The sequence below is a fragment of the Streptomyces sp. NPDC048254 genome (genome assembly GCF_043201895.1).
Taxonomy (GTDB): Bacteria; Actinomycetota; Actinomycetes; order Streptomycetales; family Streptomycetaceae; genus Streptomyces.
The window spans coordinates 1-56,028 of record NZ_JBICZJ010000018.1; the positions used below are offsets into that span (position 1 = coordinate 1).

At 70.7% G+C, this 56,028-nt stretch carries 53 protein-coding genes and 5 pseudogenes; 39 read left to right on the forward strand and 19 right to left on the reverse strand.

The genetic code is table 11. The annotated features are described in order from the left end of the window. Positions 1-196 precede the first annotated feature (196 nt). The 4 genes and pseudogenes from ACGFZQ_RS38245 to ACGFZQ_RS38260 form a co-directional block, all read left to right on the forward strand. Complete coding sequence (locus ACGFZQ_RS38245; RefSeq protein ID WP_393844262.1) at positions 197-754, forward strand: GNAT family N-acetyltransferase; 558 nt, start codon at positions 197-199, stop codon at positions 752-754. Between the two features lie 172 nt (positions 755-926). After that, positions 927-1,663, forward strand: a pseudogene (locus tag ACGFZQ_RS38250) (transposase); the annotation flags it as partial. Between the two features lie 196 nt (positions 1,664-1,859). Next, positions 1,860-2,279, forward strand: coding sequence for a pyridoxamine 5'-phosphate oxidase family protein (locus ACGFZQ_RS38255; RefSeq protein ID WP_393844263.1), 420 nt, complete (start codon positions 1,860-1,862; stop codon positions 2,277-2,279). Between the two features lie 215 nt (positions 2,280-2,494). Beyond that, positions 2,495-2,752: pseudogene (locus ACGFZQ_RS38260) on the forward strand (IS5/IS1182 family transposase); the annotation flags it as partial. Between the two features lie 19 nt (positions 2,753-2,771). On the opposite strand, the gene ACGFZQ_RS38265 reads toward ACGFZQ_RS38260, so the two are convergent. Then, positions 2,772-3,629: an alpha/beta fold hydrolase gene (locus ACGFZQ_RS38265; RefSeq protein WP_393844264.1), complete on the reverse strand. Its 858-nt coding sequence runs from the start codon at positions 3,627-3,629 to the stop codon at positions 2,772-2,774. A 100-nt stretch (positions 3,630-3,729) separates the two neighbouring features. Between ACGFZQ_RS38265 and ACGFZQ_RS38270 the strand changes: the two genes are divergently transcribed. Further along, on the forward strand, positions 3,730-4,140 hold the full coding sequence (locus ACGFZQ_RS38270; RefSeq protein WP_393844265.1) for a winged helix-turn-helix transcriptional regulator: 411 nt from the start codon (positions 3,730-3,732) through the stop codon (positions 4,138-4,140). Positions 4,141-4,233: 93 nt separating this feature from the next. Here the strand turns inward: ACGFZQ_RS38270 and ACGFZQ_RS38275 are convergent, their stop codons facing one another. After that, entirely contained in the window at positions 4,234-4,893 is a 660-nt protein-coding gene (locus tag ACGFZQ_RS38275; protein ID WP_351736537.1) for an MSMEG_1061 family FMN-dependent PPOX-type flavoprotein, read from the reverse strand. A 63-nt stretch (positions 4,894-4,956) separates the two neighbouring features. Then, complete coding sequence (locus ACGFZQ_RS38280) at positions 4,957-5,628, reverse strand: class I SAM-dependent methyltransferase (RefSeq protein ID WP_393844266.1); 672 nt, start codon at positions 5,626-5,628, stop codon at positions 4,957-4,959. A 467-nt stretch (positions 5,629-6,095) separates the two neighbouring features. Here ACGFZQ_RS38280 and ACGFZQ_RS38285 point away from each other — a divergent pair. Further along, a pseudogene (locus tag ACGFZQ_RS38285) lies at positions 6,096-7,119 on the forward strand (YihY/virulence factor BrkB family protein). Between the two features lie 101 nt (positions 7,120-7,220). Here the strand turns inward: ACGFZQ_RS38285 and ACGFZQ_RS38290 are convergent. Further along, positions 7,221-7,541: a DUF6479 family protein gene (locus ACGFZQ_RS38290; RefSeq protein ID WP_393844267.1), complete on the reverse strand. Its 321-nt coding sequence runs from the start codon at positions 7,539-7,541 to the stop codon at positions 7,221-7,223. A gap of 322 nt (positions 7,542-7,863) precedes the next feature. Further along, positions 7,864-8,028: pseudogene (locus ACGFZQ_RS38295) on the reverse strand (pirin-like C-terminal cupin domain-containing protein); the annotation flags it as partial. A 111-nt stretch (positions 8,029-8,139) separates the two neighbouring features. Between ACGFZQ_RS38295 and ACGFZQ_RS38300 the strand changes: the two are divergent. Beyond that, positions 8,140-8,508 carry a histidine kinase gene (locus ACGFZQ_RS38300; protein WP_393844268.1) on the forward strand — a complete coding sequence of 123 codons (369 nt, stop codon included), beginning with the start codon at positions 8,140-8,142 and terminating at the stop codon, positions 8,506-8,508. Then, positions 8,465-8,746: an ATP-binding protein gene (locus ACGFZQ_RS38305; protein ID WP_393844269.1), complete on the forward strand. Its 282-nt coding sequence runs from the start codon at positions 8,465-8,467 to the stop codon at positions 8,744-8,746. Before ACGFZQ_RS38300 ends, ACGFZQ_RS38305 begins: the two co-directional genes overlap by 44 nt. A 105-nt stretch (positions 8,747-8,851) precedes the next feature. Here ACGFZQ_RS38305 and ACGFZQ_RS38310 read toward each other — a convergent pair whose 3' ends face one another. Further along, positions 8,852-9,388, reverse strand: coding sequence for a phosphate-starvation-inducible PsiE family protein (locus ACGFZQ_RS38310; protein WP_393844270.1), 537 nt, complete (start codon positions 9,386-9,388; stop codon positions 8,852-8,854). A 735-nt stretch (positions 9,389-10,123) separates the two neighbouring features. Beyond that, positions 10,124-10,501 carry a MerR family DNA-binding transcriptional regulator gene (locus ACGFZQ_RS38315; protein ID WP_351743164.1) on the reverse strand — a complete coding sequence of 126 codons (378 nt, stop codon included), beginning with the start codon at positions 10,499-10,501 and terminating at the stop codon, positions 10,124-10,126. Between the two features lie 76 nt (positions 10,502-10,577). On the opposite strand from ACGFZQ_RS38315, the gene ACGFZQ_RS38320 reads away from it, so the two are divergent. Together ACGFZQ_RS38320 and ACGFZQ_RS38325 are read left to right on the forward strand one after the other, a co-directional pair. After that, a complete protein-coding gene (locus ACGFZQ_RS38320) occupies positions 10,578-11,306 on the forward strand; it encodes an SDR family oxidoreductase (protein ID WP_393844271.1) in 729 nt (242 codons plus the stop codon). 740 nt (positions 11,307-12,046) lie between these two features. Further along, entirely contained in the window at positions 12,047-12,967 is a 921-nt protein-coding gene (locus tag ACGFZQ_RS38325) for an oxygenase MpaB family protein (protein ID WP_393844272.1), read from the forward strand. Positions 12,968-13,345: 378 nt separating this feature from the next. Here ACGFZQ_RS38325 and ACGFZQ_RS38330 read toward each other — a convergent pair whose 3' ends face one another. After that, a complete protein-coding gene (locus tag ACGFZQ_RS38330) occupies positions 13,346-14,206 on the reverse strand; it encodes a helix-turn-helix domain-containing protein (protein ID WP_393844273.1) in 861 nt (286 codons plus the stop codon). A 334-nt stretch (positions 14,207-14,540) separates the two neighbouring features. Between ACGFZQ_RS38330 and ACGFZQ_RS38335 the strand changes: the two genes are divergently transcribed. Both ACGFZQ_RS38335 and ACGFZQ_RS38340 read left to right on the forward strand, forming a co-directional pair. Continuing rightward, positions 14,541-15,485, forward strand: coding sequence for an NADP-dependent oxidoreductase (locus tag ACGFZQ_RS38335; protein WP_393844274.1), 945 nt, complete (start codon positions 14,541-14,543; stop codon positions 15,483-15,485). 36 nt (positions 15,486-15,521) lie between these two features. Next, the gene (locus ACGFZQ_RS38340; protein ID WP_393844275.1) at positions 15,522-16,022 is read left to right on the forward strand and encodes a cupin domain-containing protein; all 501 of its coding nucleotides are present in this window, start codon (positions 15,522-15,524) and stop codon (positions 16,020-16,022) included. Between the two features lie 259 nt (positions 16,023-16,281). On the opposite strand, the gene ACGFZQ_RS38345 is transcribed toward ACGFZQ_RS38340, so the two are convergent. Beyond that, positions 16,282-17,634, reverse strand: a complete 1,353-nt coding sequence (locus ACGFZQ_RS38345) for an FAD-dependent oxidoreductase (protein WP_393844276.1) — start codon at positions 17,632-17,634, stop codon at positions 16,282-16,284. A gap of 538 nt (positions 17,635-18,172) precedes the next feature. On the opposite strand from ACGFZQ_RS38345, the gene ACGFZQ_RS38350 reads away from it, so the two are divergent. Next, the gene (locus ACGFZQ_RS38350) at positions 18,173-18,445 is read left to right on the forward strand and encodes an acetyl-CoA synthetase (protein ID WP_393844277.1); all 273 of its coding nucleotides are present in this window, start codon (positions 18,173-18,175) and stop codon (positions 18,443-18,445) included. A 189-nt stretch (positions 18,446-18,634) separates the two neighbouring features. Here the strand turns inward: ACGFZQ_RS38350 and ACGFZQ_RS38355 are convergent, their stop codons facing one another. Then, positions 18,635-18,853, reverse strand: a complete 219-nt coding sequence (locus ACGFZQ_RS38355) for a heavy-metal-associated domain-containing protein (RefSeq protein WP_393844278.1) — start codon at positions 18,851-18,853, stop codon at positions 18,635-18,637. A gap of 320 nt (positions 18,854-19,173) precedes the next feature. Between ACGFZQ_RS38355 and ACGFZQ_RS38360 the strand changes: the two genes are divergently transcribed. The 20 genes and pseudogenes from ACGFZQ_RS38360 to ACGFZQ_RS38455 all read left to right on the forward strand — a co-directional run bounded on the left by ACGFZQ_RS38360 (position 19,174) and on the right by ACGFZQ_RS38455 (position 40,475). Then, positions 19,174-19,305 carry a hypothetical protein gene (locus tag ACGFZQ_RS38360; RefSeq protein ID WP_393844279.1) on the forward strand — a complete coding sequence of 44 codons (132 nt, stop codon included), beginning with the start codon at positions 19,174-19,176 and terminating at the stop codon, positions 19,303-19,305. A gap of 305 nt (positions 19,306-19,610) precedes the next feature. Continuing rightward, a complete protein-coding gene (locus ACGFZQ_RS38365) occupies positions 19,611-19,922 on the forward strand; it encodes a hypothetical protein (protein WP_393844280.1) in 312 nt (103 codons plus the stop codon). Continuing rightward, positions 19,919-22,228 carry a heavy metal translocating P-type ATPase gene (locus ACGFZQ_RS38370; RefSeq protein WP_393844281.1) on the forward strand — a complete coding sequence of 770 codons (2,310 nt, stop codon included), beginning with the start codon at positions 19,919-19,921 and terminating at the stop codon, positions 22,226-22,228. The genes ACGFZQ_RS38365 and ACGFZQ_RS38370 overlap by 4 nt, the downstream gene beginning before the upstream one ends. After that, positions 22,225-22,758 (forward strand): copper chaperone PCu(A)C, encoded by a 534-nt coding sequence (locus tag ACGFZQ_RS38375; RefSeq protein WP_393844282.1) that lies wholly within the window; start codon positions 22,225-22,227, stop codon positions 22,756-22,758. Before ACGFZQ_RS38370 ends, ACGFZQ_RS38375 begins: the two co-directional genes overlap by 4 nt. Before the next feature lie 134 nt (positions 22,759-22,892). After that, positions 22,893-23,609, forward strand: coding sequence for a hypothetical protein (locus tag ACGFZQ_RS38380; protein WP_393844283.1), 717 nt, complete (start codon positions 22,893-22,895; stop codon positions 23,607-23,609). A 237-nt stretch (positions 23,610-23,846) separates the two neighbouring features. Continuing rightward, complete coding sequence (locus ACGFZQ_RS38385; protein WP_393844284.1) at positions 23,847-24,452, forward strand: sigma-70 family RNA polymerase sigma factor; 606 nt, start codon at positions 23,847-23,849, stop codon at positions 24,450-24,452. 159 nt (positions 24,453-24,611) lie between these two features. Beyond that, complete coding sequence (locus ACGFZQ_RS38390) at positions 24,612-25,367, forward strand: aspartyl/asparaginyl beta-hydroxylase domain-containing protein (RefSeq protein ID WP_393844285.1); 756 nt, start codon at positions 24,612-24,614, stop codon at positions 25,365-25,367. Positions 25,368-25,586: 219 nt separating this feature from the next. Beyond that, positions 25,587-26,954 carry an MFS transporter gene (locus ACGFZQ_RS38395; RefSeq protein ID WP_393844286.1) on the forward strand — a complete coding sequence of 456 codons (1,368 nt, stop codon included), beginning with the start codon at positions 25,587-25,589 and terminating at the stop codon, positions 26,952-26,954. Between the two features lie 40 nt (positions 26,955-26,994). Further along, positions 26,995-28,275, forward strand: coding sequence for a 3-oxoacyl-[acyl-carrier-protein] synthase III C-terminal domain-containing protein (locus tag ACGFZQ_RS38400; protein WP_393844287.1), 1,281 nt, complete (start codon positions 26,995-26,997; stop codon positions 28,273-28,275). Then, entirely contained in the window at positions 28,272-28,514 is a 243-nt protein-coding gene (locus tag ACGFZQ_RS38405) for an acyl carrier protein (RefSeq protein ID WP_393844288.1), read from the forward strand. The genes ACGFZQ_RS38400 and ACGFZQ_RS38405 overlap by 4 nt, the downstream gene beginning before the upstream one ends. 32 nt (positions 28,515-28,546) lie before the next feature. Further along, positions 28,547-29,437: a TauD/TfdA dioxygenase family protein gene (locus tag ACGFZQ_RS38410; protein ID WP_393844289.1), complete on the forward strand. Its 891-nt coding sequence runs from the start codon at positions 28,547-28,549 to the stop codon at positions 29,435-29,437. Beyond that, positions 29,434-29,982 (forward strand): FcoT family thioesterase, encoded by a 549-nt coding sequence (locus ACGFZQ_RS38415; RefSeq protein ID WP_393844290.1) that lies wholly within the window; start codon positions 29,434-29,436, stop codon positions 29,980-29,982. The genes ACGFZQ_RS38410 and ACGFZQ_RS38415 overlap by 4 nt, the downstream gene beginning before the upstream one ends. Before the next feature lie 48 nt (positions 29,983-30,030). Then, positions 30,031-31,611 (forward strand): long-chain-fatty-acid--CoA ligase, encoded by a 1,581-nt coding sequence (locus ACGFZQ_RS38420; protein ID WP_393844291.1) that lies wholly within the window; start codon positions 30,031-30,033, stop codon positions 31,609-31,611. Positions 31,612-31,640: 29 nt separating this feature from the next. Continuing rightward, a complete protein-coding gene (locus ACGFZQ_RS38425; protein ID WP_393844292.1) occupies positions 31,641-31,901 on the forward strand; it encodes a phosphopantetheine-binding protein in 261 nt (86 codons plus the stop codon). Then, positions 31,888-36,237, forward strand: coding sequence for an amino acid adenylation domain-containing protein (locus ACGFZQ_RS38430; protein ID WP_393844293.1), 4,350 nt, complete (start codon positions 31,888-31,890; stop codon positions 36,235-36,237). Before ACGFZQ_RS38425 ends, ACGFZQ_RS38430 begins: the two co-directional genes overlap by 14 nt. A gap of 98 nt (positions 36,238-36,335) precedes the next feature. After that, positions 36,336-37,373, forward strand: coding sequence for an ABC transporter substrate-binding protein (locus ACGFZQ_RS38435; RefSeq protein WP_393844294.1), 1,038 nt, complete (start codon positions 36,336-36,338; stop codon positions 37,371-37,373). Between the two features lie 56 nt (positions 37,374-37,429). Continuing rightward, the gene (locus ACGFZQ_RS38440; protein WP_393844435.1) at positions 37,430-38,395 is read left to right on the forward strand and encodes a FecCD family ABC transporter permease; all 966 of its coding nucleotides are present in this window, start codon (positions 37,430-37,432) and stop codon (positions 38,393-38,395) included. 4 nt (positions 38,396-38,399) lie between these two features. Continuing rightward, a complete protein-coding gene (locus ACGFZQ_RS38445) occupies positions 38,400-39,218 on the forward strand; it encodes an ABC transporter ATP-binding protein (RefSeq protein WP_393844295.1) in 819 nt (272 codons plus the stop codon). After that, positions 39,218-39,400: pseudogene (locus ACGFZQ_RS38450) on the forward strand (short-chain fatty acyl-CoA regulator family protein); the annotation flags it as partial. The gene ACGFZQ_RS38445 and the pseudogene ACGFZQ_RS38450, both read left to right, overlap by 1 nt. Before the next feature lie 223 nt (positions 39,401-39,623). Continuing rightward, positions 39,624-40,475, forward strand: coding sequence for a hypothetical protein (locus ACGFZQ_RS38455; RefSeq protein ID WP_393844296.1), 852 nt, complete (start codon positions 39,624-39,626; stop codon positions 40,473-40,475). Positions 40,476-40,548: 73 nt separating this feature from the next. Here the strand turns inward: ACGFZQ_RS38455 and ACGFZQ_RS38460 are convergent, their stop codons facing one another. From ACGFZQ_RS38460 to ACGFZQ_RS38470, 3 genes are all read right to left on the reverse strand, one after another. After that, positions 40,549-41,925, reverse strand: coding sequence for a sensor histidine kinase (locus ACGFZQ_RS38460; protein WP_393844297.1), 1,377 nt, complete (start codon positions 41,923-41,925; stop codon positions 40,549-40,551). Then, a complete protein-coding gene (locus ACGFZQ_RS38465; protein ID WP_393844298.1) occupies positions 41,922-42,590 on the reverse strand; it encodes a response regulator transcription factor in 669 nt (222 codons plus the stop codon). Before ACGFZQ_RS38465 ends, ACGFZQ_RS38460 begins: the two co-directional genes overlap by 4 nt. Before the next feature lie 69 nt (positions 42,591-42,659). Next, entirely contained in the window at positions 42,660-43,328 is a 669-nt protein-coding gene (locus tag ACGFZQ_RS38470; RefSeq protein ID WP_351743099.1) for a DedA family protein, read from the reverse strand. Between the two features lie 377 nt (positions 43,329-43,705). On the opposite strand from ACGFZQ_RS38470, the gene ACGFZQ_RS38475 reads away from it, so the two are divergent. The 3 genes from ACGFZQ_RS38475 (at position 43,706) to ACGFZQ_RS38485 (ending at position 46,046) form a co-directional block, all read left to right on the forward strand. Continuing rightward, complete coding sequence (locus tag ACGFZQ_RS38475; protein WP_393844299.1) at positions 43,706-44,497, forward strand: hypothetical protein; 792 nt, start codon at positions 43,706-43,708, stop codon at positions 44,495-44,497. Positions 44,498-44,596: 99 nt separating this feature from the next. Next, positions 44,597-45,025 (forward strand): BlaI/MecI/CopY family transcriptional regulator, encoded by a 429-nt coding sequence (locus ACGFZQ_RS38480; RefSeq protein WP_393844300.1) that lies wholly within the window; start codon positions 44,597-44,599, stop codon positions 45,023-45,025. 4 nt (positions 45,026-45,029) lie between these two features. Next, positions 45,030-46,046, forward strand: a complete 1,017-nt coding sequence (locus tag ACGFZQ_RS38485; protein WP_393844301.1) for a M56 family metallopeptidase — start codon at positions 45,030-45,032, stop codon at positions 46,044-46,046. 172 nt (positions 46,047-46,218) lie between these two features. On the opposite strand, the gene ACGFZQ_RS38490 is transcribed toward ACGFZQ_RS38485, so the two are convergent. Continuing rightward, positions 46,219-46,872, reverse strand: a complete 654-nt coding sequence (locus tag ACGFZQ_RS38490) for a phosphatase PAP2 family protein (protein WP_393844302.1) — start codon at positions 46,870-46,872, stop codon at positions 46,219-46,221. Positions 46,873-47,494: 622 nt separating this feature from the next. On the opposite strand from ACGFZQ_RS38490, the gene ACGFZQ_RS38495 reads away from it, so the two are divergent. Both ACGFZQ_RS38495 and ACGFZQ_RS38500 read left to right on the forward strand, forming a co-directional pair. Continuing rightward, positions 47,495-48,832 (forward strand): glycosyltransferase, encoded by a 1,338-nt coding sequence (locus tag ACGFZQ_RS38495; RefSeq protein ID WP_393844303.1) that lies wholly within the window; start codon positions 47,495-47,497, stop codon positions 48,830-48,832. Then, positions 48,829-49,623 carry a polysaccharide deacetylase family protein gene (locus ACGFZQ_RS38500; RefSeq protein WP_393844304.1) on the forward strand — a complete coding sequence of 265 codons (795 nt, stop codon included), beginning with the start codon at positions 48,829-48,831 and terminating at the stop codon, positions 49,621-49,623. The genes ACGFZQ_RS38495 and ACGFZQ_RS38500 overlap by 4 nt, the downstream gene beginning before the upstream one ends. Here the strand turns inward: ACGFZQ_RS38500 and ACGFZQ_RS38505 are convergent. The 5 genes from ACGFZQ_RS38505 to ACGFZQ_RS38525 form a co-directional block, all read right to left on the reverse strand. Further along, positions 49,587-50,255, reverse strand: a complete 669-nt coding sequence (locus ACGFZQ_RS38505) for a response regulator (RefSeq protein ID WP_393844305.1) — start codon at positions 50,253-50,255, stop codon at positions 49,587-49,589. The two genes, ACGFZQ_RS38500 and ACGFZQ_RS38505, sit on opposite strands and share 37 nt — an antisense overlap. After that, positions 50,252-51,529 (reverse strand): sensor histidine kinase, encoded by a 1,278-nt coding sequence (locus tag ACGFZQ_RS38510; RefSeq protein ID WP_393844436.1) that lies wholly within the window; start codon positions 51,527-51,529, stop codon positions 50,252-50,254. Before ACGFZQ_RS38510 ends, ACGFZQ_RS38505 begins: the two co-directional genes overlap by 4 nt. 78 nt (positions 51,530-51,607) lie before the next feature. Next, on the reverse strand, positions 51,608-52,450 hold the full coding sequence (locus ACGFZQ_RS38515) for an ABC transporter permease (protein WP_393844306.1): 843 nt from the start codon (positions 52,448-52,450) through the stop codon (positions 51,608-51,610). Beyond that, entirely contained in the window at positions 52,447-53,394 is a 948-nt protein-coding gene (locus ACGFZQ_RS38520; RefSeq protein ID WP_393844307.1) for an ATP-binding cassette domain-containing protein, read from the reverse strand. Before ACGFZQ_RS38520 ends, ACGFZQ_RS38515 begins: the two co-directional genes overlap by 4 nt. A gap of 333 nt (positions 53,395-53,727) precedes the next feature. After that, entirely contained in the window at positions 53,728-54,417 is a 690-nt protein-coding gene (locus tag ACGFZQ_RS38525; protein ID WP_393844308.1) for a hypothetical protein, read from the reverse strand. A gap of 342 nt (positions 54,418-54,759) precedes the next feature. Here ACGFZQ_RS38525 and ACGFZQ_RS38530 point away from each other — a divergent pair, with 342 nt between their 5' ends. Next, on the forward strand, positions 54,760-55,971 hold the full coding sequence (locus ACGFZQ_RS38530) for a glycosyltransferase (protein WP_393844309.1): 1,212 nt from the start codon (positions 54,760-54,762) through the stop codon (positions 55,969-55,971). Positions 55,972-56,028: the final 57 nt, after the last annotated feature.

Here is a 56,028-nt window from a genome sequence, read left to right on the forward strand (position 1 = left end):
CTTCAGGACCTGCTCAGGTGCTGGGCCGGCACCTGCACCACCTGCGGCCGACCCCTACCGACCAGCAGAACCAGAACCTAACGAAGCACTACTAGACGGGGCCCAAGCTTGGCAAGCTTGAAGTGCCAGGTCACAGGGTGTTTCAAGGGGTAGGGAATGTCTGGACCCCGCATGCTGCCGCGTGATCGAATAGGGGATGACTTCGTTCTGGACCGGCAAACGGGTGCGGCTGCGCGGTATCGAGCCTGAGGACTGGACGGCGTTCATGCGCTTCGCCGTGGACGAGGAACGATTAGGCGACCTGCTGCAACCGCCTCGTTCCGCTGAGGGCTTCCGTGCTTGGGCGAAGGAGCAGGCTGCTGCCAATTCCGATGGCGACCGCTTCGGGTTGGCAATCGAAGCCGTCGACGGGGGTGAAATCGTTGGCGCAATCAGCTCGCATCAGGCTGATCCACGCGCGGGCTGGTTCGAATACGGCATCACGATGGGTGCCGAACACCGACGAAAAGGTTTCGCGGCGGAGGCTGTGGTCATGCTGTTGCGATTCATGTTCGGCGAGCGGCGCTACCACAAGTGCCAGGCGCGGATATTCGCACACAACGAGGCGTCGCTGGCGCTTCATAGGCGACTCGGCTTCGTCGAGGAGGGTCGCCTGCGCGATCACGTGTTCTTTGCTGGTCGGCACGAGGATCTCGTCGTGATGGGCTTGCTCGCTGTCGAGTTTGCCCAACTCCACTCGATTAGCGAACTGTGAGCCTGCCGCGCTGGTTCCGTGTCGAACGCGACTCGAACTAGACCGGTGTTTCTGCGGTTCACCGGATGTGAAGGAGGCCTTCGTCTGATCCTGTGCTTCGTCACAGTGGCAGGGGCGCCGTGCGAAGGCCGTGGTCGTGAGTCAGAGCGCCCTGCGAGATGCGTTCGCGGAAATGTCATGCTTCCGGGCGGAGTCGTACGGGTGTCTGACCGCCGTGGCGACGCATTATTCGAGTTGTGCGACGCACTGCTGTACACGGACGGGCCCGTACGGACGCTGGTCGATCTCGCGCTCGCGCCGGAACACCGCCGCGGACACGGGGGCCTTCTCCGGCGGGTTACTCGGCTCCGCCACGCGCTGGCCTCGACACCCTTGCCCAGGGCGGCGGACGGTCGGAGCGTGCTGGCCGCGGACGTCTCGCCGTGGCTGCGGCCGGACGCCGACACCTGTGCTGACCGGGCCTTCTGCCACAGTTCGGTCGGGGCGAGGGCAAGCACCAGATGGTGCCCGGCCGGCCGGACTCGGTCGTGGCGGCGCTGGAGACGGGCCGCACCTCCTGGAGGGCGGTGCTGACGCCCTCCGTCTCCAGCCCGGTGCCGACGTCGCCGCGGTGACGACGGCCCAGATCCGCGAGGTCGTCGAACGGCTTGTCGCGGCTGGCCAGCGGACGCTTGGGTGGACCAAGCCCCGGCTTCGCAGCTCGGGGTGGCCGACCGGAGGACGTGGCTGGTGATCGCTGCCTACGCCCAGCTCCGGCTTGCCCGACCGCTGGCCGGCGACCTTCGGCGCCCCTGGGAGAAGCCGGCCGAGCCGAGCAGGCTCACCCCCGCCCGTGTCCTGCGGGGGTTCAGGAACCTGCGCACGAATACCGGCTCTCCAGCCGGCGCACCGAAACCATCCGCCCCGGGTCTTCGCCTTCGACGAGTTCGGCCCTGTCGACGATCACGATTCTTCCCAGGGCTGACGTCACGTAGTTCCCCACCTCTCCGGGACGACAGGCCGTGTCACGTCCCTGCCGTGCTGCTGTGGTCCTAGGTCGGAGGTCGGTAGGCAAGACGCGCGTGCCACCACAAGGATTGGCGATGTGACATCTCCTAGCTTCGATGTGGACACGTTCCTGCAGCAGCCGCTCACCGCTCGCATGGCCACCAACGGGCCCACCGTGCGCCCGGTCTGGTTCCTGTGGGAGGACGGCGCATTCTGGGTGCTGACGGGCCCGTGGACCCGGTTGTTCGACCGGGTGAAGAACGACCCGAACGTCGCACTCGTGGTGGACGAATGCGATCTCGTGACGGGAAGCGTCCGGCAGGTGATCGCGCGGGGGCAGGCTGAGCTCGTGCCGTTCGACGTGCAGAGAGGCCGCCGCATGCTGGTCCGCTATCTGGGAGTGGACGAGGCTCTGTGGGATGCGCGGTTCGTGGGCTATCTGTACGACGATCCGAGCGAACGAGGCACGATGTGGCTGCGTTTGACGCCCGCCTCGCTCACGGTCCAGGACCTCAGCTATGCCGTCGTTCCGTCCTGAGACTGATGTGACCGGCTGGGGTGGGAGAGCCGCTCCCGCCCCGGTCTCGTTCCGGTGTTTGACTTACTTGATCGGAGGCTTGTCCGCGTTCTTCACCGCGTCTCGCTACGGTGAAATGCCGCTGAAGATGCTGCGGTCGGAGAGCGTGCACGTGGGCGGCTCACTGACGCCTTGGGAACGCGCGCCCAGCAACACCTGGCACCATCCGTGCTCTGCCCAGCGAGCGCGGCCTTCATGGATGCATCGCTCACAAGGGGGAGAAGGCGCCCATTCAGGCCAGTCGGCGTTGGCACGTCGAACGCACTCACGCCTGGCAGAACGCCTTTCACGGTCTCACCCGGTGCTACGAGCGTCGCGTCACTGTCATTGATGCTTTCTTCGACCTCGCCGACGCGATCATCACCGTGCGCGGCCTGATCCGGCGGTCCTGGACAACTCACCACTGGGACGAACGCCGGAACCGCCGGCCGTGATCCTTCGGCCCCGCTTCAGTCACTTCGGCAGATCGGCGGAGAGGAAAGGAGCAAGGAGCGCGAACAATGCGTCGGGGCGGTCGAGGGGGATGATGTGGCCGCAGTCCTGGAGGTGGTGTCCGATCAGGTCATCGGCGATGGGACGGAGTTGGCGTTCGAGCCCGGTGCCGACGGGGTGAGAGCCGACGGCCATGGTGGGCATCGTCAGCCGAGCCGTCGCGACGGCGTCCTGTATCTGCTGCGCGCTGGTGGGCAGGGCCCGGTAGTAGGAGAACGCGCAGCGCAGGGCCTCGCTCCCGGTGTACGCGTGGACGAAGGCCGCACGGATGTCGTCGGGTACTCCTCGCCCGAGCGTCCCCGAGTCGAGGAACCAGTTGATGTACGGGGCCTCGTTGCCGGCCAGGACGGTCTCGGCGAGGCCGGGGACGGCGTGGAAGCCGAACCACCACGGGGCGCCGCCCGCGATGACGTGTTCTGCTCCGGGCAGGCTGCCGAGCAGTGCCTCCATCACGACCAGGCGCCGGACGAGGCCGGGGCGGCGCAGCGCGAGCAGGACGGCGGGGGCGGCGCCAGCGTCGATGCCCACCACTGCTGCCGAGGGCTCGCCGAGTGCGCCGAGCAGCCCTTCGACGTCGGCGGCGAGGGTGCCTGCGTCGTAACCCTCGGCGGCTCGTGTACTGGCACCGAAGCCTCGCAGGTCCGGGGCGATGACCCGGTACTGCCCGGCCAGTCGGCCCATGATGCCGCTCCAGAGTTGCCAGGTGTGCGGGAAGCCGTGCAGCAGGAGAACCGCAGGTCCGTCCCCGGCGATTGCGACGTTGAGTTGGACGCCGTTCGTCGCGATGCGGCGGAGTTGGTGTGCGGTGGTGGCGGGCATGACGGTTCCTCCGGCTGGTTACCATTGGTGACCACAGAACGATAGGTAACTGTCCGACCGCTGCCCAGACGGCACTTTCAGGGAAGGTGGTGAGCCACAGGTGACCACCCAAGAAGCCCGGGCCGCCGGTCGCGGGGTGCGCGGTGATCTGTTCGATCCCCGGTGCCCGACACGGCAGTTGCTGGACCGCATCGGTACGAAGTGGACGTCCATGGCCGTCAAGACGCTCGCCGATGCCGCACCGGACGAGGTGCGCTTCGCGGAGCTGAGACGCCGGATGCCCGGCGTGTCGCAGAAGATGCTGTCCGTGACGCTGCGAAGCCTGACCCGCGACGGGCTGGTGTCGCGCCGGGTCGAACCGACTGTGCCGCCGCGGGTCTTCTACCGGCTCACCGGACTCGGGCTGTCTCTGGAAGTCGCGCTTGCGGGGCTGCGGACCTGGGCGGAGGAGCACATGGCCGAGATCGACCGCGCCAACGAAGCCGCCGAGCAGGAGGTCGATGAGGGGTAGGCAGGCCGGTTCCGCGCTCAGTGCTGGTGGCTGGGGTACTCGATGTAGCCGGCGTCGCCGCCCTGGTACCGGCATTGGGGTCAGCAGGCAAGTTTACTCGTACCGGTACTTCAGCGAGTCCGCCTCCGTCTGCTCGATGTCGGCGATCGTCAGCTCCGGCATCCGCAGCTGGGCCAGCGTCACCTCGGCCGAGGTCGGCTGGGCGTCCGCCGGCAGCCACTGCTCCGGCTTCCAGGCACCGCTGCGCAGAAGCGACTTGGGGCAGTGCGGGTAGACCTCCTCGATCCCCACCACCAGCGCACTGGCCGGCGGCTTGCCCACGGCGGTCAGCTGCGACAGCAGCTCCGGGCGGGTGGAGACGCAGGCCCGGCCGTTCACCCTGAGCGTCGTGGTGCGCCCGGGGATGACGAACAGCAGCCCGGCCCGTCCGGTGGCGATGACGTTCTGCAGGGTGTCCAGACGCTTGTTGCCGGTCGCGTCCGGTATCGCCACCGTCCGGGCGTCCAGGACGGCGACGAACCCGGCGGGGCCGCCGCGCGGGGAGACGTCACAGTTGCCCTCGGCGTCCGCGCTGGCGACCAGGACCAGTGATGAGAGCCCGATCAATTGCCGGGTCTGCTCGGTGAGTTCGGCCATCTGCTTGCGCACGGCCGCATCGCTGGGGCGTTCGTAGACCCGGCGCAGCGTCACTTGGTCGGGCACGGCGTCGAGGCGTAGCGAATCGAAGGCGCTGTCAGCAAGGGGCGTCGTCATGCCCCCGACCCTAATCGGCCGCAGATTCAGCCTTCGGGAGATCCAGCAGGCCCTTGAAGTCAATCACGGGATCCGGTCGGGGTGAGGCTGGGGCGGCAAGGCAATGCTGCCGACGGCGGCTCCGGGTTGGGACAGCGCACCACGCAGTTGCCGGTTCTCCGTGGTGACGACGAGTCCGGCCTGGCCCAGCAGGTCGACCATGCGGTCCAGGGGCAGGAGGTACGACTCGTAGGACACCGGACGGCCATAGCCGTGGGTCGGCTGCAGCCGCTCGTTGCCGACATAGTCTCCCCAGAGCAGGTAGCCGCCGGGTGCGAGCGTGCGGTGGAACTCGGCGAACACATCCGGCAGCCACTGCGGGGGCGTGTGATGAGTGGAGTACCAGGCCAGGATGCCGCCGAGCTCGTCGCCCCTCATCTCCAGCGCCGTCATCGAGCCCTCGGTGAACCGCAGGTTCGGATAGGCGTGCCGGGCCAGCCCGACCATCTTCGGCGACAGATCGACGCCGAAGACGGACACCCCCAGCCCGGCCAGGTGCGCCGTGACGCGTCCGGGGCCGCACCCCAGGTCCGCGACCGGCCCCAGACCAGCCTTCCGCACCAGTTCGGCAAACCCCGCCAGCATCGCGCGTGACAGCGGGTCCATCTCGGCTGGAGGTGGGACGCGTTCGACGTAATCGGCGGCGACCGTGTCGTACGACTCACGGACGGCAGTCAGAAAGGAGGGCTCAGCCATGCGGGCGACCCTAGACCAGGCAACTGACAAACCATGGCACGACCTTCACTAGCAGGACTCCGTTAGGTCTTCACGTCGGGCCTGTTTCAGAAGCATGTTGGGTGTGTGGACGCACATCAAGTCAACGGTGTCCGGGCGATGTTGGCGTTATACGGTGCTGACGTGTTCGCCTCGGTGCCGGTTTCGTCGTCGTTTCGGCTCGTCATGTCGATCACGTCTGTACCTCGCAGCTCGCGCCCCGAGCGTGTCACCGGACGCACCCGGCGGGTGGCTCCATGCGAGGGGGCGCCTCCCGGGTGAGCCTCGCAGGGTATACCCGGCCAATGCGTCACTGCTCCGAGTGCCCGGCGAAACGGACCTCACACGGCACAGCGGTCACCTCTACGATCATCCGGGCGCCGTAGCCTCACACCGACAGGGCGCTGATCCCGACACATGGTCGAGCCGGGTGGGGATACTCCAGTGGCATGCCACGGACACCGAGACCAGGACAACAGGTCGAGCCTCGCACGCCGGACAGGCCCGGCAAACTGCCGAAACGGTCCTGGTGGGCGGTGCTCAAGGGTACGGTCAGAGAATTCCAGAACGACGAACTCGCCGACCGGGCCGCGGCGTTGACGTACTACGGGGTCCTGTCGCTCTTCCCGGCGCTGCTGGTCCTGGTCTCGCTGCTCGGTATCGCCGGCAGGTCGGCGACACAACAGGTCCTGGACAACGTCGAGAAACTGGCGCCGAGTTCGGCCCGGGACATCATCAGCGACGCGGTACGGCAGCTTCAGGCGTCCGGCGGAATCGGCTCGATCGTCGCCGTGGTCGGCATCGTGCTGGCGGTATGGTCGGCGTCCGGCTACATCGCGGCGTTCATACGCAGTGCCAACGTCGTGTACGACATGCCCGAGGGTCGCCCCGTGTGGAAGGTGCTGCCGATCCGGGTGGGCGTCACGGTGCTGCTGCTGGTCCTCACGCTGATCAGCGCGCTGATCGTGGTGTTCACCGGCGGCCTGGCCCGTGCGGTCGGTTCGGCACTCGGAATCGGGGACGCCGCGCTGAAGGTGTGGTCGATTCGGAATCGGGGACGCCGCGCTGAAGGTGTGGTCGATCGCGAAGTGGCCGGCCCTGGTCATCCTGGTCACGATCATGATCGCGATCCTGTACTGGGCGGCGCCGAACGTGAAGGGCCGCGGCTTCCGTTGGGTCACTCCGGGCTGTGTGCTGGCACTGCTGGTCTGGATGATCGCCTCGGCGGGACTCGCCTTCTACGTGGCCCACTTCGCGTCGTACAACAAGACGTACGGCACGCTCGCCGGGGTGATCGTCTTCCTGATGTGGCTGTGGATCAGCAACATCGCGATCCTGCTCGGCCTGGAATTCGACGCGGAACTGGCCCGCCAGCGTGCCGTCGTCGGCGGACTGCCGAAGGGCGAAGAGCCGTACCTCCCGCCCCGTGACACCCGCGCCTGGAGCACGGAGGACCACCGTCGCATGGACTGACGCGATGGGCGACGGAGAAGCCGGCCCAGTACACGTCGAGACTGCGCACGGCACACATGGAGACTGCGCACGTTCAGCGGCCTCTCACACGAAACCCGTGGTCACCCCGAATGCGAATCCCACCGCCGACGCCTCTGGTCCTCGCTGCGCTTACCGCTCGACCCGCCCCCGGACAGTTGGTGTGGGGTGAGCCGCTCGCGCTCGTCCTTCGCGTGCGGCACCTCGTCGGGCTCGCGCATCTCCTGAACCTCACGGGTCGGCCCGGTTTCCGGCAGCCGGGGCTGCTCTTCCGGGCGCGGCGCCGCCGACTCCCGACGACGGACCCTGATACCGAGCCGTACGGCCCAGATCAGCGCGACGACAAGGATCAAGCCGGCGGCCAGTGGCAGGATTCCCACTGCAACCCCGCTCGACGCGGTCACTTCTGTACTCGGTGCAGTCATCCGCCCCGAGTACCCCGGAGGCGCAGGGACAACCTCGAGCACCGTGGCATGCCCGATGCCCCCTGGGTAGCGCTTCCCGGCATCCGTCCAAGGTGACGAGTTCGGGCACACGACGCGGCTGCTCAGCTACTCGGCCGCGTTCCGGATCGCCCGCCTCGCGTCCGTCGGCGATGCGGCAAGGAGGGACTGCCGCGAGTCCGAGTACGAGTACGTGTTCAGGTGGGGCACGAGTCGTCACCGTGAGGCGGGCCGCAGGGACGGTCCGGTGCCTACCGGCCCGGCGACCTGCCTCTTTTGCAGGTCAGCGAGCCCTTCCGCACGGTTTGAGTGGGGTCTCGGGCATCGCCGGCGCCCGCAGAGGGGCACCGTCGTACCCCTTCACCTCGCCGAAACGGGTGCCCTTCGCCCAGTCCTCCCGGGCCTGCACGATCTCCTCCTGGGACCGGGCGACGAAGTTCCACCACATACCACGCGATCGACGGTTCTCCCCAGGTCAGAGGTATCGAACACCCTCGCGCGTCAGCAAGACGCCAGGGACCTGCACGACACGCTCGCGCAGGAACTCGCCGGACATCTGATGCTGTTGCACGCGGCCGAGCGAGATCTGACGGATCGGCCCGACGTGGCGCGGGCTCGCATGCGGGCGGCCGTCGAAGGGCTGGATGCCGGTCTCTCCGAGACCCGGCGCATCATCCACGACCTCACGCCGACCACCGTCGCCGAGTCCGGCCTCGAAGGATCGCTTCGGCTCCTGTGCGAGCGCGCGCAACAGCAGGGAACGGCCGAGCGGGTGCAGTTCCGCTCGGTGAACCCACCGCCCGGAACTGGACGCGCACGCCGCCACCACGCTGTTCCGAGTGGTGCAGAGCATGCTGGCGAACGTACGGGAGCACGCACAGGCCATGAACCTGCTGGTCACCCTTCACCATCACCCGGACCGCATTGAACTGGAGCTCTACGACGACGGCGTCGGCTTCGTCGCCTCTCCGGCAGGTCGCGCCCTCCCGCCGGACCGAGAGGACCGCGGGTTGGGACTACCTTCGGCTCGGGCCAGACTTCGCGAACACGGGGGCGACCTCGATGTCGGAAGCGTGCCGGGCGCGGGGACCAGGGTCCCGGCCACCCTGCCCGCCTGCCGCCAGTCCGGCCCGCCTCTGCCGGTGTCGTCGGCGGTGACCCGATGACCGCCACTCCGCTGCGCCTCGTCCCGCACACCCCTGGAACGGGACGTGGGCTCCGCTCGCGAGGAGCAGCGGGTGCGGGCGGCCGCGGCGGCGGAAGGTGACGGATCAGGACCCGCGCCCCGGGGTGGGTGACGGCGCCGGCGGCGGGGAGCGCCGCGCCTCCTGGAGCGGGAAGTAGTCTCCCGGCCGCGTCGAACGCCGCCACACGTACGTCGCTGCCGCCATCACGATGATCAGCCCCGCCAGGATGAGCAGTTCGATCCCCTCGACGTTCCACCGGAAGGACTTCTCCGTCTCGGCCGTCACGATGAGCACCTTGCGGATGCCGGCAATCAGGCCGACGACGAGGAACGGCTCCGCGTCGAGGGTCTGGTTCCTGATGGTGAGGCGGACGGTGTGGAGCAGCTCGGCCACGATGAACAGCACGAGGCCGTTGTCCAGGGCGGAGAGAACGACCGTCTCCTCGCGGTACGGACCCTGGATCGACCTGATGACGTCGTGGACGACCCCGACGGTCAGGAGCCCCGCGAGCAGTACGAGGAGCGCCGCGACGACGAGGTGGATGCCGTCCTCGATGAGCTGCAGGAGGCTCTGTACCCGGCCGCCCTCGATCTTCGGGAGAATGGGTCGCACAGTCAGCATGCCAGGGGTGCCCCGGTCCGCAGGCGCGTCGTGCTGCCGAACGGGTGGACGGGTGGGTGGACGAGCGGATCCCTCCCCGTGGTGACAGCCTGGGGGAAGCGGTGAGACGCGACACCACCGAGACCTACCCGGCGGCAGGACGAGCGAGTTCCCTCGGTTTCCCGGGATTTCCCGCGGAATGTGCAATAGATGTGCAATGGGCGCGGGCAGGTGAGGGCCGGGTGGGCGGACAAGAAGGGCCCGGCGAGCATCAGAATGCTCGCCGGGCCCTCGACGGCGAGGTGTGCGCGCTGGTTGTGGCAGGAGTCGCGGCTTACTGAGGTTGAGCTCGTGGTGTCGTAGGGGCTGACGGCTGGCCGTCGGCCGCGGTATCACCGGAGGGACGCGGTTTCCGCAAGGGGGGCGGGCGGACCGCCGAACGTCAGCAGTTCTTGATCCCCAGATCGGCGGCCACCGACCTGATCGTTGCCCCGGGCCACGACTGGTGCAGCGCGACCGCGTCCGACTCCTTCCATCGCATGGCCGCACTGCACCGTCCTGCCAGCTCACCGGCAAACCCTGACGGCCTACGACCGGAAAGACCCTGGAGAACCAGACCACCGCGCTGGTCTCCGCCCTGCCCTAACACCGGAAATCGCGTCGGCCGCCCGACAGCAGTTCCCTCTCAACGACTCCTCATCGCCCCAACCAAGACAGCGAGGTTGGATCGCTGATGAGACGTCTGGCCGGCCGCGCCTACGGGTGCGTGTCCGTGATCGCGATGACCTCGTCGAGGTGGTCCAGGGCCGCCTGCAGGTCGTCGATCTTGGCCTGGATGCGCTCGCGCTCGGCTCGCAGCATGGCTCGTTGCTCGGCGTCGGTGTGCCCGGCGTCCCAGCACGGCAGGAGTTCGGTGATCCTTCGGCTGGTGAGGCCGGCGGCGAACATCTGCTGGAAGAAGCGGACCAGGGGGATGGCGTCCTGCCGGTACAGGCGCTGGCCGGACGGGCTGCGCTCCGCGATGAGCAGCCCTTGCTGCTCGTAGTAGCGCACGGCGCGCACTGAGACGCCGGCACCTCGTGCCACCTCGCCGATGCGGATCAACCGCTCGGCTGTGGCCACTGTGACAGTCATGGTGATTCCTCTCACCCCTTGCCCTGACGACCAGCACTTGCCTCTGACGCTAGCGTCAGGTTTTAGCGTACCGGCCATGGATATCAACAACTCCGTCGCCCTTGTCACCGGAGCCAACCGCGGCCTGGGCCGCGCCTTCGCCCAGCGCCTGCTCGAACGGGGCGCCCGCAAGGTCTACGCGACGGCCCGCCGACCGGAGACCGTGGACCTGCCCGGGGCCGAGGTGCTGCCCCTCGACATCGCCGATCCCGCATCCGTGAGGGCCGCCGCCGAGGCCGCCCCGGACGTCTCGCTACTCGTCAACAACGCCGGAATCAGTACGGGGACCGACCTGGTGACCGGTTCGCTGGACGCGGTGCGGCACGAGCTGGAGACCAACATGTTCGGCCACCTGGGAATGATCCGGGAGTTCGCGCCGGCGCTCGCCAGGAACGGCGGGGGTGCGATCGTCAACGTCCTCTCCGCCATGTCGTGGTTCGGGGGCAAGGGCGCCAATGCCTACCACCTGACCAAGGCCGCCGCCTGGGCCATGACCAACGGCGTCCGCCTGGAGCTCGCCGAGCAGGGCACGCTCGTCACAGCGGTACACCTCGGCCTGGCCGACACCGACATGGCAGCGGGCTGGCCCGTGGACAAGATCGCTCCGTCGGACCTGGCCGACGCGGCGCTCGACGGTGTCGAGGCGGGCTCCGCCGAGGTCCTCGCCGACCAGTGGAGTCGGGACGTCAAGTCCCGTCTGCCGCTGACGCCGGAAGAGTTCAACGCCGCAATGGACCGCGCCCTGGCGGCGCTGATGGCGGCCTGAGGAGCCCCTCGGGCCGCACGGGCTTCGGTCGGCCGCTTCTCCATCGGCCTCTCGAACTCCTCTGGGTGACGTCGCCCCGGCGATTGTTGGGGGAGGCCTTCGGGGAAGGATCGTCGTGACAGATGGACTCCGTGCAGCCGGAGCCGTGCGCTCCGGAGTGGGCGTAGGGGAGAGCATCGTGCGAACGGAGGGGACGCTCCGCCGAATTCGGAGCGGCTTGAGACGGGGAGGGCCCGCTCAAGGCATCCAGGCATGCAGGACGTGCCGGGACCTTGGCGCGTGCCTGCGATCGGGTCCCGGAGAAGGGACCCGCCGCAGTGAACACCCTCAACGCGGCTCTTGGTGCAGCCGCCGCCCTCGCGCTCGGAGCCGAGATCTTCCGCTTCCTTCGTGACCGCCAGGACCAGAGGCGTACCCAGACGTCCGAGGAAACCGACGAGGAGAGTTGAGTGAGTCGGCCGTCTGGTGCTCATGGGCGCCAGACGGCCGGCCGTCGCGGGCTGTTGATCGCACTGACTGGAGACATCGCCACCCCGGCCGACATAGTCGCTGCCACCGACCGCGGCGATCCTCTGTCCGGTCACCTCATGACGAAGTAGCGCGGTCTTTGCGCGTAAGCCTGGCACCGGGAACCCCGTTCGTCACGGCTGCGTCTCTCGGTGCAGCATCACCGACTGTGCATCAATTCCTGTAGCGGCCACGGCAGTTCACTCCATGGCCTCAAGGTGGAGGAACCGACTTTGCGCCGTGGCTACAAGTGGGTGGACCGCGAGCTGGCCCGGATGGATCCGGACACCGAGTGGGAGAGGATGGTCTCGCTCTACGTCAGCCACCGGGTCCCCGAGTTCGCCCTGGCGATGATGATCTATCCGGGCACCATGCACATGATGCAACCGGCCCTCGGGGCAGCCACGTTGGACCATACGCGAAAACTGGAGACCAAGCCGTACCGGCGCTTCCAGGACGGCAACGACTTCCTGGTGGCCTGGATGGTGGACGGTGTGTCCAGCGCGGCGGGCCGCGCAGCCGCTGAGCGGCTGAATCGCATCCATAGGGCCGTAGCCCGAAGAACGCCGAACTTACCCGGCAACTTCGACGACATCGACGACTTCGTCTACCCGCTGGTCCTGCTGGCCATCTTCGCCCACCGACTCCAGACCTCGCTGGGTATGCCCGGCATCCCCGAACACATGCAACGCGCCTGGCACCACTGGGCGCAGGCCGTCTTCCGCATCCTGGAACGCGAATCCGGGCCCCTTGCCGAGGAACCCTTCCCCGAGGACTGGCAGGCGATGGAGGAGTTCGCCCGGAAATTCGACTCCCGGCCCTACGAGCCGACCGATTCCGGACACCGTGTCGCCACCGCAATGATGCACTTCTTCGCCGAGCGCTGGTTCCCGGCCCCACTGCGTGCCTTCGGCCGTGATCTGACCCGCTACCTCGCCGGAGAACGGGTCTGCCAACTGCACCGGATCGGCTGGATCGCACCGCGCCGCGAGCGAGCGATCCGCCTGTTCCTCAAGGCGCTGTTCCTCGCCCACCGCATGCTGCCCGACGCCCGCACACCGCTGCCCGCCCGCCTCCGCCGGACCCGGCGCACCAACGCCCAGCTCAGGGAGCTTGAACCTTACTCCCGGCAAAGGCCTTTCAAAGCAGGGTAGTTGACCGCATAGGGCCATCGATGTGCTCCGCTGTGCTCGGCCTCGTTTGAGGAGTTTGAGACCGTGCTCCTGGTCGCGGACACCGCGAAACCGGTCACCGCGGCCGCAGCACCCACTGCTTCCGCCGCCGCCCTGCCTCTGCCGGGGTGATGTGGCGCTGGATGGCGTACGACTCCTGTTCCTTGTGCCGGGCAGGGAGGTCACCCTTGGGTCGACCATCTGTGGCGAGAGCGGCGACAACCTGGTCAAAGGTGCCGGGGCCCCGGGCAATCGGTGATGATTTCGCCGAGTTGACCCGTGCCCTGAACCAGAAGGGAGCCGCATCACACTCGACGCCCCAGGCTCGGCAGCAGCCGTGGCCGCATCGGGGCTGAGTAGTCACGTCAGGCGGCGTGCGAATTGCGCTGGTGTCGCGTGGAATTGCTTCTTGAACGCGCGGATGAAGTGGCTGCTGTCGGTGAAATGCCAGTGTGCGGCGGCCTCGGAGACACTGAGCCGCGATCCGGAGGCGGTGAGCGCCTCGGCCGCTTCCTCCAGGCGACGGCGGCGGATGTAGGCGCTGAACGACTCGTCCAGACTCGCGAAGGCACGCTGCAGGGTGCGGACTGAGACGTGCAGTTGCGCGGCTATCGCGGCCGGCGACAACTCGGCGTCGGTGAGCCGGACATCGGCCAGGTCCTTCGCCGTCTGCGCCAGCGCCGGCGTGAAGGTGGGCTCGCGGTCGTCGAAGTGGTCGAGGACCAGCCCTTTGGCGAGTTCGAGCAGGGCGTTGCGAGACGCGTGCGCGCCCGCCGGGCTGAGGTCGCTCACGGTCCGCTGCACCATGCTGGTGTGTGCCATGAGGATCTGCGCCGCGGGCGAGGCGGCCTGACCGGTGCGCGGTTTCCCGGCGACGAGGGGCCGCAGGGCCTCGCCGGGAAAGATGAAGATGCGGGTGCCGATCTCCGGCGTGGTGTGGAAGTGATTCTCCGTCACGACGTGGTGCATGAAGTAGCTGCCGGCCGAGACGTACGCGTCACCGCCCTGATCGTGCGGGTCCTGCAGGGCCACCGCGCCGCGCAGCCCGACGTACAACCTGATCTCGTCGTGCTCGTACGTTCCGACTGCCCGGGTGCTCACGGGTGAGGATGCCCAGAGCTCGTTGACGGCGGTGTCTTCCAGGGTCACCGAGCGCATCGTTCCCTGAAAGCCGTCGACCGTGGAAGCGCTGAATTCCGGTAGCGGGTACAGGTCTCCCATGCGGTCGTTCCAGGTGTCGATGAACGGCTCCCACGTCCCCCGGCCGGTGCCGGTGGAGTCGGCGTCGACGGTGAACGTGCCCATCTTGTCGCCAGGGCCGAGGAAACGCGGCCTGCTCGTCATGTGTCCTCCGCCCCGATGAGGATGTCGCCGGAATCCCATCCTGTGTCGCGAAGGTACACCCGTTCTACGTATGGCTGTTCCTACGCTTGGCTGGCGCTTCAACCCCACAACGATCTACCGCCAGCTGGCCGTGCCCGGCGCCGCAGACACCGCCTTGCTCCGCATGCAGAGCAAGGCGACAGCGACCCCTCGGGCGAAAGTGAGAAGAACTATGAAGGCAGTGCGTTTCCACCAGTACGGCGACCCCGATGTTCTGCGTTACGAGGATGTGGAGCAGCCGAATCCAGGCGCCGGGCAGGTGAGGGTCCGTGTTGCGGCGACGTCGTTCAACCCGGTCGACGCCAATATTCGCGCCGGTTTCATGCAGGGGCCGATCCCTGTGACGCTGCCGCACACACCCGGTATCGACGTCGCCGGCACGGTCGACGTGCTCGGTGAGGGTGTGACCGGCATCCAGGTCGGGGACCAGGTCATCGGCTTCCTGCCGATGGCGGGCCCCGGTGCCGCCGCGGAGTATGTCCTGGCACCGGCCGAGGCCCTGACACCGGCGCCCAAGAGCATCGCGCTGCCTGACGCGGCCGCGCTGCCGCTGGTGGGCCTGACCGCATGGCAGGCGCTGTTCGAGCACGCCAAGCTGACCGCCGGGCAACGCGTGCTGGTCAACGGCGCGGGCGGAGCGGTCGGCGGCTACGCCGTGCAGTTGGCCAAGCAGGCCGGCGCCTTCGTGATCGCCACGGCCGGTCCGCGCAGCAGCCGGCGCGTCACGGCCGCGGGTGCGGACGAGGTCATCGACCACACGACCGCCGACCTCGTCGCGGCGGTGAGCCGGCCGGTCGACGTCGTGCTCAACCTCGCGCCGGTCGAACCGGCACAGCTGGCCGCGCTCCTCGGCCTGATCAGCCCCGGCGGTGTCCTGGTGAACACCACCGTGTGGATGCCCGCGCCCACCGACGAGGAGCGCGGCGTACGCGGCATCGACCTGTTCGTCCGCAGCGACGCGGAGCAGTTGTCGCACCTGGTGGAGCTGATCGACGGCGGCGAGCTGCGCGTCGAGGTCGCGCGGCGGGTGCCGCTGGCCGAGCTGCCGGCCCTGCACGCCGACGCCGCCGCGGGCGCACTGCCCAGTGGCAAGGCCGTCGTCATGCCCGGTGCCTGACGCCCACCTGACTGTCCTGTGAAGGAGACGACCACGATGATCCCCGACGACGATCCGTCGCGCTCGCTGACCGTGGCGAACCCCGACGACCCCGGCACGACGTACATCTCGCTGGTGGGCAACACGTACGCCATGCTGGTAACGGGCGAGCAGACCAACGGCCGATACTGCCTGATCGACATGCGTGTCCCCGTCGGCGGAGGCCCACCGCCGCACCGGCACGACTTCGAGGAGATGTTCACGATCCTCGAGGGCGAGATCGAGTTCACCTTCCGCGGCGAGAGGCACACCGAACGGGCCGGGTCCACGATCAACATCCCGGCCAACGCGCCGCACAACTTCCGCAACGCTTCAGGTGCACCGGCCCGCATGCTGTGCATGTGCACCCCCGCCGGCCAGGACGAGTACTTCATGCGCATCGGCGATGTCATCGCGGGCAAGGATGCGCCGCCGCCGCAGTTGTCGGACAACGAGCTCGCGGAACGCCGCCGCCGCGCGGCCGAGTTGGCCTCGAACTACCGAAGCGAGTTCCTGTAGCTCACAGGCCCGGCAAGCCCGGCACCGGTCTGCCGTGGGCAAACTGGCCCTGACCCCTCCCCAGATGCTGGGTGGCAGAGACGGTGCTGTCTTGCACGAGGCGGGAACACTTCCGGGCGCTGGTCGTCCGGGCGCGCGCGGCGGCCGGTAGCGGGCGCGGGGCCGGTGACGTCTCCTGGCCGGCCGGCCGGCCGGTGCGGGGCAGAGGGCGGCCAGGCCGTGGCACTCGCGGCCTGCCCGCGGAGTCGTGCTCTGAAGGTCAGCCCCGTGGGGCGAACGCGGTCGACAGGACCTTCAGAGCCACGGCGGGATGGAACAGCACCGCGGGAGAGGCCACCATGTTCACCACCCGCACGAACCTCGACCAGACGGCCGCGTCCTTCACCGCGACCTGGAAGAGCCTCGTGTTGTACCAGTGCGCGAATCGTGCCCCTAGGGGCTGGCGGTCCGGGTTCCACATCAGGTCCGAGTTCGTGGAGAGTGTCCACGGGCCGAGCAGCAGCCGACCCACCCGCTTCTGGTAACCGCCGGCCATCCCGTCCAGCTGCTTCCCGGACGCGCTACGACGGGCCAGCGTCCGGTGCAGCAACTCCGCCTCCATCGCGGCCACGGTCAGCCCTTGGCCGTAGACGGGGTTGAAGACGCAGACCGCGTCCCCGACGGCGATGAGCCGGTCCGGCCAGTTCCTGACGGCGTGGTAGGGCCGCCACTGGTTCTCGACGTTGGTGTAGCGATGGGTGGGCTCCTGGACCGTGCGGCGTCCGATCTGCTGTGCCAGGTGCGGGTTGTCCAGGCTCTCCGCGAACCGCAGGTAGCCCGTGTCGTCGGCCGGCGGCGGGTCCTGGAAGCCCAACAGTGAGCACGTCCACCGGTTCCGCTCCACGGCCAGCAGGACCCCGGCCCGGGGCACGTGGGGAGCGAACAGCATCTGGTACGTGATGTAGAAGTCCGGGTGGCTCGGGTGGTCCTCCTCGGGCCGGTCGAAGTTCATCGACGTGTAGGTGACCTTCGCCTTCACGATCCGCTTCGGCGGGACCGTGACACCGACGGTGCCCAGCCAGTCCTCCAGTGAGCTGGACCGCCCGGAGGCGTCGACGACCAGATCGGCGGCCAGCTCGATCGCTTCCGCGCCCTGCTGCCGGCACGTCACACCGGTCACCCGCCCCGAGGCGTCCCGGGTCAGACCCGAGCATTGCGTGGCGGACATCAGCGTGACCTCGGAAAGGGCGAGCACCTTGCGCCGCAGCCGGCGCTCCAGCTCGTCGCGGGTGAACGTCTGGATCTGTACCCCCGTCCGTGCACGGGGTGCCAGTCCGGTCGGCAGCAGGAAGTCGATGCCCTGCCCGTAGTCGAACACCGGCGCACCGGCTTCCCGCAGTTCCTCCCGCAGCCCCGGAAACAGCCGCTCCAGGATCTCGCCGCCCTTGGCCAGCATCGCGTGCGCGTGATAGCCCTGCGGCGCACCCTGATGAGCACCGGTGTCCTCGTCCACGGCATCCCGCTCGACGAGGACGACTTCGGCGAAGAAGTCGGCCAGCACCCGCGCGGTCACCAGCCCCGCGTAACTCCCGCCGATGACAACGGCCTTGCCCCAGGGGCGGTTCGTCTGCATGTCGTCTCCCACGCTTGCCGGAGCAGGGCCAATCACGGGGATCAACGACGGCACTGATCATTGCGACACGGCCGGTCGACCAGGCACCGGCGGGTGGAACCGTCCGTACTGAGCACCTCGCCCGCCCGTTCGGGAACGGCACCGGCATGGACCGCCGCGGGTCTGCCGCGTCTGTGATGGGGGGAAGGGAGACGGGCCCAGCGCAGCAACACGCCGTCGGAGAACGTGAGTTGGAGGGCAAGCTGGTATGCGTACGAGTGCGTCGGGAGGTGGCGGGACGCGCTGGTGGGCCGGGGCGAGAATGGTTGCCGGGGCGGCGGAAGCCTCTTCAGGGAGCGGCCCGGCGGGGCAGCCGTCCAGCAGCACCTCGGCAGGTCCGTCCACCACCCCGCCCGGGAACACGCCCACGAGCCCGAACGCGCCGAGCCCGTCCGGGAGCGCGTCCGCCCCGGCCACCGTCTCTTCACCGGGGAACTGCGCCGCCGGACACGCCGAGGTCACCGTCGCGCTGGGCGATGCGCCCCGACGGGAGTTGTGCGTGCGGTCCGGAAGCGTGGTGTCCCTCGTCCTGGAGACCCGCGTCGACGACAAGCGCTGGGCGGGCGTGCGGAGTTCGGCGCCGGCCTTCGCCGCGGCCTCCGGATGGCGGCTGGGTCCGGACGGCACCGCCCGCGCCTCGCTGCGATGCGCCGGCACCCGGAGCGGTACGACCGTTGTCACCGTGACGGCGAAGGCACCGGACGTGGCAGGCGCCGCGCGGGTCGCCTTCACGCTCGACGTGAGCGTGGTGCCGTACACGGCACAGGGGTGACCCCGGAAGCCGGAGTCACCCCTGTCACGCCGCTGCGTCGGTCGCAGCCGCGCACCTGACCGTGCAGATGCCGCGACCGTGGTTGGCCGCGTACAGCGTGCTGCCGTCGGGCTCGGCTTCAGCTGGAGCACGGCGACGGCCGGGCGGCTGACGTGTCCTGTCCGGCCTTCCCGGCGCGTGTGCGTGTTCTCAGGCGGCGACCGCGTCGGCGATGCCGTATCCGGCCTCGACGATCGCGGCGCGGAGCCGGCTGTCGTCGAGGTCCGTTCCGTGCACGGTGACGGACTTGGCGGCGACGTCGACCACGACCTCGCTCACCCCCGTGACCTCGGAAACCTCTTCCCTGATGCTCGCCGCGCAGTGCTCGCAGCTCATTCCGGTGACGTTGTACTGCTGCCTCTGTGCCATGGCGCAACTCCTGGATGCCAATGGGGCTTGTGGTGGTCTACGGACGTACGGGGCCGGACGTCCAGTCCCTTCCCGTCACGACAACAGTCGGTTGGGCGGGGCCGGGAGTTCCGGAGCGGGTGTGCCGATTTCGGTGCGGAGCACGAGGGAAGGAACCCTCCGCGGCGCTGGGCCGGGTGGAGGAGGAGGGGGTCCGGGTGGCGGACTGCACGCACGACGACAAGCGTGGCGCGGCGCGCGTCGCGTGGCCCTGGGAGCCCGACCCGGGTGAGGTCCGGGACCGGTAGACGCGCATCGCCCCAGGCCCCTGGCCGTTGCTCGTGGCCACCGCCGCGGTTCTCGCCGGCGGCTACGGCTGGCTGGGCTCCGTCGTCGACGGCACGCCCGGTGCCCTGGCCGGAAGCGCCCTGGGGCTCGTGACCGGCGCCTTGCTGTACCTCCTGGTGGACTAGGCCGTATCGGGCGATCCGATACGCCACCGCCGTGACCGGAGAGCGCCGCGACGTCCGGCGCGATGACCCGCCGCGATACGCCTGAACGGGTGCAGGCCTTTCGTTCGCCCCCTACTGCTGCGCGGCGAAGGTGCTTCTTCACCCCGGGACATTGACGCGTACCACGCGATGACAAGCACCTCTGATGTGTCGTGCGTCACATTTGCGCGCGGGAACTCGATGTTCCGTCCGGCCGACTACTGAAGCGGTACGGCTTCAACTGCTGTCCCGTGTACGACGGTTCGATGCGACCAGGAAGGTCGAGCATGGCCGAGATCCGACAACCGTCCCACCCTGCCGGCGTGATCGCCCGCAGGCTGCTCCCGCCCCCGGCGCTGTGCGGCTTCCTGCTGCTGCTCAGCCTCGTCTTCTCGGCGTCCTACGCCGTCGGATCGGCCGCCGGGCCGGTGGCGCCCGGCATGCACGGGACAGGGAGCGCCGGAAGCGGAGGCGGCGGTGGTGGCGGGAGCGGCGGGAGTGGCGGGAGCGGCGGCGGCATGGAGGACATGCCCGGGACGGACGGGAGCGTGCAGGACATGCAGCACATGCCGGGGATGACGGACGGGAGTGGCCAGTGACGGCGGGCGAAGCGGTGACCGGCCTCCTGGTCACGGACCTCACCGTCGGCGGGATGACCTGCGCGGCCTGTGTGCGACGGGTGGAGAAGAGGCTCGCGAAGCTGGACGGCGTCACGGCCACCGTGAACCTCGCCACCGGGATGGCCCGGGTCAGCCACCCGGCGGGCGTCGCGCCGGAGGAACTCGTCACAGCGGTCGAACAGGCCGGCTACCAGGCTGCCCTGCCCGCGCCGCCCGTCCAGGAGGACGAGCGGACGGCGGACGCCGACCCGGACGGGGCCGAGACCGCCGCCCGGCAGGAGCGTGAACGGCTTCTCGTCACCGCGCTGCTCGCCGTCCCCGTGCTGGTGCTGTCGATGGTGCCCGACCTTCAGTTCCGCAACTGGCAGTGGCTGTGCTTCGCGCTGGCCGCCCCGGTGGCGGTGTGGAGCGCGTGGCCCTTCCACGAGCGCGCGCTACGCGGTCTGCGCCACTCCGCGGCCACCATGGACACCCTGGTCTCGCTGGGTGTGGTGGCGTCGTTCTCCTGGTCGGCGTACGCGCTGTTCCTCGGGGGAGCGGGCGAGCCGGGGATGCGGATGCCGTTCAGTCTGCTGCCGTCCGCGTCGGACGGCACGGCGCACGTCTATCTGGAAGCGGCGGTCAGCGTGCCGCTGTTCGTACTGACCGGGCGGTACCTGGAGGCGCGGGCGCGCCGGGGGACCGGTGCGGCCCTGCGGGCGCTGGCGGACCTGGCGGCCAAGGAGGTGTCCGTCCGCGACGAACACGGCGAGCGGTCCGTTCCCATAGAGCAGTTGAGGGTCGGGCAGGTATTCGTCGTACGCCCTGGGGAGCGCGTCGCCACCGACGGGCGGGTGACGGAGGGCAGTTCGGCCGTGGACCTCTCCCTGGTCACCGGCGAGAGCGAGCCGGTCGAGGTGAGCCCCGGCTCGGCGTTGGTCGGCGGGGCCGTCAACGCCGGCGGGCTGCTGCTCGTACGGGCGACGGCCGTCGGCGCGGACACCCGGCTGGCCCGGATCACCCGGCTGGTCACCGAGGCCCAGGCGGGCAAGGCGCGGGCGCAGCGGCTGGCCGACGCGGTGGCCGGGGTGTTCGTGCCCATCGTGCTGACGATCGCGGTGACCGTCCTCGGGTTCTGGCTCGGCGCCGGCGCCGACCCGCAGGCGGCGCTCACAGCCTGCGTGGCCGTCCTCGTCGTGGCCTGCCCGTGTGCGCTGGGACTCGCCACTCCGACCGCCCTGATGGCCGCCACCGGGCGCGGGGCGCAACTGGGCGTGCTGGTGAGCGGGCCGCAGACCCTGGAGGCGCTCCAGCACGTGGACACGGTCGTCCTGGACAAGACCGGCACCCTGACCTCCGGTCACATGACCGTCGCCCGGGTGACCACCGTGCCCGGCGGCCCGGCACCTGAGGAACTGGTCCGCCTGGCCGGAGCGGTGGAGCAGGGCTCCGAGCATCCGATCGGGCGCGCGGTCACGGCGTACGCGCGCCGCTCGCCGGACCAGGAGCCGCTGCCGGACGTGACCGGATTCACCGCGACGCCAGGGCGGGGCGTCACAGGGTACGTGGCCGGTCGAACGGTCGAAGTGGCCGTACCTGAGGGCGAGTTGCCGCCCGTGCTGGCCAAGTCTCTGGCCGCGGCGGAGGGCGAGGCTTACACGTCCGTGGTGGTCCGGGTGGACGGCCGGGCCATGGCGCTGATCGCCGTCGGCGACCTCGTACGGGCCGGCAGCTACCGTGCCGTGGAGCGGCTGCGGCGACTGGGCCTGCGCCCGGTGCTCGCCACCGGGGACCGCGAGGCTCCCGCGCGGGCGGTGGCGCAGGCACTCGGGATCGACGAGGTGCACGCCCGCTGCTCCCCGGAGGACAAGGCCGAACTGGTCCGGCGGCTGAGGGAGGAGGGCTGCCGGGTCGCGGTCGTCGGCGACGGTGTGAACGACGCCGCCGCGCTCGCCGGCGCCGACCTGGGCATCGCCATGGGCAGTGGCACGGACGTGGCCATCGGGGCGGCCGACCTGACCCTGGTGCGCGGTGACATCGAGGCACTCGTGGACGCCGTCCGGCTGGCCCGGCGCACGCTCGGCACCATCCGCGCCAACCTGCTGTGGGCCTTCGGCTACAACGTCGTCACCGTGCCCCTCGCCATGGTGGGACTGCTCAACCCCATGCTCGCCGCCGCCGCGATGTCGGTGAGTTCCGTGCTGGTGGTGGCCAACAGCCTGCGGCTGCGCGGCTGGCAACCGCAACGGGCACCCGGCGGTGGCCGGGGACGCGGGGCACGATCCGGGAAGGCGGCAGTTCTGTGAACGTGGAGCGGACGACCACGGCCCTCGGCGACCGGCGACGGCTGAAGGACGCCGCGCTCGCCGCCCTCGTTGCCGTCGCCGCGTGCAGTGTGGCGCTGGCGGGCCTGACCGCCTGGACCGGTACCGGCAGGGCCGGCAGCCCGGCGCGTATGAGCGTCACCGAAGGGCGCGTCCTGCTGCCGTCCGCCGGGGTCGCGGAGACGGCCGCGTTCTTCCGTATCGAGAACGAGGGCGGCTCGGCCGACAGTCTGATACGCGTGACCTCGCGCGACGTCCCCGACGGCATCACGCTTGCCCGGCACGGCATGGCCGAGGGGAACGCGGCCTATCGTGCCGCCGTCGACTCCGTCGGGATACCGGCGGGCGGGAGCGTCGCGATGTCGCCGCAGGGCGTGGACCTGACGGTGTTCGCTCCGGCCGGGAAGTGGAGTTCGGGCGATCTGGTGCCCTTCACGCTGGAGTTCCGCCACAGCGGGCGGGTCAAGGTCCTTGCGGTGGTGGTGCGTTCGGGAAGTGCCTCGTTCCAGTAGTCGTGCCGTACGCCCGTCGAGTTCCCGGCCGCTGGGTGTGATGTGCGTCACTGGTCGGTTGGTGAGTCGGAGGACGGGTGCCCGCACGTACCCCCTGACGACGAGCGGACGCCGGGTGCGAGGATGGGCGGGCTATGACTGTCCGAGGGTGGTGCCGTGCGCTGCGGGCCGGTGTGTTCGCCGCCGCCTGCGTGCTGCTCGCCGCCCTCGGTCACGTGATCATGTCGGGCACCTCCGTCCCCTGGTGGGCCATGGCCGCAGGCGCGGCCGGGACCGGTACGGCAGGCTGGCTGCTGGCCGGTCGTGAGCGGGGACGCGCGCTGATCGTCACGGTCGTGACGGTGGCGCAGGCGGTGCTCCACGAAGCGTTCTCGCTGGCGCAGACCGTCACACCGGCGGCGGTGCCCGGCCAAGGCGCCGGGGCCCGTGCCCCGGGCTCCATGACGGACATGAGCGGCGGCATGGATATGGGCTCAGCGCCCATGGGCTCCATGCACATGGACCCGATGGACATGGGCTCCATGGCTCATGCCATGACCGGTGCCCAACACACGCACGGTATGGCAGGCATGAGCGGCGCCGCCATGTACGGCATGTTCGCCGCCCACCTCCTGGCCGCGATCCTGTGCGGGCTCTGGCTCGCGTACGGCGAGCGCGCGGTCTTCCGCGTCCTGCGGGCCGCGGCCACCCGGCTGGTGGCACCGCTGCGGATGCTGCTGGCCGGGCCCGCGCCGCTCCCGCGCCCGCTCGCGGGCAGGCGTCGCGCCACCGACGTCCCGGCTCCGGCGCACCTTCTCCTGTGCTGCTCGCTCACCTCTCGGGCCCCGCCCACGGGTGCCGCTGTCGCCTGAGACAGCCGGAACCACCGGGGCCTCACGTCTCGCCTTCCGTCCTGCCGCGTTCGCGCGCAGTTCCTTCTGGTCGACGCTTCACACCGGCACGTCCACATGCCGCCGTGCGCCGACACCTCCTGACGGGCGGCCCCGGGCATCGCCGTACCCACGCGTACGGCGGCACCCCAAGTCCGAGTGCGCCACCGCTCCCCGCGGTCGGCCCCGGACGCCCTGACGACCCGAGAAGGACATCACGTGACTGCTGCCGTCCTGCCCGCTTCCCGGACCGAACGCGCCTCGACGGACGCGGCGGCGACCGCCTGGGCGCTGGCCGCCCGTGGCGGCGACCGCCACGCGGCCGAACACTTCGTCCGCGCGCTCCACAACGACGTGCTGTGCTACGTCGTCCACCTCAGCGGCGATCCCCAGACCGCCCACGACCTGACCCAGGACACCTTCGCGCGGGCCTTCGGCAGTCTGCACCGCTTCGAAGGCCGGGCCTCGGCCCGCACCTGGCTGCTGTCCATCGCCCGTCGCGCGGTGGCCGACAGCTTCCGGCACGCCGCCGCCCGGCCGCGGCTCGCCGACACCCCCGACTGGCAGGCGGTCGTCGAACGCATGCAGCCGCGCGGCCTTCCGGGCTTCGAAGACGGCGTGGCCCTGCTCGACCTGCTGGAGGCGCTGCCCGACGAACGCCGTGAGGCGTTCGTCCTCACCCAGGTGGTGGGCCTGTCCTACGAGGAGGCCGCCGGCTTTGCCGGCTGCCCCGTCGGCACCGTCCGCTCCCGGGTGTCGCGCGCCCGGGCGACTCTGGAACGGCAGCTCCTGGAGGCCCAGGCACCGGCCGCCCGGGCGTCCTGACGCGACGTCGGGTTGGTGCTCCCCGGTGGGGGAGCACCAACTCCGGTGCTCGGCTGGGCGATTGGCGGAAACTCGCGGGAACCCGCTCGCTCGCGCGTCCGACTACTAGTGCGACACCGGCTCGTCCAGCCGGTCGTGGCACCGGCTGGAAGGGCCCGTATGACACCCGAGATGGAGACCGCCTTCGCGGCGATCAGAGGCGACTACGGCACGGACTCCCTCAGGCGTGTGGAACGGATGCTGGAGCCCGGGGGAGGGGGCCCGCGGCACCCGTTGCAGAAGGGCGCCAAGTGGATCCTGCCGGGCCTGTCCGCCACCCCGTGGCACGATCCGCACGGGTATCCCGAACTGGCCCCGGTCGTCGATGCCTTGGAGGCCGCCCAGCCGGCTGTCAAAGAGGAGTTGACCGCCGCCTGGGCGGGACGGCGGGAGGCGTTCTCGGACTACGAGCACTACCTGACCCGCCAGGAGGACTGGCAGGCCCTCTACCTGTACCGGGCAGGGGCCCTGGTCGAGGAGTCGGCCGGGCCCGCACCCACCGCGTACCAGGTGCTCAAGGAATTCGCGGTGGACACGGAGAAGATCTGCCCCCTCCTGGAATCCCACTTCTCCACTCTGCTCCCCGGGGCCGCCATCGCCCCGCACTGCGACCTGTGGAACTTCAGCATCAACCTGCATCTCGCGGTCGACATTCCTGACGATTGCAGTATCACCGTGGCGGGTGAGACCCGTTCCTGGCGGGAGGGAAAGTGCCTGCTCTTCGACTATTCCTTCGAGCATGCGGCACGCAATGACGGCGAACGGCCGCGCACCTGCCTGCTCGTGGACCTGTGGCATCCGGAAACAACTGTTCCGGAACGACATGCGCTGGTGGCGCTCATCACCGAGATCAGGCAGCTCATGGGCGACGACTGACTGCTCGTAATTCGTCACGCTATTCATCCGGCGAGATCTCTCTCCGTCGGAATTCAGGCGTGCCCGAAAATTCAATTCGGGTCGCGTGGAAATGTTTTCCGGCGAGTCATTCTCAAGCCTTCTCCGAGGTGTTATTGTGACCGAAATTGATCGACCGGCACGGGTATTCAGTTCGAATTCACCGTCGTTTTCCGTCCATACGTGAGGAGGGGCCGACCGATGCGTGCACGACTGTCCCTTCTCGTTCTCGCGCTCGCCCAACTGGTCATCGCACTCGACTACAACATCGTCTACGTCGCACTTCCCGACATAGGCGCCGGCCTGGGCTTCTCCGCGCACGACCTCCAGTGGGTGGTGAGCGCGTACGTCGTGACGACCGGCGGCTTCCTGTTACTGGGCGGGAGGACGGCCGATCTGCTGGGCCGGCGCCGGACGTTCGTCGCCGCGGCCCTGGTCTACGCGGGCTCCTCCCTGGTGGGCGGGCTGTCGCAGTCGGCGGGGACCCTCGTCGTCGTCCGCGCGGTCCAGGGCATCGGCGGTTCGCTGCTCTTCCCGGCCACTCTCTCCCTGATCAACACGATCTACGAGGAGGGACCGGCCCGGAACCGCGCCCTCGCGGTGTGGGGCGCGGCGGGAGCCGGCGGCCTGTGCTTCGGGTCCCTGCTGGGCGGGGTGCTGGTCGACGCGTTCGGCTGGCCGTCGGTGTTCTTCGTCAACGTGCCCGTGGCGGCCGCCATCGCCTGGGCGGGCCGGAACCTGTTCCCGGCGGACGGCCCGCGCACCGGCGTACGGCACTTCGACGTGGCCGGTGCGCTCGCCGGGACCGGCGGGATCACGCTCCTGGTGTTCGTCCTGGTGCACGCCCCCGAGGCGGGCTGGACCAGCACGTCCGCCCTGCTCGGCGGGGTGCTCGCGGCAGCCCTCCTGACACTCTTCGCCGTCGTCGAGACCCGCTCCCGCGACCCGCTGGTGCCGGCCCGGCTGTTCGCCCACCGGAGTCTGGTCGCGGCGATGGCGGTCACCGCCCTCTACAGCGCCACCTTCAGCTCCCTGCCCTACTTCCTGACCCTGTACTTCCAGACCGTGCGCGGCTACAGCGCGTTCGCGACCGGCCTCGCCTTCCTCGTGCCGGCGGTGGTGACCGCGCTGGGCACCCAGGCCGGGGAACGGGCCGTCGCGGCCGTCGGCGTACGGCGCATGCTCGTCGGCGGCCTGGTCTGCGGCGCGGCCGGAGCCGCCGCCCTGGGGGCCGCGCTCACCTCGGACGGCTCGTACGGCCTGCTGCTGCCCGGGATCGTGCTGCTCGGCCTCGGCCAGGGTGCCGCCTGGACCGGCATGTGGATCGCCGCCGCCTCCGGAGTGGCCTCGGAGGACCAAGGCGTGGCGTCCGGGATGGCCTCCACCAGCCTCCAGGTCGGCGGCGCGGTGGGACTCGCCCTGCTGGTCGCCCTGGCGGGCGGCATCGGCCAGGGCGCGCCGGACGACGCCCTGCTGACAGGTATCCGCGCCGCCGTGTTCGCCATCGCGGCCGGCCTCGGCTGCGGGATCCCGCTGACCCTGACCCTGCGCAGCACCGTCACCGCCTGACAAAGCCGCCACTCCTCCCCGCCCCATCAGGAGAACAGCTGTGCCCAGCAACGCCCCCAGCCCGTTCGCCCCGGCGGCCATCCTGTGCGGACTGGCCGGCTGGGTGCCGCCCCGCGTGGTCACCAACGACGAACTCGCCGAGCGGCTGGACACCGACGACGCCTGGATCCGCACCCGCACCGGAATCCGGCGCCGCCACATCGCCGAGCCCGGCCAGGCCACCTCCGACCTCGCCGTCGAGGCCGGCCGGCTCGCCCTGCGTTCCGCCCTGAGCTCCGCCGGGAGTGGCCCCGGAGGCGGCCCCGGGCGGCGCGGCTCCGTCGACGCGGTGATCGTCACCACGACCACCCCGGACCGCCCGTGCCCGGCCACCGCGCCCCTGGTCGCGGCCCGGCTCGGGCTCGGGGGCGCGGCGGCCTTCGACGTCGGCGCGGTGTGCACCGGATTCGTGTACGGCCTTGCCACCGCGGCGGGCCTGATCGCCTCCCGGGTCGCCGAACGGGTCCTGCTGATCGGCGCGGACGTCTACTCCACCATCGTCGACCCGCTGGACCGGGCCAACGCGATCATCTTCGGCGACGGCGCCGGAGCGGTCGTCCTGCGCGCCGGGCATCCGGACGAGCCAGGCGCGGTCGGGCACTTCGACCTCGGCAGCGACGGGGTGAATGAGGACCTGATCATGGTCGCCGCCGGTGGCTCCCGCCGGCCATCCGCCGCTGCGTCCCGCCGGCCATCCGCCGATGGCTTCGGGCAGGGGGTCGAGGGTGGCTTTCGGCACGGTTCTGCCGATGGCTTCGGGCAGGGGGTCGAGGGTGGTTTTCGGCACGGTTCTGCCGATGGCTTCGGGCAGGGGGTCGAGGGTGGTTTTCGGCACGGTTCTGCCGATGGCTTCGGGCAGGGCTTCGACGGCGGCGAACCCACCCGTGCCGAGCGGCACTTCGCGATGCGCGGCAAGGAGGTCTACCGCCACGCGGTGACCCGTATGGCCGCCTCGGCGCGGGCCACGCTGGACCGGGCCGGATGGAAGACCGACGACGTCGACCACTTCGTCCCCCACCAGGCCAACCTGCGCATCCTGCACTCCGTCGCCGACGACCTGGACCTGCCCAGGGAACGCTGCGTGGCCAACCTCGACTCCGTCGGCAACACCGGTGCCGCCTCCATTCCGCTCGCCCTCGCCGACGCCGCCGCCCGGGGGCGGATCCGGACCGGTGACCGCCTCCTGCTCACCGCCTTCGGCGGCGGCCTCACCTGGGGCTCCTGCCTCCTGACCTGGCCCTCGCTCCCCACGCATCCGCAACCGGAACGGACCACACCATGACCAGCACCTACGAAGAACTCGTCGGGATCCTCACCCGCCTCCACGACACCCCCGCCGACCTGATCCGCCCCGAAGCCACCCTCGGCGCACTGGACGTCGACTCCCTGACCACCGTCGAGATCAGCATCCGCATCGAACGCGACCTCGGCGTCACCGTCGGCGACGACGAACTCCAGCCCGACCTCACCCTCGGCGAGATCGCCGCACTCGTCGACGCCCGCCGGGCCACCACCGTCTGAATCCCACTGAACGCAACCAAAGGACAAACGACATGCGGATCAAGGACCAGCCCGGAGCCGGACTCGGCGCGATCGTCGAGGACTTCGACCACACCACGGCCTCCGACGCCGACATCGCGACGCTCAAACAGACCGTCTACACGAAGAAGATCGCCGTCCTGAAGGGCCAGGACCTCGCCCCACGGGAGTTCCTCGCGCTCGGCGAACGCCTCGGCCGCCCCGAGACCTACTACGAGCCGATGTACAAGCACCCCGAGGTCCCCGAGATCTTCGTCTCGTCCAACGTCCCGGAGAACGGCAGGCAGATAGGCGTGCCGAAGACCGGCAAGTTCTGGCACGCCGACTACCAGTTCATGCCGGACCCCTTCGGCATCACCCTGATCCATCCGCAGGTCGTCCCGGAGAAGAACCGCGGCACCTACTTCATCGACATGGGCCGGGCGTACGAGGAGTTGCCCGGGGAGCTGAAGAAGGAGATCGCCGGCACCCGGTGCAGGCACTCCGTGCGCAAGTACTTCAAGATCCGCCCGCACGACGTGTACCGCCCCATCTCCGAGGTCATCGACGAGGTCGAGACCAAGACCCCGCCCGTCGTCCAGCCCACCACCTTCACCCACCCCATGACCGGCGAGACCGTCCTCTACCTCAGCGAGGGCTTCACCGTCGGCATCGAGGACGGGGACGGCAACCCGCTCGACGAAGAGCTGCTCAAGCGGCTCTTCGAGGCCACCGGACAGCTCGACGAGACCTTCGAGCACGGCAACATCCACCTCCAGAGCTTCGAGCAGGGCGACCTGCTGGTCTGGGACAACCGCAGCCTCATCCACCGCGCCCGGCACACCACGACGCCCGAGCCGACGGTCTCCTACCGCGTCACCGTCCACGACGAGCGCAAACTGCACGACGGGATACCGGCCGCGTGACCGCGCCCGCCGCCGACCGCTCCGAGGCCCCGCCGCAGCGCTCGTACGCCACCGACGGGGAACTGCTGGCCCGCGTCCTGGTGCCCTACAAGGACAACTGCAAGTACCTGAGATCCGCCCACGTCACCGCCGATGCCGGACTCGCCGCCGCCCGCTGCGAGTTCGCGATCCCGGAGTCCTGCTACATCGACGACACCGGCCACCTGAACTCGGTCGAGGTCAACATCGCCTACAACCAGATGATGTACTACCTGGTCGCCAAGTCCGTGCAGGAAGGGCTCCTGACCGGGTTCGAGAGCTGGACGCCGGCCGACTTCTGGCGCCACCAGCTCCCCGACATCCTCATCACCCGGTTCGCCGGCAACTTCCGCCGCCCCGTGGACCCCCGTGCCTTCTCCGGCGAGATGGAGTTCCACTCCGTCACCCGGCGGACCCCCGGCGGCGGCAGCCCCTTCCTCCACGCGCAGACGTCGTACCGCTACTGGGACGGCGACGGCGGCCGGTGCGACGGCGAGGCGACCCTCGCGTTCGTCAACATCCCCTGACCCGCACGCCGATGCTCCGCCGATGCCCCGAAGACAGGGAGAACTCTCATGGAGACAAGAACGCAGCCGGTGCCGCACAGGCTGCACCACCCCGAACTCACCACCCTCGTCCAGACCGCCTGCTTCCACGCCGACCGTCAGCCCGCCGCCCCCGCCGTACTCTGCGAGGGCCGCACCCTGACCTACGCGGACCTGCACAGCGCGAGCAACCGCCTCGCCCACGCCCTGCGCGCCGCCGGCCTCACCGAGGGCGACCGGGTGGCCTACCTGGGCAAGGAGTCCGAGCACTACTACGAGGTCCTCTTCGCCTGCGCCAAGACCGGCACCGTCCTGGTCCCCGTCAACTGGCGGCTCACCGCGCCCGAGGTCAGCCACATCCTCCAGGACTCCGGCACCCGGCTGCTGTTCCTGGAGGACGAGTTCGCCCCGATCGCCGACGGCATGCCGACCGCGCCGCCCGAGACGGTCGTCAGCCTCGGCTCGATCCTGGAGTGGCGGGCTGAACACCCAGACGCCGACACGGAGTTCGAGGCCACCCCCGACACCCCGGTCGCCCAGCTCTACACCAGCGGTACCACCGGCCTGCCCAAGGGCGTGGTGCTCGCCCACCGCAGCTTCTTCGCGATCCGTGACGCCCTGGCGGCCGAGGGGCTGGAGTGGATCGACTGGCGGGCGGGCGACATCGCGCTCGTCGGCATCCCCGGCTTCCACGTCGGTGGGCTGTGGTGGGCCACCCAGAACTTCAACGCCGGTACGACGGTCGTGGCGATGCGTGCCTTCGCCGCCCGGCAGGCCGTCGACCTCATCCGCGACCTCGGCGTCACCACCGCCTGCGTGGTCCCGGCCATGCTCCGCATGATGCTCACCGAACCCGGCGTCACCGCCGCCGACTTCACCACCCTGCGCAAGACCGTGTACGGCGGCTCCCCGATCTCCGAGGCCCTGCTGGAGGAGAGCCTCGCCGTCCTGGACTGCGAGTTCGCCCAGATCTACGGCCTGACCGAGACCGGCAACACCGCCGTCTGCCTGCCCCCTGCCGCCCACGTCCCCGGCGGACCGCTGATGCAGGCGGCCGGGCACCCCTACCCGGGTGTCCGGGCCAAGGTCATCGACGAACAGGGCGGGGAGCTGCCCCCGGGCTGGGTGGGGGAGGTCTGCCTGCACACCCCCGCCCGCATGGTCGAGTACTGGGGCCTGCCCGACAGGACCGCCGAGACCCTCGTCGACGGCTGGATCCACACCGGCGACGCCGGATACGTCGACGAGGACGGTTACGTCTTCATCCGCGACCGCATCAAGGACGCCATCCTCGTCGCCGGCGAGAACGTCTACCCCGCCGAGATCGAGAAAGTCCTGGAGAGCCATCCCCAGGTCGCCGAGGCCGTGGTGGTCGGCGCCCCCGACGAGCGCTGGGGCGAACGGGTGCACGCCTTCGTGGTCCCCGTGCCAGGACAGCAACAGCCCAGCTCCCGGGACCTGCACACCTTCCTCGTGCCGCGGCTGGCGGCCTTCAAACTGCCCTCGCGGTACGAGGTCATCGACCACGTACCGCGCAACCCCAGCGGCAAGATCCTCCGCCGTGAACTGCGCGACCGCTTCTGGAGCGACTCCGCGCGCAAGGTCAACTGAGCCCGCCGACACGGTCGTAGGGAGAACCCGTGCCCGATCCCTCTCTCACTCTGGACAGCTTCCGCGCGGAGCTCGCGGAGTGTCTTTTCCTGTCGGCCGACGAAGTCGACCTGGAGGAAAGCCCGTTGGACGCGGGGCTGGACTCCCTGCGCATCGTCACGCTGCTGGAGCGCTGGCAGGCCGCCGGCGTGGACGTGACGTTCGTCGAACTCGCCGAGCGCACCACCTTCGCCCAGTGGTGGGAACTGCTCACCACACGCCAGCGGGGAGCGGACCATGCCGACGCCTGACCGCCACCCCCTGCTGGCCGCCCAGGAGGGCATCTGGACCGGCCAGCAGCTCGACGTGGACAGCCCCGCCTACAACACCGCCGAATACGTGCGCGTTCACGGTCCGGTCGACACGGCCGTCTTCGACGCGGCCCTGCACCACGTCGTCGCGGAGACCGAGGCGCTGAACGCGACCTTCGTCGCCGACGACGCCGGGCACCCCTGGCAGTTCGACACCCCGGCCGGTGACTGGCACACCCACATCGCCGACCTCACCGCCGGTCCCGACCCGAACGCCGCCGCCCTGGCCTGGATGGACCAGGACATGGCCTGTCCCGTCGACCTCACCCGGGGCCCGGTCTTCGGCCACGCCCTGCTGCGCACCGCCGAGGACGAGTACCTCTGGTACCACCGCGTCCACCACATCGCCCTCGACGGCTTCGGGCTCTCCCTCGTGGCCCGGCGCGTCGCCCAGGTCTACACCGCCCTCATGACCGGCGAACCCGTCCCCGGCAGCGGCTTCGGCACCCTGGAGTCGGTCCGCGCCGAGGAACGCGCCTACCGCGAGTCCGCCCGCCATGCCAAGGACCGCGCCTACTGGACGGACCGCTTCGCCGACCGCCCGCCCGTCGCCACCCCGGCCGGGCGATCGGCCCTGCCCGCCCGTACCTTCCACCGCCACGTCACGGACCTCGCACCGGCCGAGGCGGACACCCTCCGCAGGGTCGCCCGTGAGCTGTCGGTGACGTGGTCGGAGGTGGTGCTCGCGGTGACCGCCGCCCACCTGCACCGGGTCACCGGCGCACCGGAACCCGTCCTGAGCCTGCCCGCGATGGGCCGCCTCGGCTCGGTCTCCCTGCGCGTGCCCGCCATGGTCCGCAACATCCTGCCCCTGCGCGTCGCCGTCACCGCCGACGACAGCCTGCGCGACCTCGCGGTCCGCGTCTCCCGCGAACTGCGCGCCGGACTGCCCCACCAGCGCTTCCGCTACGAGCGACTGCGCCGCGACCTGCGGCTGGTGGGCGGCCAACGGCGGCTCTCGGGACCCGGCGTGAACATCATGCCGTTCGCGTACGACCTGCGGTTCGCCGGACACCGCAGCACCGTCCACAACGTGTCGGCGGGGCCCGTGGACGACCTGGCCCTCAACGTCTACGACCGCTCGGACGGCACGGGCCTGCGCCTCGCCCTGGACGCCAACCCGGACCTGTACACGGAGGGTGAGGTGGCGGGCTTCCAGGAGGGCCTGCTGAACCTGCTGGCCGAGGCGGTCACGGCCCCCGACCGGCGGTTGAGAGAAATAGCGGGCAGCACCATCCCCGCCGTGCCTTCCGCGTCGGTTCTGGACGGCGGCCCGCTGCCCGCGCCCGCCCGGCCGGTGCTGAGCCTGATCGCCGGTCACGCCGCCCGCCGGGGCAGGGCCGTCGCGGTGGAGGACGGTGACCGCGGTCTCACCTATGCCGAACTCTTCGGCGCGGCACGGGACATCGCCGGGGGCGTGGCCGCCCGGGGAGCCGGCCGGGGTGACGTGGTCGCGGTGGCCCTGCCCCGTGGCGCCGACGCCGTCACCGCCGTCCTGGGCGTGCTGCTGTCCGGCGCCGCCTACTGCCCGCTCGACCCGAAGGCCCCCGCCGACCGTACGGCCCAGCTCCTGGCCGACGCCGCTCCCGCGCTCGTGGTGACGACCAAGGACCACGCGCCCGCCTTCCCGGACCACACGGTCCTCCTTCTGGACCAGTCGATGACCGCCGACGTGCGTGCACCATCGGGGCCCTGCCCGGCCGACCTGGCGTACGTGCTGCACACCTCGGGTTCCACCGGCCGTCCCAAGGGCGTCGAGATCGGTCACGCGGCGCTGGCGCACTTCGTCGCGGGCGCCTCGCACCGCTACGGGCTGCGCCCCGACGACCGTGTTCTCCAGTTCGCCCCTCTCCACTTCGACACCAGCGTGGAGGAGGTCTTCCTGACCCTGTGCACCGGCGCCACGCTGGTGATCCGCGCCGACGACATGACCGACTCGGTGCCCCGGTTCCTGGACGAGTGCGCCCGCCTGCGGGTGACCGTGCTGGACCTGCCCACCGCCTACTGGCACGAGATGGCGTATGCGGTCTCCACCGGCGCCGCCGCCCTTCCGCCGTGCGTGCGGACCGTCGTCATCGGCGGCGAGGCGGCGCTGCCCGAACGGGTCGGCCGCTGGCGGAAGGCGGTCGGCACCTCGGTCGCGCTGCTCAACACCTACGGCCCCACCGAGGCGACGGTGGTCGCCACCGTCGCCGACCTGCACGATCCCGCCCTCCTTCCGGGCGACGTCCCCATCGGCCGGCCACTGCCCGGCACCCGGGCCGCCGTGCTCGACGGCGAGCTGTACCTGCTGGGCGACGCCCTCGCGCACGGCTACCGGGGTGGGACACCGGACAACGCCCGCTTCGGCCCGCTGGCCGCGCTGCCGGGGAGCCCCCGCACCTACCGCACCGGCGACCTGGTCCGCCTCGGCGAGGACGGGCAACTACGCTTCGTCGGCCGGGCGGACGACGAGTTCAAGATCAGCGGCCATCGTGTCCAGCCCGCCGAGGTCGAGAGCGCGTTGCTCACCCACCCCGGGATCCGGGAGGCCGCCGTCGTCGGCCAGACGCTCGGCGACGGCACCCGGCGACTGGTCGCCCACCTGGTCGCGGACGATATTGGGCCGTCCGAGGTCAGGGAGCACCTGCGGGCGATGCTGCCGACCGCGGTGATCCCCTCCGCCGTCGAATGCCTGGACCGGCTGCCCCGCACCGCCTCCGGAAAGATCGACCGGACCGCCCTCTCCGAACTCGGGGTGGCATCCACCGCTCCCTCCGAGCCGGGGCTCCCCGCTGCCGTCAGCCCCCTGGAACGGACCATCACCAGCACCTGGCAGCAACTCCTCGGCACCGCCACCGTCGCCGTGGACGATGACGTGTTCGACCTGGGCGCCCAGTCCCTCCAGGCCATCCAGGCCGCCAACCGGCTCGGCGTCGAACTCGGCCGGAACGTCAAGGTCGCCTGGCTCTTCCAGCACCCCACGGCCGCCGCACTCGCCCGCTTCCTCACCGAGACCGCAGGCGACAGCGACAGCGACAGCGACAGTGACAGCGACGGCGCCCAGCCGCTCACCCGACCGTCCGGACTCCCCGCGACCCTCCTCGCCGACACCGTCCTCGACCCAGGCATCCGCCCCGGCATCGACCGCCCCCCGCACCACACCCCCCGCCGCATCCTCCTCACCGGCGCGACCGGCTTCGTAGGCGCCCATCTGCTGGCCGAACTTCTCGCCGGCACGGCGGCCGAGATCGTCTGCACGGTCCGGGCCGACACCGCCCCCGACGCCACCGCCCGCATCGAAACCGCCCTCGCCCGGCACGGCATCACCCTGGACGAACGGTCCCGGTCCCGCGTCACCGCACTCCCCTCGGACCTCGCCCGCCCGCACCTCGGCCTGCCCCGGGACGCGCTCGGCGACCTCGCCGCGACCTGTGACGCGATCTTCCACAACGCCGCGACGGTCAGCATCCTGCGCGACTACGCCTCCCTGCGCGCCGCCAACACCGAGTCCACCCGGCAACTGCTGCGCCTGGCCGCCGTACGCACGACCCCGCTCCACTACGTCTCCACCCTGTCCGTGGCCCCGCCCGCGAGCCGCAGCCCCGAGATTCCGGAGGTGTTCCTGCCGCCCCACGACGGGCTGCGGTACGGCTACCAGCAGTCCAAGTGGGCCTCCGAACGCCTGCTGGAACAGGCGGCCGAGCGCGGGCTGCCGGTCACCGTGCACCGCCTGGGGCGGGTGGTCGGACCGTCCGGCACCGGGTACGTCAACGAGCACGACTTCCTGTGGAGCGTGCTGCGGGCGGGCATCCCGGCGGGTATCGTCCCCGAGCTGTTCGACGACGAGGTGTGGACACCGGTGGACTTCGCCGCCCGGTCCCTCGTCCATCTCTCCCTCACCCCGGCCGCGACCGCCGTCGGCGGCCCGGTCTTCAACCACGCGACCCTGCCACGGGTGCGGCTCGCCGACGTCTACGACTGGGTGGCGGAGTATGGCTATCCGATACGGCGTCTGCCGCTGGCGCGCTGGCGGGAGCAGCTGCCCGGCTCGGCCGACACCGCCGCCACCACGCTCGCCTTCTTCGACTCCGCCGAGCAGGCCACCGCCACCGACCTGCGCCTCGGCCACGTCCAAGCCGACCACGTCCGTGCCGGGTTGGCGGGCAGCGGCATCACCCGCCCGTCCGTCGGCCGCGACCTGGTCCGCCGCCACCTGGACCACTGCGTGACCACGGGCCTGCTGCCCGACCCGGCCCGACGGCAGCACTCGCAACCGGCAACCCCCGCCAAATGAGGGGGACTTGCCGGGAACTCGCGACCGTCGCGCCCCGACTACTGCATCAGAACCCCTCAGACCGTCAGCACACCGTGCACGCACGCATAGGAGTCCGCATGTCGATCAACCGGCCGGCCGCCACCGCCCTGGCCGCAGCCCTCTGCCTGCTCACGGCGGCATGCGGCGCCTCGTCCGACGACAAGGCGAGCGACGACACGGCCGAGGTCGCGGCCTCCAAGACCGGCTATCCGGTGACCCTGGACAACTGCGGCCAGAAGGAGACGTTCAAGAAGGCGCCCAACCGGGTCGTCGTCATGAACGGTGCCTCGGTCGCCGAGGTCTCCACGCTCCTCGCCCTCGGTCAGGGGGACCGGATCGTCGCCAACGAGCAGAGCTACGGCGCCTCCGAGGTCGCGGGCCGGGCCGCCGCGATCAAGAAGCTGCCCACCGGGAACGTCAAGCTCAACGACGCCTACGACGTCCCCCGCGAGACCATGCTCGGCCTCCGCCCGGACCTGGTGCTGTCCACGACGTCGTACGGCTTCGCCGAGAAGAACGGCTTCGCCACCCGCGACCAGCTGGGGGAGGTCGGCGCCAACACCTACGTCTCCCCGCAGGGCTGCGACCAGGACACCTCCAAGATGACCATCGCCGACAGCTACCAGCTGCTGCGCGACATGGGCAAGGTCTTCAACGTCAGCGACCAGGCCGAGAAGCTGATCGCCGCCTCCGAGAAGAACATCGCGGCCGTCACCGACAAGGTGAAGGGGGAGAAGAAGCCCAAGGTCATGGTGCTCTTCTCCAACATGTCCATGGGTGGCAACGACTTCAGCTCGGTCGTCGCCAAGGGCATCTACAACGACATCCTCGCCAAGGCAGGCGGCGCCAACGCCTTCGAGAACGCCTCCAAGACGTCCTTCGCCGACCTGAGCAAGGAGAAGGTGGCCGCCACCGACGTCGACGCGCTCGTCGTCATCGCCTACAACGACCCGAACCCGGCGGCGTACGCCAAGAAACTGCTGAAGGAGTTCCCCCAGTGGCCGGCCGCCAAGAACAACGCGTACGTGACGCTGTCCGACTCGATGTACCTCGGCCCCAGCAACGACCTGGCGGTACAGAAGATCGCCAAGGTGCTGCACCCGGAAGCCTTCTGAGCCGTCTGAGGGTCCCGTTGGCGTTCACGTTCCTGCCGGTCGCGCTGGCCGCCACGATGATCGTGGCGATCAGCATCGGCGCCGTCGACGTCCCGGTCGGTGACGTGTGGCGGATCGTCCTGCATCACGTCACCGGGGCGGGACCGGCGCCCTCCGACCTCGCGCTCGACCAGATCGTCTGGAACTTCCGCACCCCGCGGGTGGTCCTGGCGGCCCTGGTCGGCGCGGGCCTCGCCGTGTCCGGCGCGGTGCTCCAGACCGTGGTGTCCAACCCGCTCGCCGACCCCATCGTGCTGGGCTTCTCCTACGGCGCCACCCTCGGCGCCGTCCTCGTCATCACCCTGGGCGGGGGCGCCGCGCTCGCCGGGCTCGGCGTGTCGGCGGCGGCCTTCCTCGGTGCCGTCGCCGCCGGTGCGCTGGTCTTCGCACTCGGGCAGCGGAAGGGACGGATGGCCCCGACCCGGCTGGTGCTCGCGGGCGTCGCGGTCGGATACGTCTTCCTCTCGGCCACCAGCTTCGTCCAACTCCAGGCCACCCCCACCGAGTTGCGGACGGTGATGTTCTGGATGCTGGGCAGCGTCGCCGGCGCCCAGTGGGACCAGCTCCCCACGGTCGCGGTGGTGGTGCTGGTCACGACCACGCTCCTGTCCCTCTTCGGTCGGCGCCTCAACGTCCTGCTCGCCGGCGACGAGTCCGCCACCGCCCTCGGCGTCGACGTCAACCGGCTGCGGGCCGTCCTCCTCGTTCTCAGCGCACTGCTGACCGGCACCGTCATCGCCGTCGCCGGCAGCATCGGCTTCGTCGGCCTGATGATCCCGCACCTGGTGCGCCTCACCACCGGCGCCGACCACCGTCGCCTGCTGCCCATGACCGCGCTGCTCGGCGCCGTCTACCTGGTCCTCGTCGACCTGCTCTCCCGCACCCTCGACCGCCCCAACGAACTCCCACTGGGCATCCTCACCGCCCTCCTCGGCGCCCCGTTCTTCCTGTGGCTGCTGCGCCGCAACAAGGGTCTGGACTGACCGCATGAAACTGACCGTCGACCAGCTCCACATCACCCTGGACCGCACCCCGATCCTGCGCGACGTGAGCCTCGAAGCCGGCAAGGGCGACATCGTCGGCCTCGTCGGCCCCAACGGCAGCGGCAAGAGCACCCTGCTGCGCGCCGTCTACCGCTCGCTGCGCCCGGCGGACGGCGCCGTCCGGGTCGGCGACGACGACGTCTGGGCACTGTCCCCCCGGGCCGCCGCCCGCCGTACCGCCGCCGTCCTCCAGGACGCGGGCGGCAACACCACCGGCCTGACCGTCACCGAGATCGTCGCCCTCGGCCGCGCCCCCCACCACGGCCTGCTGGGCCGCGACGGCGCCGAGGACCACCGGGCCGTGACGGACGCCGTCGACCGCTGCGGCGTACGGCCCTTCGCGGACCGCGACTACGCCTCCCTGTCCGGCGGCGAACGCCAACGCGTGCTGCTGGCACGCGCGTTGGCCCAGAACCCCCGGATCCTGGTCCTGGACGAACTCACCAACCACCTCGACATCCGCGCCCGGTTCGAGCTGCTGGACCTCATCCGGGCCACCGGGATCACCACCCTCGCCGTCCTGCACGACCTCGACCTGGCCGCCCGCCTCTGCGACCACCTGGCCGTGCTGCACGAAGGGTCCGTGGTCGCGGCGGGACCGGTCCTGGATGTGCTGACGCCACGGATCCTCGCGGACGTCTTCGGCGTCCGCGCCCGCACCGAACGCCACACCGACGGCGTCATCCGCATCACGTACGAGGCCCAGCCGCTCGCGCACCAGGACGTCCTGGACGCCGTGAGCGCCGACACCGCCGACCGCTGATCCGGCGGTGGGCGTCTGCGTCAGGCTCCGGAGCCCGAGACGGGTTCCGGAGCCTCGTACCGCGAGATCCGCCACGCCTACCGCCCCGTCTACTCCGACGGCCTCGACCTGAAGCCCCTCCGCCGCCCCCCATCGGCATGGGCTGCCGCGTCTGCGAACGCCTCGACTGCCCTCAGCGGGCTGCACGTGTATCCGGCGGTGACCCGGAAGGACGTGGCGCAGCCGCGGCAGACCGCACGCCACGCGGTCTGACCAGGCATGTGACGGGCATTCAGGCACTGTTCAGGCTGACGCTGCCAGGGTCGGCGGTGGCGATCGCGCCGTCGCGGCGCCCATCGGCAGGGCGCGCACCCCCCATCGCGGGGCGCGCGCCCTGTCGTACGACCACACAAGGAGCCCCCCACCTTGCAGCAGCCGGAAGCCCTCACCGACCTCGACGCCGCGAGCACGAGGACATCGGTGATGAAGAAACTGCCCGAAGTCACCCTCGCCTTCTGGATCATGAAGATCGCGGCGACGACGCTGGGCGAGACCGCCGGGGACCTCTTCGCGCAGACCCTGAAGCTCGGTTACTTCCTCACCACGATCGCGCTGTTCCTGATCTTCGTGGTGACGCTCGTCGTCCAGCTCCGCTCCCACCGCTACAACCCGTTCTTCTACTGGACGGTCATCCTGACGACCAGCATGGCCGGTACCACCATGTCCGACTTCATGAACCGCGACGCCAGCGCCAAGTACCTGTCGAGCGGAGCCACTTCACTCGGCTGGGGACCGCAGGGCCTCGGCCTCGGCTACCCGGCCGGCGCGGCGATCCTCATCTCGATCCTGCTGGTCGTCTTCGCGCTCTGGCGGCTGAGCGGGATGACCTTCCAGATCCGTGACATCGTCACCTTCCGCGGCGAGGCCCTGTTCTGGTCGGCGATCCTCGTCTCCAACACCCTCGGCACCTCCATGGGCGACTTCCTCTCCGACAGTTCCGGCCTCGGCTACGCGGGCGGCGCGCTGCTGGTGACCGGGGCGCTCGCCGTCCTGGCCGTACTGACGAAGGTGCCGGCGGTGCCGAACGTCCTGCTTTTCTGGATCGCGTTCGTCCTCACCCGCCCGCTCGGCGCGACCGGGGGCGACTTCCTGACCAAGCCGGTCGCCAAGGGCGGTCTGAACCTCGGTACCGCCGGCTCCTCGGCCGTCCTGCTGGCCATGCTGCTCGGCCTCATGGCCTGGGCGCAGGTCCGGGAGCGCAGGGCGGCCACCGCGTAGCCGACGATACGGCAGGGCCGACGGGCCCTCGGGCGGGCGTGCGTCGTCGGCACCGTACGGGGGCGGTGCCCGGTCACCCCGCGGGCAGGTCGGCCAGGAAACGTGCTCCAGACGTGTACACGGGATCGTGGGACACCTCACCGCCGACGGCACGGGCCAGGCGCCGCGCGAGCGGCAGCCCGAGGCCCGCGCCGTCGTGCCCGTCGTCGGGATCGCCGCGGCGGCCGGGCTGGAAGAGCTCGCCCACGAACGCCTCGGGCACCCCGGGACCGTCGTCGGCGACGCTGACCCGTACGCCGCCCGGCACCTGGCACGCGGTCACGGTCACCGTGGCGCGGGCGTAGCGGACCGCGTTGGCCAGCAGCGGGCTGACGATGCGTTCGAGGAGAGCGCGGGTGACACCTGCCTCCAGCGCCGGATCCGTGACCTCGACCACGGCCTTCACCCGCTCCTGGGCACCGAGGCTGTCGACCATCCGCCTCAGGACCGGGGCGACGGCTGTGGCGCCGGGGGTCGTGGCGGCGCTCAGCGCACTCTCGCGGGCGTCGCTCAGCAGGGTGTCGCAGATGGTGCGCATGTCCTGGGCGGCCTCGGCGATCACCTCGTGCGTGGCGTGGGTCTCGGCGGCGGAGCGTGGCCGGGTCCGCCACCAGTCGAGCTCGACGATGATCCGGGTGAGCGGGGTGCGCAGCTCGTGCGACAGTTCCCCGGTCAGCTGTCGTTCGTGCCGCAGCACGGTACGGATGCGGTCCAGGAGCGCGTCCAGCGAGGCGCCCAGGCGGGCGAGTTCGGCCGGGTGGTCCGTGGCGCCGAAGCGTTCGTCGGAGCCGGCGGCGCTCCACTCGGTGGCCTGGTCGGTCATGGTGCGTACCGGGCGCAGGGCCCGCCCGACGGCCAGGCGGGTCAACGCGTACGTGCACGCGAGCATGACCACGTCCAGGGCCAGGGAACCCAGCAACAAGGTGTCGGCCGAACCGCGGTACGGGGCCAGATCCACGGCCGTGACCACGGTGGCGGAGTCCGGGTGACCGGACACGGGCCGGGAACACATGCGGACCAGGTGCGGGTTCTCCGCTTCGACGGTCGTGCAGAGTGCGTGACCTCGCCCGGCGAGCCGGCCGGCGGCCCGGGTCAGTGTGCCGTCGGACGCGGCCGACGGCGGCTTCTCCAGCAGGTGCGCTCCGGCGTAGATCCAGACGTTCGCGTCGAGGAGACCGTCGTTGACGGTCTCGACGACCCGCACCCGCTGGTGGCTGGTGTCCACGGTGGTGGCGACGGCGGCCGCACGGTTGCGCAACTCGTCGTCCGCCTGGTGCTGCAGATGCCGTTCCACCATCACGTTGAACACCACCGTCAGCACGGCCATCAGCAGTGCGGCGGTGGTCAGGGCCACGAACGAGAGCCGTCCGCGCAGAGTACGGGGCGCCAGGCGGCACGGAAGACGGATCATGACAGCCGGTGCCCGATTCCCCGTGCTGTGCGCAGGCTCCGGTCGCTGCCCGCCTCGCGCAGCTTGCGGCGCAGCCGGCTCAGGTACTGGTCCAGGGTGTTGTCGCTGACCTGGGCTCCGTCCGGCCAGGCGGCTCTGACCAGGTCGCGGCGGCTCACGATGGAGCCGCCCGCGGCCACGAGCGGGGCGAGCAGCCGGAATTCCGTCGGGGACAGGTCGATGTGGACGTCGCCGACCCGCATGCTGTGCCGCGTCGCGTCCAGGACCAGGTCGCCGGCGGTGGCCACGGCCGCGGGCGCGGGCGCGGAGCGCTTGAGCGCGACCCGCAGTCGGGCGACCAGTTCGGCGAGATGGAACGGCTTGGGCAGGTAGTCGTCGCCGCCCGCCGAGAACCCGGACAGCCGGTCGGTGAGGTGATGACGAGCCGTCAGGAAGATGACCGGCGCGCTGAAGCCGTTGCCGCGCAGCGCCTGGCACACGTCCCGGCCGTCCGCGTCGGGCAGTCCGACGTCCAGGACGACCGCGGCGATGCCGTCGGCGGCCAGCCGCAGGGCAGTGGCTCCGTCGGTGGCCGGCACGGGCTCGAAACCCTCGTCGGCCAGGCCGCGCCGCAGCACGTCCCGCAGGGCGTGATCGTCCTCAACGACCAGGATCTTGTGCCGCATGGTCCTCCGTAGGGTCGTCGGCCCTAGGGGCCGGGCCGGAGCCGGACGCCGCGTGCGGCCGGCGTGCCGTCACCCGCGCTCCTCCGTGGACCTTGCGGCCCGGCGTCCTCGGTACACCTCGGCGACAAGGGGGAGCAGGGAGACCACCACGATCAGCGCCACCAGCGGCAGAAGGTAGTGGTCGACGTTCGGGATCGAGGAGCCGAGCGCGTACCCCGCGAGGGTGAGGCCCACGCTCCACAGGAGGCCGCCGACGACCTGCCACAGGGTGAAGGTCCGCACCGGCACCTCCAGCGCGCCTGCCATCGGATTGAGGACCGTTCGCACCACCGGCACGAACCGGGCCAGGACAATGGCCTTCGCGTACCCGTACCGCTCGAGGAGTTCCTCGGCGTGTTTCACTCCTTCGTGCAGACGCCGGGAGCGGCTGCGTGCCAACAGGGCTCCGCCGGCCTTCCGGCCGAGCAGGTATCCGCACTGGGCTCCGGCCAGCGCGCCTGCGGCCGCCGCCACGAGCAGGGGCCCCAGCGACAGGTGCAGACTCCCCTCCGCCGACCCGGTGCACAGCAGGCCGGCGGTGAACAGCAGGGAGTCGCCCGGCAGGAAGAACCCGATCAGCAGTCCCGTCTCGGCGAACATCACCGCCGCGACGCCCAGCACGCCGAAGGCCGCCAGCAGCGAATGGGCGTCGAGCACGTTCACGGCCAGCTGGGACGCCACTGGGATCGGTTCGGTCATGTGCAGGGTCCTTTCGGGGCGGACGGTTTCGTGCGAATGATCAAATGACTACAGCCCTGTAGACACTGTCGTCCGAAACTCTAGACGCCCATCGGGGGTGTTCGTTCCGGCAGCCGCCTCGGGGGCCCGTCGCCGTAGGCCGGAAGGTGATCCTGATTCCCGTGGCGCTCTCACCGTACGCCTACCTCTACATGATGTAGTACTCGTGTGAAAATCCCTTCGTATCACCGCTCAACCGTCCTGACCAGGGACTTTGCAGAGGCGTTCAGGTTGCTGTCAGGTTGGCGGCGCCGTTGTGAAACTCATGCACCAGAAGATCCAAAACAATGGCAAAGGCATCTGTGGCACCGGGAGTTGATCGTGCCATCGTGCGGGCCATGACCACAGAGCGTCTCCTCGACGACCGTCCCCTCGCCCCCCTGCGCACCATGGCGAACAAGGTGCCGGAAGTGACCGTCTACTTCTGGATCATCAAAGTGCTCACCACCGGGATGGGCGAGACCGCATCCGACCTGCTGGCCCGGATGCTGGGCCCGGTGCCGGCGGTGGGGCTCGGTGGTCTCGCTCTGGTGGTCTCCCTGGGCGTGCAGTTCGCGGTCCGTCGGTACATCGCCTGGGTGTACTGGACCGCCGTCGTCATGGTCAGCGTCTTCGGCACGATGGCCGCCGACGTGCTGCACGTCGGTCTCGGCGTGCCCTACACCGTGTCCACGCCGCTCTTCCTCGTCACGCTGGCCGCGGTCTTCGCCCTCTGGTACGCCGTCGAGCGCACCCTGTCCATCCACAGCGTCAACACCCGAAGCCGTGAGGTCTTCTACTGGGCCGCGGTCCTGGCCACCTTCGCCCTCGGTACCGCCGCCGGTGACCTCACCGCGACCGTCGGATTCGGCTACCTCGGCTCGGTCGCCCTCTTCGCTGTCGCGATCTGCCTTCCCGCGGTTGCCCACCGCTTCGGCGCTTTGAAGGCGGTGCCCGCCTTCTGGACGGCGTATGTCATCACCCGCCCCCTCGGCGCTTCCCTCGCCGACTGGATGGCGCTCGGTCACACCCGCGGCGGCCTCGGGCTCGGACTGGCACCGGTGACCCTCGCCTGGACGGCCGCCATCGTCTGCTTCGTCGGCTACCTCGCCGTCTCCGGCCGGGACGCGTCCGGCGCCCAAGCCGCCTGAGGTGCGCCGGGCGCAGCGCGTTGGCCCGGAAGGCACCTCCTACAACTCGTAGGGGTGTCCGGGTACGCTGTACGCCACGACGGTGAGGGAAGGCGGACGGTGACAGATCGAGACGGCCAGGAAGCCGGCGAAGCATCCGGAAGGCGGGCGCGAGGCGAGCTGGAGAGCGATGTGCTCGCCGCGCTCTGGGCCGCCCCCGGTCCGCAGACCGCACGCGAGGTCCGCGAACAGCTGCCGGGCGACCTCGCCTATACGACCGTCCTGACCATCCTGTCCCGGCTGCACGACAAGGGCATGCTCGTGCGGCACCGCGAGGGCCGTGGCTACGCCTACGAACCGGCTCGCGACGAGGCGTCCCACACCGCCCAGCGCATGCACTCCCTGCTGGCGGGCGGCTCCGACCGGGAGGCTGTCCTGGCCCGCTTCGTCTCGGAACTGTCCGAGCAGGACGAGCACCTGCTGCACCAGATCCTGTCCGGGCACGGCGATCCGCCCGCCGAGAGCGAGCGCCCCCGCGGGAAGCGGTGAACCAGTGCTGATCAGCGTCTACATCCCGTTCCTTGTCACGGCCGCACTCGCGGTCCTCGCCGCCCCCGTGGCGCGACGTCTGCCGCCACGCCGTGCGGCCTGGGCCCTGGCCTGTGCCTCGGTGGTGACGGCGGTCGGCTGGGCGGGATCGCTCGCTCTGCTGGCCTTCTCCGGCGTGGCACAGATTCCGGAGATCGCGGAAGAGGGCCGCTGGTCGGTGGCGGCGCTGCGGGCCGACGACCCGGTGTACCTGGTTGTGGCGGCCGGCAGCGCCCTGGCCCTGATCGCGTGCGCCGTCTCCCTGGTCGTGGCCGTCGTACGACAGATGCGCCAGCTGGTCCGGGCGCGACGGGAGTGCGCCCAGCTGCCGGGGCGGACGGAGCTGGCGGTGGTCGACGACGACGTCCCGCTGGCCTTCGCGCTGCCCGGCACCCCGGGGCGGATCGTGGTCTCGCGGGGGATGCTGTGCTGCCTCGACGCCGACGAGCGTGAGGCACTGCTCGCCCACGAGCGGGCGCATCTGCGGGGGCGCCACCATGTCTTCCAGATTCTGTGGCGGCTCACCGCCGCCCTGAACCCGCTGCTGCGCCCGGTCACGGTCACGGGTGATTTCGTCCTGGAGCGGTGGGCCGACGAGGAGGCCGCCGAGCGTGTCGGTGACCGCCGGGTCGTCGCCCACGCCGTCGGGCGTGCCGCCCTGGCCTCCGCCGGTGCGTCCCGTCCCGCGGCGCTGGCCGCGACCGGCGGGGTGGTGCCGCAGCGGGTGCGCGCTCTGCTGGCCCCGCCGCCCGCCCGCCGGAACCTTCCCTTGCTGGCGGGCGGTGTGTTGCTGGCCGTCTGCTGCGCGAGCCTGGCCAACGCGGCGTCCGACAGCGACCGGATGCTTGACGGCGCACAGTGGGCGCTGTGCACGGAACACACCGCCGGCGTCGCCACGGCGCGGACGGACCACGGGCATCGGGCGGACGACGCCGGTTGTGTCGGCCCGGACCACGCGCAGCACGGGGAGCGGCGTTTCTGATCGGGTCTGATCGGTCCGGAACGTGCCCTCACCCGGCCGCCGGAGTGCTGCCCAGGCGCTCATCCGGGCAGGCCGGGAGCAACAGGGTGAACCTGGCCGGATCACGGCTGGTCAGGAGAGCCGGCCGCCGAGTGCACGCCCTGCCCCGCCGGCTGTCCGGCGGACATCGAGGTCACCGAGCGGTCTGCGTGCCCACGGTGGGCATGGCCGCTGCCAGGAACGGGCGCAGTGCCCCATGACTCAGGGAGCCGATCACCGGGGTGGCCCAGCGGCGTGACGCCAGGCTGACGAGGAAGGCGACGGGCAGCGCGATGACCGCGGAACCGAGCACGTCGTGCGGGTAGTGAGCGCCGACGTAGACCCGGCTGAAGCCCTCCACCACGGCGAACACGGCGGCAATCGCGCACAGTCGGCGGTCCAGCAGGAACAACGCGGCCACCGAGGCGGCGGCCACCGCGCTGTGCCCACTGGGGAAGGCGTAGTCCGAGGGCGCGGGGCAGGCGTCGACGAGATAGGCGTGCGGCATCGATCGGCAGGGCCGTACCTCGGCCACGATCATTTTGACGATCTCGGCCGCGGCGAAGGCGGTCGCGACGCCCACGGGCGCGGCCAGCGCGAGGGCCATCGCCTGTGTGCCACGGCGCCGAGCGTTCCACCAGCCCGTGATCATGAGGATCGCGAAGACGCCCAGTCCGAAGTTGGTCCACACCTCCATCGGGGTGTTGAGCCATGGCGTGGCGCGGGCGAAGCCGGTGACCGAGGTGAACAACGAGCCGTCGATGCCGGATCCGTCGAATGCCAGTCGTGCGGTGGCAGCCGCGGTCATAGCGAGACGTCCTTCCGTGGGGGTACGCCGACGGAGGACAGGACGAGCACGAGGCAACGTGGCTCGGGCCGGCGCAACCGAACGGCTCCCGCCTGCGCGATGGCGCCTGGGTGACACTGCGGTGGTGTGAAGATGGCTGCCGAGTAAATCTACTACATCTTGTAGGCGATCGGTCGGCGGGGGCGGGCTGCCGTGTGGCGGGTTGTCGAGCCGCCATGTGCCCTGCCGCGGTTTTCCGCCGAGGCCGCCGTTCGGTGGGTGGGGTGCGCCGGGGGTGGGAAGCGGCGTTGCGCTCTGGGTGCTCGGTGTCATGCCCGCGATGGCCGTGGGCCTGGCGGTGTCGGCGGACCCTCCCCTCTGGTCTCCCCCCGTCAGTGCCTACATCTTGTAGTAGGTTCGCTGACGCCCGCCGGTGGTGCCGAACCCGGTGATGCTCGAACCCCTCGCCGCCGATGGTCGTTCCCTAAGTTCTACATCATGTAGTAGCTTCGGTGTTCGACGCCACCGTGGTCCGTTCGTGGCCCCGATTCGCGCGCAGGCGCCGCCTTGGCCTGCCCGTGGTGCCGTCCGGCCCGGAGGATGCCCGGGCGTGCCCCGTATCCCGTCAGGAGGCTGATCCACCGTGCCCTACCGCGACGACCCGGCGCCGGAGCCGGTGCCCTCGCCGTCCGCCGTACCGCCGCAGGACCCGGGCACCGGACGGATCGCGATCATTTCCGCCGGCGTCGGCGCGGGACACGACGGCGCGGCCGCAGGGCTGGCCCGGAGGCTCACCGAACACGGATTCCGGGTGGACCGGTACGACTTCCTCGACCTGCTGCCCGCCCAGGCGGGCCGACTGCTGTGCGGTACCTACCACCGCATGCTGACCTGGATGCCCGGGGGCTATCAGCGCCTGTACGCGGCGACGGACCGGCCCTCACGACCCGGGGTGGTGTGGCGGGCCCTGTTCCGTGCCGCCGAGCGGCGCACACTGCGGGCGCTCGCGCCGGACACCTGCGCGGTCGTCTCCACCTACCCGGGAGCCAGCCAGGTCCTCGGCGGGCTGCGCCGGCGCGGCCTGCTGACGGTGCCGGCCTTCACCTACCTGACCGACTTCTCCGTCCACGCCCTGTGGGTGGCCCCCGGCATCGACGCCCACCTGGCCGTGCACCCCGTACCGGCGGCCCAGGCCCACGCGCAGGGCGCGGCCGCCGTCACCGTCGCCGGCCCCGTCACCGACCCGCGCTTCACCCCCGCCACCGCCGCACAACGGGCCGCCGCCCGCGAGCGGTTCGCCCTGCCCGAGCGCGCGCCCCTGGCCCTGCTGGTCGCCGGATCATGGGGGGTCGGCCCGGTACGACGGGCCGCCGCCGAGATACGGGGGACCGGCGTCGCGGTGCCCGTGGTGGTGTGCGGACGCAACCAGGCCCTCGCCGAGCAGTTGCGCCGGGACGGTATCGAGCACGCCTTCGGATGGGTGGACGACATGCCGGGGCTGATGCACGCCTGTGACGTCCTGGTCCAGAACGCCGGCGGGCTGACCTCACTGGAGGCGTTCGCCGCAGGGCTGCCGGTGGTCAGCTACCGCTGCATCCCCGGTCACGGCCACACCAACGCCGCCGCCCTCGACGAGGCGGGCCTGGCGGCCTGGATCCGCGACCCGGCAGTCCTCGGCCCGGTGCTGGGCGAGCTCCTGCACGGCCCGCGCGGCGAGGACCAGCGCGCGGCAGGGCTTGCCCTGCACCGCTCAGACCTCGGACCGGTACCCGCCATCGCCGCCAGAACCGGGCCACAGCCCACACCGGGCACACCGACCCCACCGAAGCGCTTCCCCGGGAGACGACGGATCGCCCTGACGGCCGTCACCGTGACGGCCACGGTCTCCCTGGGCGTCGCCGCCCCGCTCGCCTACGCCTACAACGAGACGCCCGCCCGCTTCAGCGCCGTCGCCCACTACCTGGACGGAGACGGACGATGACCCCGGCCCGCCTGGCCCGTGCCACCGCGCTCGCCTCGGCCGTGGCACTGCCCGCGCTCGCCGCCCTGAACGCCGTTCCCGGGATCTCCACGCTCGGCCCGCTGCGCAACACGGCCATGCCCCGCCTGGCCGGGCAGGGCCGGCCCGACCACGTCGCCCTCACCTTCGACGACGGCCCCGACCACCTCTCCACCCCGCACTTCCTGCGCCTCCTCGACGCGCGCGGGGTAAGGGCCACCTTCTTCCTGCTCGGCTCGATGCTGGTCCGCTCACCCGGGCTGGCGAAGGCAATGGCTGCCGAAGGGCACGAGATCGCCCTCCACGGCTGGCACCACCGCCCCCTGCCGCTCCGCGGCCCCCGTGCCACCTACGACGACCTCGCCCGCGCCCGTGACGCCGTGGCCGACGCCACCGGCAGGCCACCGACGCTGTTCCGGCCGCCGTACGGGGTGATGACCACGGCCGCCCATCTGGCCTGCCGCCGCCTCGGCCTGACCCCGGTCCTGTGGACCTGCTGGGGCGAGGACTGGCGCAGGCGGGCCACCCCGCGGTCCGTCCAGGACACCGTCCTGCGGGACCTGCGCGGCGGCGGCACCATCCTGCTGCACGACTCGGACTGCACGTCCGCCACCGGCTCCTGGCGCGCCACCCTCGGCGCGGTTCCCCGCATCCTCGACGCCTGTCAGGCTCGCGGTTGGCAGGTCGGCCCCCTGCGCGAACACGGCTTCCCCGGACTGTCCTGGACAGACTCGGCTCACTCCGACTGCGGGCGGGCCAGGCCCTGGTCGTAGGCGAAGATCACTGCCTGGACGCGGTCGCGTGCGCCGATCTTGGCCAGGACGCGTCCGACATGAGTCTTCACCGTGGACTCGGACACGACGAAGTGAGATGCGATCTCGCTGTTGTTCCAGCCCTTGCCGATGGCGACGAGGATCTCCCGTTCGCGTTCGGTGAGGGTACTGAGCCGCGGGTTCTCGGCGGGGTCACCCGAAGGGGGCGGCACGAGGTGGGAGAACTCGTGCAGGAGGCGGCGGGTGAGGGCGGGTGCGATCACGGCGTCGCCGTCGGCGACGGCCCTGATGCCGGCGAGGAGTTCGTCGGGGCGGGCGTCCTTGAGGAGGAAGCCGCTGGCTCCCGCGCGCAGGGCGGCGTGGACGTATTCGTCGAGGTCGAACGTGGTCAGCACGAGGACGCGGGAGCGGTCGCCCGCGGCGGTGATGCGCCGGGTGGCCTCGATGCCGTCCATGCCCGGCATGCGGACGTCCATGAGGACGACGTCGGGGCGGAGCTCGGCGGTCTTGCGTACCGCTTCCGCACCGTGCGCGGCCTCGCCGACGACGTCCGTCTCGGGCATCGAGTCGAGGAGCAGGCGGAAGCCGTAGCGTTGCAGCGGATGGTCGTCCACGATGAGTACGGTCGTCACTGGGCACCGCCTTGGGGCGTGAGATCGAGGACGGCCTCGACGGTCCATCCTTCGCCGGCGGGGCCGGCACGGAGGCTCCCGCCGTAGAGGGCCGCCCGTTCCCGCATGCCCACCAGACCGTGACCTTCCTCGTTCGCCGGGTCGGCCCGGCGACCGTCACCGCCTGGTCCGGTGTCCTGAACGGTGATGGTCAGATGTGTCTCTCTCATGACGATCGCGAGGTCCACCTGGGTGTCGGCTCCGGCATGCTTGAGTGCGTTCGTCAGGGCTTCTTGGATGATCCGGTAGATCACCAGCTGTACCCCACTGTCCAGGGCGTCGACGTCGCCAACGGTCCGGTAGACGACCTCCAGACCCGCGGAACGCACCCCTTCGCACAGCGCTTCGAGATCCGTGAGGCCGGGCTGCGGGCTGAGTTCCGGTTCGTTGCGCGGGCCGTCCGACGCCTCGCGCAGGACGCCGAGCACGCGTCTGAGTTCGCCGAGAGCCTGCCGACCCGTGTCACCGATCAGGTGGAGGGCTTCCCGGCCCCGGTCCGGAGTGACGTCGGTGGCGTAGGCCCCCGCGTCGGCGAGGGTGATGATGACGGCCAGGTTGTGACCGACGATGTCGTGCATCTCACGGGCCACCCGGGCCCGTTCGGCCGCGACGGCGAGCCGGCCGCGCTGGTCGCGTTCGACTTCGAGGCGGGCCGCCCGCTCCCGCAGCCCCGCGAGCTGCGCGCGCCGGATGCGGACCACCAGACCGAGCGCGAGGGCCGCGGTCGCCGCACTGAGCAGGAAGAACAGCGCGTCCCCGATGGTGACGGCTGCCGATGCCCGCACCGCGACCAGCACCATCGCGCCCACCATGACCGCGCAGGCCCAGGGCAGCTGTCGCAGCCTCCCGTGCAGGGCGAGGCTGTACAGGGCGATGAACAGGGCCACGTCGGCGCGCAGCGCGGCCCCCAGCGACCACTGGAGCACGAAGACCGCCGCGACGGCACCGAACGCGACCGCGGGACGGCGGCGTCGCCACAGCAGGGGAAGCACGAGCCCGGCCTGGAACGCGAGCATCCCCGCAACCGGCAACTGGGTGAACACCAGCCTGAAGCGGTGCGGCCCGTCGCCGTCGCCGCCGCGGTCGCCGCCGCCGTATGCGTGCAGCAGGTCCGGCAGGCAGAAGAGCAGGACGACCAGGACCACCACCGAGGTGTCCAGCACCCACGGGTGTGCCCGGTCGGCCCTGCGCAGCCGCCGGCCGGCCCGGGAGAACCGGGCGACCAGCGGTCCCATCCCGCCGAGGTCCTCGGCGGGCGCGGTGGCCTGGGAGGTCACGGAGGTCACGGGGGTCACCTGCTCATCATGCGGGTGTCACACGTCGCTGCGCAGCAGTCGGTACCCGGCACCGGCGAGTGCGAGCACCGTCCAGCCTAGGAAGACGAGCAGACCGGCCCCGGGCGACAGGCTGGTGGAGTCGTGGGTCAGGGCGAACATCGACTCGCCCGCGTTGCTGGGCAGGTAGGGGCTGATGTCGTCCCGCCAGGAACTGGGCAGCAGGGAGATCAGCCCCGGAACCAGCATCAGCGTGGCGACCAGCACCGAGATGCCGCCCGCCACCGACCGCAGCAGCGCGCCGAGCGCTGTGCCGATCACGCCCACCAGACCCAGGTAGAGACCGGCGCCCAGCAGGCTGCGTACGACACCGGCATGCGAGAAGTCCATCGCCGCGGGCGTGCCGGAGACGATCCGGCTGCCGAACAGAAAAGCGACGAACACGCCGAGCGTCCCGACAACCAGCGCGACCAGCCCGAACACGGCCGCCTTGGACCACAGCACCGGCAGCCGGCGCGGCACCGCCGCCAGGGTGGAGCGGATCATGCCGGTCGAGTACTCACCGGCCGTGACCAGCACACCGAGGACACCCAGCGCCAGCTGGGCGAAGTTCGTACCGAACAAGGACAGGCTCACGGCGGTCGAGCGGGCGAAGTCCGGGTCCATGTGGCCGGAGCCGATCCCGGACTTGTACCGGCTCGATGCGATCAGCCCGAACGCGACCAGGAACAGCAGTCCCAGCCCCAGGGTGATCCAGGTGGACCGCAGGGACCAGAGCTTGGCCCATTCCGAGGCCAAGACGCGTCTGCCGGTCACCCGGTAGGCGGGCCGGACGCTCGCGGCGGGAGGCGCGTCAGGGGTGGTGGCGGTGAGAGTGGTCATGCCGTCCTCCCGAGGGACTCGGCGGTCTCGGCGGTGGTCGTGGCACCCTGGTACTCCACGGCATCCCTGGTCAGGTCCATGAACGCCTGCTCCAGCGACACCTCGCGGGTGCTCAGCTCGAAGAGCGCGATCCCGTGCTCGGCGGCCCTCAGCCCGATCTCCCGCGCGGTCAGCCCGGTCACCTCCAGTTCCTCGGAACCGATGCGCCCGGCGATCTCGACCTCCGGTCCCGCAAGGACTTCCCGCAACCGCGCCGGATCCTGGGTGGCCACGTGGACGCTGTCGCCGCCCGCCTCGCGCACCAGGTCCCGCACGGTCGTGTCGGCCAGCAGCCGCCCCCGGCCCACCACGATCAGATGGTCCGCCACCAGTGCCATCTCGCTCATCAGGTGCGACGACACGAACACCGTGCGCCCTTCCCCGGCGAGCGACGTCAGCAGGTTGCGGATCCAGAGCACACCCTCGGGGTCCAGCCCGTTGACGGGCTCGTCGAGCATCACCGTCTGCGGATCGCCCAGGAGGGCCGCGGCGATCCCGAGCCGCTGGCCCATACCGAGGGAGAAGGCACCGGCCCGCTTTTTCGCCACGCTGCCCAGTCCGGCGAGTTCGATGACCTCGCCGACCCGACGGGACGGGATGCCGTGCGTGAGCGCCAGCGCCCTGAGGTGGTTGTAGGCCGAACGGCCCGGATGGATCGACTTCGCTTCGAGCAGGGCGCCGACCTCCTGGAGCGGAGCCCGGTGCTGGGGATACCGTCGGCCGTTCACCGTGACGGAACCGCTCGTGGGGGCGTCCAACCCGACGACCATGCGCATCGTCGTGGACTTCCCCGCGCCGTTGGGCCCCAGGAAGCCGGTCACGGTGCCCGGTTTCACGACGAACTCCAGGCCGTCGACGGCCGTTTTCTCGCCGTATTTCTTGGTCAGCTGCCGTGCGTCGATCATCGGAGCTCTTTCTCTCGGGCTCGGCGTCCCTGCAATCTGACGCCTCCCCGCCACGCTAAGTCCGTGATCACCCCGAACAGGTCGTACCGGGGGCTGAACTGGGCCGAGCGTGTAGTACCGCGGTACTACGCGACACCGACGACGCGCCGAGGCGAGTACGACAGGTGAAAGTCGCCCTCTCGCATAGCGCATCCGGCGGGCTGAAAAAATACGCAACGGACGTGCAGGTGGGAAGAAGGTTTTTCCAACTTGCCGTAGAGCGCAGTATGGCCGCGGCTTTGCTGCTGTACTCGGGCAATTTTGAACGGGCCGCCGATATCTCGGCGGTGCGGCTCAGCCCGAGGGGGTGTTGTAGTTGACGATTCCGTCCACCATGAGGGCGATCGCGCCGGCCAGGGGGCTGGCCGTCCCCTTCGCCACGACGTCGGGCAGCCGGTGCGCCTCGCCCTCGCTGACCGCCACCATGCCCCAGAACGCGTTGAAGCCCGAAGGATCCGTCGGCTTGTCGGCAGCCGCCCCCACGGTCAGGACGCCGTCCGCCTCGGCCACCTCCAGCGCGCCCATCTGCTGCAACATGTCGGGATCCCGCTCTTCGGTGGCCACCACGCTCCAACCCGTCACCTCTATGTGCCGCAATGCGGCGAGGAGCTTGCCGGCCGTGTCCGAGCCCGTAACAACGATGTCAGGAAGGACAAGGGCCACCGGCCCGTGCGTCATCGGCAGGGCAGACCGGATCGCTCCGTCGAGACCTGGTCCGAACGACTCGTCCTGGAAGACGAAGACCATCTGAAAGGTCTCGGCGTAGCGCGCGAGATGACTCACCGTGTCCAGCTTGTGCGTTCCGAACACGACGACCAGACGCACATGGAGTCCGCTCTTGGCCAGTTCGACAACGGATTCCAGACTGCGGTCCAGCACGGTGACCCCAGGAGCCAGACAGTGCAGCTCCTTCGGGTAGGGCGCCCCGAAACGTGTTCCGAATCCGGCGCAGGGCAGGATGACCGAAACATCGGGGACGGGCACGGACGAACTATGCATCGAGTAGCTCTCCGGTGGTGTTGACGGGCTGCCCCAAGGGCACGCTGGCGCTCACCGTAGTCACTGCGGACGGCTCCCAGGAGAGAAACGCGGCGTTGATCGACCAGGCCGTTCGCGATGTGGCCCGGCGGACGCCTCCCGCTGCCCCCGAAGACACAAGTCCGCGCCGGAATGGCCCAGTTGGCACACAACCGTGTTCAGCAGCACGCGACCTACACTGCTGCCGCATACCCGTGACGAACGACGTACCGCGTCGACGGGCAGCGCTCGAAGCCCGGGCGGAAACGGGCTGGAACGCAGGGAAGACACGACGAAGGAGGACGCGGGATGCGGGTGCTGTTGTCCACATACGGGACGCGTGGCGATGTCGAACCGCTGGTGGCACTCGCGGTGCGGTTAAGGGCGCTCGGTGTGGGGGTGCGGATGTGCGCCCCACCGGACGAGGAGTTCGCCGAGCGGCTTGCGGGTATCGGTGTGCAACTGGTGCCGGTCGGGCCACCGGTGCGGGAGTTGATGCGCGGGACGACTCTGCCGTCGGCGGCGGACCTGTCCCGGTACCGGGCGGAGATGGTCGAGGCGCAGTTCGACGTGTTCCCCGCGGCGGTCGACGGATGTGACGCGCTGGTGGCGGCCGGCCTGGCGCAGGTGGCCGCGCGCTCTGTGGCCGAGGCCGCGGGCATCCGCTACGTGTACGCAAGCTATGCGGCGGTCCACCTGCCGTCGCCGCACCATGCGCCACCACCACGGCCGGGCTGGCCGGAGCCGGGACCGGAGGTGAACGACAACCGGGCCCTGTGGGCGCTGGACGCCCGCAACGTGAACGCGCAGTTCAGCGAGGCGCTCAACGGCCACCGGGCAGCGATCGGTCTGCCACCGGTGGACAACGTCCGCGACCACGTCCTCACCGACCGGCCGTGGCTGGCGGCGGACCCGGTCCTGGGACCGTGGCGGGAGACCCCGGGCCTCGACGTCGTCCAGACAGGTGCGTGGAACCTGGCGGACGAACGCCCGCTCCCGGCCGACTTGGTGACGTTCCTCGACGCGGGTGAGCCGCCGGTCTACGTGGGCTTCGGCAGCATGCGCCCGTCACCGGGCATCGGCCGTATGGCCGTCGAGGCGATCCGCGCACAGGGGCACCGCGTGCTCGTGTCCCGCGGCTGGGCGGACCTGGATCTGGTCGACGAGCGAGACGACTGCTTCGCCGTCGGCGAGGCCAACCACCAACGCCTGTTCGGCAGGGTGGCCGCCGTGGTGCACCACGGCGGCGCGGGAACGACGCTGACAGCCGCCCGGGCGGGCACGCCACAAGTGGTGATACCTCTCCAGCTGTCGGACAACCCGTACTGGGCCGGCCGGGTGGCGGACCTGGACATCGGCGCGGCACTCGATGGTCCACCGCCGACCGTCGAATCCCTGGGCGTCGCGTTCAAGACGGCCCTGTCACCCGAGACCCGGGCCCGGGCAGAGGCTCTGGGGGGCCGGATCCGTACCGACGGAGCGGAGACGGCCGCGAACCTGCTGGTCGAAGCGCTCCGGTAGGCGAGGCCGGCCCGGTGGGAAGAAGCCCCGGCCGGGGCGAGGAGAGCCCGGCCGGGG

Bases quoted from the DNA above. Each gene is read 5' to 3' on its own strand.
- ACGFZQ_RS38500 (WP_393844304.1), top strand. From the start codon at position 48,829: ATGACCCCGGCCCGCCTGGCCCGTGCCACCGCGCTCGCCTCGGCCGTG.
- ACGFZQ_RS38490 (WP_393844302.1), bottom strand. From the start codon at position 46,872: ATGACCGCGGCTGCCACCGCACGACTGGCATTCGACGGATCCGGCATC.
- ACGFZQ_RS38380 (WP_393844283.1), top strand. From the start codon at position 22,893: ATGACTGTCCGAGGGTGGTGCCGTGCGCTGCGGGCCGGTGTGTTCGCC.
- ACGFZQ_RS38410 (WP_393844289.1), top strand. From the start codon at position 28,547: ATGCGGATCAAGGACCAGCCCGGAGCCGGACTCGGCGCGATCGTCGAG.
- ACGFZQ_RS38390 (WP_393844285.1), top strand. From the start codon at position 24,612: ATGACACCCGAGATGGAGACCGCCTTCGCGGCGATCAGAGGCGACTAC.
- ACGFZQ_RS38435 (WP_393844294.1), top strand. From the start codon at position 36,336: ATGTCGATCAACCGGCCGGCCGCCACCGCCCTGGCCGCAGCCCTCTGC.
- ACGFZQ_RS38365 (WP_393844280.1), top strand. From the start codon at position 19,611: ATGGCCGAGATCCGACAACCGTCCCACCCTGCCGGCGTGATCGCCCGC.
- ACGFZQ_RS38460 (WP_393844297.1), bottom strand. From the start codon at position 41,925: ATGATCCGTCTTCCGTGCCGCCTGGCGCCCCGTACTCTGCGCGGACGG.
- ACGFZQ_RS38395 (WP_393844286.1), top strand. From the start codon at position 25,587: ATGCGTGCACGACTGTCCCTTCTCGTTCTCGCGCTCGCCCAACTGGTC.
- ACGFZQ_RS38330 (WP_393844273.1), bottom strand. From the start codon at position 14,206: ATGGGAGACCTGTACCCGCTACCGGAATTCAGCGCTTCCACGGTCGAC.
- ACGFZQ_RS38530 (WP_393844309.1), top strand. From the start codon at position 54,760: ATGCGGGTGCTGTTGTCCACATACGGGACGCGTGGCGATGTCGAACCG.
- ACGFZQ_RS38245 (WP_393844262.1), top strand. From the start codon at position 197: ATGACTTCGTTCTGGACCGGCAAACGGGTGCGGCTGCGCGGTATCGAG.
- ACGFZQ_RS38320 (WP_393844271.1), top strand. From the start codon at position 10,578: ATGGATATCAACAACTCCGTCGCCCTTGTCACCGGAGCCAACCGCGGC.
- ACGFZQ_RS38440 (WP_393844435.1), top strand. From the start codon at position 37,430: ATGATCGTGGCGATCAGCATCGGCGCCGTCGACGTCCCGGTCGGTGAC.
- ACGFZQ_RS38340 (WP_393844275.1), top strand. From the start codon at position 15,522: ATGATCCCCGACGACGATCCGTCGCGCTCGCTGACCGTGGCGAACCCC.
- ACGFZQ_RS38465 (WP_393844298.1), bottom strand. From the start codon at position 42,590: ATGCGGCACAAGATCCTGGTCGTTGAGGACGATCACGCCCTGCGGGAC.
- ACGFZQ_RS38280 (WP_393844266.1), bottom strand. From the start codon at position 5,628: ATGGCTGAGCCCTCCTTTCTGACTGCCGTCCGTGAGTCGTACGACACG.
- ACGFZQ_RS38335 (WP_393844274.1), top strand. From the start codon at position 14,541: ATGAAGGCAGTGCGTTTCCACCAGTACGGCGACCCCGATGTTCTGCGT.
- ACGFZQ_RS38430 (WP_393844293.1), top strand. From the start codon at position 31,888: ATGCCGACGCCTGACCGCCACCCCCTGCTGGCCGCCCAGGAGGGCATC.
- ACGFZQ_RS38305 (WP_393844269.1), top strand. From the start codon at position 8,465: ATGAACCTGCTGGTCACCCTTCACCATCACCCGGACCGCATTGAACTG.
- ACGFZQ_RS38275 (WP_351736537.1), bottom strand. From the start codon at position 4,893: ATGACGACGCCCCTTGCTGACAGCGCCTTCGATTCGCTACGCCTCGAC.
- ACGFZQ_RS38520 (WP_393844307.1), bottom strand. From the start codon at position 53,394: ATGATCGACGCACGGCAGCTGACCAAGAAATACGGCGAGAAAACGGCC.
- ACGFZQ_RS38310 (WP_393844270.1), bottom strand. From the start codon at position 9,388: ATGCTGACTGTGCGACCCATTCTCCCGAAGATCGAGGGCGGCCGGGTA.
- ACGFZQ_RS38515 (WP_393844306.1), bottom strand. From the start codon at position 52,450: ATGACCACTCTCACCGCCACCACCCCTGACGCGCCTCCCGCCGCGAGC.
- ACGFZQ_RS38475 (WP_393844299.1), top strand. From the start codon at position 43,706: ATGACCACAGAGCGTCTCCTCGACGACCGTCCCCTCGCCCCCCTGCGC.
- ACGFZQ_RS38265 (WP_393844264.1), bottom strand. From the start codon at position 3,629: ATGCCCGCCACCACCGCACACCAACTCCGCCGCATCGCGACGAACGGC.
- ACGFZQ_RS38405 (WP_393844288.1), top strand. From the start codon at position 28,272: ATGACCAGCACCTACGAAGAACTCGTCGGGATCCTCACCCGCCTCCAC.
- ACGFZQ_RS38470 (WP_351743099.1), bottom strand. From the start codon at position 43,328: ATGACCGAACCGATCCCAGTGGCGTCCCAGCTGGCCGTGAACGTGCTC.
- ACGFZQ_RS38345 (WP_393844276.1), bottom strand. From the start codon at position 17,634: ATGCAGACGAACCGCCCCTGGGGCAAGGCCGTTGTCATCGGCGGGAGT.
- ACGFZQ_RS38355 (WP_393844278.1), bottom strand. From the start codon at position 18,853: ATGGCACAGAGGCAGCAGTACAACGTCACCGGAATGAGCTGCGAGCAC.
- ACGFZQ_RS38420 (WP_393844291.1), top strand. From the start codon at position 30,031: ATGGAGACAAGAACGCAGCCGGTGCCGCACAGGCTGCACCACCCCGAA.
- ACGFZQ_RS38445 (WP_393844295.1), top strand. From the start codon at position 38,400: ATGAAACTGACCGTCGACCAGCTCCACATCACCCTGGACCGCACCCCG.
- ACGFZQ_RS38300 (WP_393844268.1), top strand. From the start codon at position 8,140: ATGCTGTTGCACGCGGCCGAGCGAGATCTGACGGATCGGCCCGACGTG.
- ACGFZQ_RS38510 (WP_393844436.1), bottom strand. From the start codon at position 51,529: ATGGGACCGCTGGTCGCCCGGTTCTCCCGGGCCGGCCGGCGGCTGCGC.
- ACGFZQ_RS38315 (WP_351743164.1), bottom strand. From the start codon at position 10,501: ATGACTGTCACAGTGGCCACAGCCGAGCGGTTGATCCGCATCGGCGAG.